Below are 57671 nucleotides of genomic sequence, written 5' to 3' on the forward strand. Positions count from 1 at the left end.
TACCCTCAGGCCATAAGAATTATTATTCCGCCTCTTACAAGCCAGTTTTTAAATCTTATTAAAAACTCGTCATTAGCTATGACAATCGGGGTTGCGGAACTTACATTTGCAACGCAGCAGATAGATGCGGAAACATTCAGAGGATTTGAAGCGGCAACAGCAGTTACAATACTCTACATTATCTTAACACTGTCAACCTCATTCGTTATGAATTTAGTTGAGATTAAGTTCTCAAAAGGTGTTAAAAATGCTTAAAAACATTGAAAACTATTTTAAAAAACACAAAGTCCAGTTTTGGATATTCAACATAATTGTAATTGCAACGCTGCTTAAAATATTCCAGATGATTGCATATCCAGAAACACATTTTGAAGAAATATTTACAAAAGACAATATGAGATTTCTTTTCTTTGGTAAACCCGGAGAAATAGGAGGGCTTGCTCTTACTTTCATATTAGCGATTACTTCTATTTTTCTAAGTTTTATAATCGGATCTATTTTCGGTATCGCAAGATGGAGTAAAATCAAAATAATTAAAATTCCTGCAATTTTATATATTGAACTTTTACGTGCGACACCTTTACTTATGGTAATATTCTGGGTGTTTTTTGCCATACCTGTATTTTCTATGGCATTTTTCCATACTCAGGCTCACGTATCGCCAACTGTAGCGGCGATTATAGCCTTTACACTATTTACCAGCGCTTATGTAGCGGAAATAGTAAGAGCCGGTATAAATTCTATTCCTAAAGGACAGTTTGAAGCTGCCAAATCTTTAGGATTTAATTCAACACAGACATTTATACATATAATACTGCCACAGGCATACAGAAAAATGATACCTGCGTTCGTATCGCAGTTCGTGGCTCTGTTTAAAGACACATCTTTAGCATACACCATCGGTGTTATCGAATTTTTCAGAGCAGCGACAATTATAAACAACAGATTATATTTAAGTTTTGAAATATTCAGTTTTGTCGCACTTGTTTATTTCAGTATAGCATTCAGTATGAGTAAATTTTCTCATATGTTAGAAAAAAAAGTAGAAAAACAGCTTAACGCATAGGAGATTTGATGGAACAAATTATACAAATGAAAGACATTGAAAAATATTACGGTAACTTTCATGCTTTAAAAGGTGTAAACTTTAATGTTGACAAAGGTGAAGTCGTTGTAGTCTGCGGACCTAGCGGAAGCGGTAAATCTACACTTATCCGCTGTATCAACAGACTTGAAGATATTGACAGCGGGAAAATAATCGTTGACAATCAAGACCTTTATGACAAAAAAACTAATATTAACAAGCTTCGTCAGGAAGTCGGAATGGTTTTCCAGCATTTCAACCTGTTTCCTCATTTAACAATATTAGAAAACATAACTATTGCACCTATTAAAGTAAAAAAAATGCCAAAAAAAGAAGCTGAAGAGCTTGCAATGCAACTGCTTGAAAGAGTTAAAATACCTCATCAGGCAAATAAATATCCAAGCGAGCTCAGCGGTGGACAGAAACAGAGGGTTGCAATTGCCAGAACTCTTGCAATGAAACCTAAAATTATTCTTTTCGACGAACCGACAAGCGCACTTGATCCGGAAATGATCGGAGAAGTACTTGACGTTATGAAAGAACTCGCAAAGGAAAATTATACAATCGTATGCGTTACGCACGAAATGGGATTTGCAAGAGAAGTCAGTGACAGAATCGTGTTTATGGATGCAGGTGAAATAGTAGAAGAAAACACACCTGAAGAGTTCTTTAACAATCCTAAAACCGACAGAGCAAAAAAATTCCTAAGTGAGATATTGCATCACTAATACAGTAAAAAAAGGTAAAATATCATTACCTTTTTTCAATCTTTAAACTAAAAAAAAAGGAGTAAAAAATGAAAAAACTATTAATCGCAATATTAGCGTTAGCATCAATGCTTTTCGCGGCTGATTTTAACGTATGGAAAAATTCGACGCTTCACTCAATCGTACAAAAAGGTGAACTTAGAGTATGTCTAGAACCTGGGTACGTTCCGTTTGAGATGAGAGACAAACACGGAAGAATAATCGGTTTTGACGTGGATATTTCTAAAAAAATGGCAAAAGACATGGGTGTAAAACTTAAACTTGTTCCTACTGCATGGGACGGTATCATTCCTGCACTTATGACAGGAAAATGCGATATCATTATTTCAGGTATGACTATTACTCAAAAAAGAAACCTAAAAGTTACATTTACTAACCCTTATTTCCTAGTAGGTCAAACACTACTTGTTAACAAAAAACACAAAGGTGTAAAAAGCTATAAAGACTTAGACAAAAAAGGTATGGTAATTACTACTAAATTAGGAACTACCGGAGAAATAGCTGCAAGAAGACTTTTCAAACATGCCACAATTAAAACATTCGACAGTGAAAGTGCTGCGGTTCAGGAAGTTCTAAACAACAGAGCTGATGCATTCATTTATGACAAACCTTATAATGAACTGTTTATGGCTGGCAAAGGAAAAGGTAAACTTATTTTCTTAAGACAAGATTTAACTTATGAACCGTTAGGATTTGCTATCAATCACGGAGATCCTGATTTTCTTAACTGGCTAAACAACTTCTTAAGACAAATTAAACATGACGGTACTTATCAAAAATTCTACAACAGATGGTTTAGAAGTACTGACTGGTTGAAAAGAGTGCAATGAAAAAGTCTATTATAAAAGATAGAAAATTCGGGCAGCTTATTGCCCTTCTTTTTTATGTGCTGCTGGGTTGGTTTTTATATCAGGCTGCAAGTAAAATAAACTATACGTGGAAATGGGATATGATCCCAAAATACTTCGTATATGAAAAGAAAATACCTCTTACCTCACCTTGTGATGGAACTCTAAAAATTACAAAAAATCAGGCTAAAGTAATATGCGATGAAAATCATGTGGTAAAAACATATAATATCGCAGGATATAAGCTTGAATTTAAAAACGGGGAATACGTTTATCAGGGTGACGAATTTGCTTACAAACAAAAACTGGAACCCGGACCGTTTATTTTAGGTATATGGGTTACAATTAAAATATCCATTATTTCTATGATTATAGCTTTTATCATAGGTTTAATCATATCGATAATGAGACTAAGCGGTATTCCGGCTCTTGATTATATCGGAAGCGTATATGTAACCGTAATAAGAGGAACTCCTCTGCTCGTGCAGCTGTTTATTTTTTATTTTATAGTTGCGACGATATTTAATCTGCCTAGATTCTGGGCAGGGGTAATGAGTTTATCTATCTTTTACGGCGCATATATCGCCGAAATATTAAGAGGCGCCATTCAGTCTATAGACAAAGGACAGCATGAGGCTGCAAAATCTTTAGGATTTACCTCTATTCAGAGAATGCAGCTTATAATACTTCCTCAGGCACTTAGAAAGGCGCTTCCTGCATTAGTTGGTGAACTGATATCATTAATCAAAGACAGTTCATTGGTATCTATTATTTCTATTACCGACCTTACGAAAGTAGGACGCGAAATAGTTGCTAATACATTCTCGCCATTCGAAACATGGCTGACTGTCGCGGCATTATATTTAATGCTTACTTCCATTCTTAGTTTCATAGGACACAGACTTGAGAAAAAAATGAAAGCAAAAGGCGGTATTTGATAAACTTCGCCGACTTTTTGCTCCTTATTGTTGCAATCTTCTGGGGTGTAACATTTAAACTGGTACAAAACGCCATTGCGGATATGCCGGTTTTTATTTTTCTTTTCTGGAGATTTTTCTTGTCGTTTTTACTTATGTTTATACTTTTTTACAAAAAAATCTCTTTTGATAAAGAAAGTTTAAAAGCCGCATTTTTACTGGGCGTTTTTAATTTTTTGGTTTTTTCTTTTCAGACTTTCGGGCTTCTTTATGCACCCTCATCTGTAGTTGCGTTTATAACTGGCTTATATGTAATACTTACACCTATAGTTGCTTTTTTTATATTTAAAAAAAGAATTTCTCCATATGCCATAATAGGGGTTATTTTGGCTTTTTTAGGAATATACCTACTTACCGGCGCTAATATTGGAAGTTTCGGAAAAGGCGAACTGTATACATTTATAGCTACGGTATTTGTCGCTCTGCACATTAACTATACAGATATATTCAGTAAAAAATACAATCTTTACACGCTCGTAACATTTCAGTTTCTGGCAGTGGCTTTGCTTAGTCTGATATTTATACCTTTTGAAAAAGGTAGCGTAACTTTCAGCAAAGACGTAATTATTGCGTTAACGGTAACGGTACTGTTTGCAACAGTATTTGCTTACTTTATACAGACATACGCACAAAAATTCACCACTTCAACGAAAACAGCTATCATATTCGCAATGGAGCCTGTAAGTGCCGCTATTTTTGCATACTTTTACGGAGAAACACTTTCTTTAATACAGATCACGGGAGCAGTTTTGGTTATATTGGCAATGCTGATAGCGGAGCTGGGAGATTTATTCTTTAGAAAATTCTTTTAATTTATCTATATTTTTTATTAAAAACTTCTTTTGACCCAACTTTTCAAGTATTCCTTCATTAATCATTTCATTAATAAAAGTAGAAAATCTCTGTCTGCTCATTCCTAAAAATGAAGCTGTTTCTTCCATTGTGCAATGCACGTCCAATAAAATACCCTCTTCTTTTTTTATACCGATACTAAATGCTAAATCCAAAAGAAATTCGCTTATTCTTTCTTTGGAACTTTTAAAAGCTAGGGATTTTAATATATCTCTTTCTATTTCAATATTTTGATTTAAATTGTTAAGCAATACGTTACAAAAATCCGTATTTCCAAACAGCTCAATAAAATGATGAGATTCAAGAAAATAAAATTCACTGTCTTTTTTGGCATACACCATAATATCATTATTGCAAAAACAAAAATTATTTTTATGCAAAAAATATAAAATAAGCTCTTTATTGTTTTCTATAAGTGATATTTTAAGCTCACCCTCTTTTAAAACAAGAATTCTGGGAGTTTCAGGGTAACAGACTTCCCCTTTTTTTAAATATCTTCTTGGAATATTGGAAAAAACATCTTCACTGAACAGTTTTTCCAACTCTTTAGAAGCGATTAATACTCTGCAATTTTCCATTTTGTCACATCTTTTACATTTTTTTTATTCATAGTGAATTATAATTCATTATGAATTATAACAAAAAACAAGGAGGAAAACATGAAATTCAGATATTTAGCATTAAGTTTGGCAATTGCCGGAAGTTTTGCATACGCCCACACTTTCAAACTTGCAAACACAATCAAAGGTATGGGACCAAAAGTTGCAGAGCTTAACAAAATGTGCAGATCTTACGAAAAATATGTTAATTTCATTACACCTGATCAGTTAAAAGACTGGATGAAAAAAGACAAAGATTTCACTATAGTTGACGTTAGAAGCGTAGATGAAATGAAAGCGGGAGAGATTGACTGGCCTGATTATGACGAATATCCTTTAGGACAGGTTCCTGTATATGCCGCAATGGGTGCGTTTAAACCTAATCACGTATATGTGTTTTTATGTGCGACAGGACACAGAGCGGTAATTGCAGGAGGACAGCTTGTAAAATGGTTCGGTATACCTAAAAAAAATGTATACGTACTTAGAGGAGGAATAAACGGATGGCTTAACACAGGTTACAGTGTGGTTAACAAAGTTACTGAATTTGGAGGATTTAAAGGATTAAAAGCTGTAGAACATCCAAAAGAGCCTATTATATTAGACCAGTTCTAATTAAATTACAAATTCCACATTCCCCAGGCCGTCTGGCCTGCACTTATCCCTCCGTCATTTATAGGTATGTTTTTATTAAAATATACCTTTTTATTTTTAATGTTTTTTAATACCTGCGTTAACAGGGTTTTATTTTGAAACACTCCTCCTCCGACAATAATATCCAAATCATACATATCTGAAATTTTAACTATACTTTGTACCAGAGAATTTATAAACACTGATGAGACCAGTTCAAAACTGCCCTTGTTTTTAGCCGCGAAGTTTAATATCTCAATAAAATCAATTTCTTTGTTTATTTCAAAATTAACAGTTTCTTTTATTTCCGGATTATAGTTTTTTTCTATTAAAAGCCCGCTCATACCTTCCCATTCGTTTCTTTCTATCATTCCGGCAAGGAAAGCCACCATATCAAAAATTCTTCCCATAGAAGAAGTTAAAGGGAAATTGCCTTTTGAAAGATTTTTTGCAATTTTATAATTTTTATATGTTTTGGCTAAATCGTCGTTTAATAAAGCCACAGCCATGTTGGCCGGATTTTTTACAGCCTTTTCCCCGCCTATCAATTTAAAAGGTTTAAAATAATGAATTCTCTCATAACTATGCCTGTTACAAATAAATACTTCACCGCCCCAAATGCTTCCGTCATCACCGTATCCTGTCCCGTCAAATATAAAAGCGAGATAATCTCCCTCTAAATCATATTCAAACATTGTCGCAAGCGCATGAGCATAATGGTGCTGCAGCTGATAAATTTCTTTATTTTGATTAAGAGCCCATTTTGTAGATTCGTAATAAGGATGTTTATCACATATTATCACATCTTCTTTAAAATCGTAAAGTCTTCTGAATGTATCAATGGTCCTTTCAAAATATTCTATACTGCCAAGCGTACCCAAATCTCCTATATGAGGAGAAAGTATAAATTTTTCTTTAAAAGCAAGGGAAATTGTATTTTTTTGATTTGCCCCTACTCCCAGTATATTTAACTTTTCATTTTTCATTTTACATTTTACATTTTTCATCAGCGGAGCATATCCTCTCGCACATCTCATTGTGATATACTCTCCGTCGCCTACCGCCTGGACAACACTGTCGTCACAGGCATTTATAATATCCCTGTTGTTATCCAGGATATAATCGACTACTGTTCCGAGTTTATCTATTAATTCATCACTGTCTCTTATTATAGGTTCATCCGATATATTAGCGCTTGTAGCCACAATAGGAAAATCGATATATTCAAACAGAAGATAATGTAGAGGCGTATATGGAAGAAAAACGCCGTATCTGTCTATTCCGTCAGCTATACCGTTTAATTCAACCTGTTTTTTAACCAAAGTAATAGGTTTTTCTTTAGAAGTTATTAAATTCACGTCATTATACGTAAGTTTGCAGTATTTTTTAATAGTTTCAATATTTTTAAACATCATGGCAAACGGTTTGCTTGGTCTTTGTTTTCTGCGCCTTAATTCTTTTACTGCATTCTCATTTGTGGCATCACATACAAGATGAAACCCGCCCAGACCTTTTATTGCTACAATTTTTCCTTCTTTAATTCTTTCTGCAATAAATTCAATTTCTGTATTTCTTAATTTTACATCTTTAATTATCAAATCTTCCCACTGGCCATTGTGCATTTTATATTTTACACTTAATGTCGGTCCGCAGTCATAACAGCAGGTAGGCTCGGCGTGATAACGTCTGTCAAGAGGATTTGTGTATTCTTTATAACACTCTTCACACATTTTAAATTTAGCCATTGAAGTGTTTTTCCTGTCATACGGTATATCTTTAATAATCGTATATCTCGGTCCGCAGTTTGTACAGTTAATAAAAGGAAACAGATATCTTCTGTTGTTTTTATCAAACATCTCTTTGAGACACTCTTCACAAACAGCTATATCCGGAGAAATTGAAGTGGTTTTTGTAGTTTCTTTTGATTCTATTATTTGAAAATCGGTATAATTTTTGGCTCTTAAAACTGTCTCTTCTATAGTGTCGATTCTTGCTAAAGGAGGCAGATTGTTTTTTAGCTCATTTATAAAACGCTCTTTATTTTCACCCTCAATTTCAATTATTACACCGTCGGAAGAGTTTAAAACATATCCGCAAAGATTAAGTTTCTTGGCGATTTTATAAACGGTAGGCCTAAATCCTACACCCTGCACTATACCGTTTATTTTATATTTAATTCTCACGGCTGCGCCTTTTTTAAAATTATAACAACAATTAAAAAGGAGGAAAAAGGAAAAAGGAGAAAAAATGAAAAAAGCAACTTGCTTTCTCTGAAATTATACATCTTTAAAGTTAAAATGGCATTAACTCTTTGCATTTATTACAGCACTGCCGTATGCTTCTATTGGACCGCTGATAGGCAATGCTCTCGGAGTAAAAGTAGGATAGTTTTTTTTGATACTTGTATAAATTTTATTTAAAAATTCTCCTTCAAACAGATCTCCCACAATTACGGCTCCGTCAAGCGGAGATTCTTTATTAACCTGTTCGTAAGTATTGCTTAAAAATTCAGCAAAACTCTCAACTACCCCGAAGCTTAAAAGATAATTGTCGACCCCGGCCAGTTTAAAACTCATAGCGGTTCTGATCGCCCATAGAGGATCAAGATTTTTATCTTTCATTTTATAATCTATTCTAGGACCTTTTTTAGCCATGGCAAAGTTGGCGTATTCCAATAATTTTTTATAAGCATCATCAATATTGTCGGCAAAACCTAAAACAATTCCGATTAGTCCCCACAAATATGCTATTCCCTGTGAATCAGTATTTAAATCAGCCTTTAAAGCGTTTTTAAACAGTTCAGGCTCTTTATTTGAAAAGTTTTCAATAAGTTTCTCTCCTGTTTCGTTCATAACTTTTATTGCCGCAAACACATCTTCAAATTTTTCGAATTTAAAATTAAAATCAACATATTCAACCAGTCCGAACTTAGGAGAGTTAATCATTATTTTATTTTCGTCTTTTTTGTAAAATGCAAATCCCATCGTTACTTTATCTTCAAGATTCCATTGGTTTAATACGCCAAAATAACCTGCAAACGGTATTTTGATTTTGATTTCTTCAGTATTTTCAGCTTTTTTTATTACAGTTTTATCTTCTTTTGAAACGGCAATATAATTAGAGTATGAGCCTTCTATGTCTTTCCCCAGATATTTCTCATATTTCGGAAGAAGCCCTCTTTCACCGCTTTCAATAAGAATATCATGATTTCTCGTATCGGTAACAACCGCAACCGGAATTTCGTCATTATTGTCTATTTCAAATGAAAAATCATCATTTTTATCCGTTTTTTTAAGTCCCAACAGTTTTATATCGTTTTTTATCTCTTCACATAAAAGCTCCAATACCATACAGTCAGGCAGTTTTACAAAATAAGCCGGAACAGACAATCCGAATTCTTTTTTAAAACTTAAATTCGTTTTAAGTCTTACCAGCGGTTTTTCTATACTTGCCAATGCTTTGGCGTCACCGTCAAAACTCATAAAATATGTTGCGACAGCGGCCAAATCAACAGCAACAACCTGTTCTGCATCTTCTAAATCAGTAGTAACTTCATACCTGCCGTTCATTGTCTGAATATAAATTCTGCCTTCTTTTTTTAGTTTATCAGCCAAGTTTTCAAATTTTTCTTTCCATTTTTCATTTTCAATTTTTAACTTTTCATTTACATGATATCCGCACACTTCACAATGATGAAAAGGATTATAATAGTTTTCATTTTCCGGATCTTTTACTTCTTTTAAACATCTAGGGCAAGGAGCAACGTTAATCTCAGGGAAATCTAATTTAAGATCATTTTGAAACTCTTCAACAACTTCTGCATTTAATGACTTTAAAAATATACTCAAAGGCATTTCAGTTGATATTTTTCTGGAAAAATTATCTATATCGTTTTCGTTTCCTTCGATAAAAGCATATAAATTCTTAATATCTCTGCTTAAACCTAGTTTTATATTTAATTCTTTTGCCGCTCTTAACAAAATTTTTTCTATTATTCCGTTATTGCTGTCGAGCTGGAAAATAAATTTTAATACCATATTTCATTCCTTTATTAATTATGTATTTCTAAACCTTTTAATGACTCTTCCGGAACCCCTCTTCTATATGATTCTTTTGCTATCTGGGTTAAAGTAACATTTTCATTTTTAACTTTAGGCTCCACTCCCAGCTTTTTAAGTTCAGTAATTAAAATCTTTTCCATAAGTTTTGCCGCTTTTTGTACTTCAGGCGTAATAGAAAAAGTCGTATCTTCGCCTATTACAAAAGGAACAACACCTATTATTTTCGTCTCAGGCAAATCCCCCATCATTTCTATCATTTGAAGCGTCTGCAGCATTTCAACCTCATGAGCGCTCCCCTGCCAGCTGACACATTCCGGAACTTCCCTGAAATCAAAGAAATAAACATCTCCTATATTTGCTTCATCAACATCGACACAGTCAAATACAAACACTTTGTCGTATTCTGTAATAATAGGAATCAACCTTTGAGCAAGAGTTCCTCCGTCAATTATATCTACCTGATGCGGTCCTTTAAATTCATACTTTTCATCAATAAAATTCGCCAAATGAACACCTATACCTTCATCTCCAAACAGTATATTACCTATACCAAGTACTAATATTTTCATAACAACCTTTCATATTAAAGTGAAAATGTAAGTGAGAAGTGAAGAATTAAAAAACATTTTTAACTTTTCACTTTTCACTGTATTTCCCCAAAGGGGAAAGAAAAATTAATGGTCTTCTTTTTCCCATTTCATTCCTGAGAAAATCGCATCCATACCGCCGTTTTTACCGAAAGCTGCATTATAAACAGCCATATAGATATGGATGAACACTACTACGATAATAGCCCACATAAAAATGTGATGCCAGATTCTGACATATGCAAGACCGCCAAAGAATGTTTCAACAGATTTAGCGAACGGATATAATGCCGCACCTAAACCGTTATGATAAACTTCGGCATAAAGAGCAAGTCCAGTAATCATAATTCCGTAAAAGAACACATACAGCATTGTATATGCCCAGAACTGTAACGGATTGTAAACACCTTTAGTATGAGGGTGTTTAGCTACTAATAAATAATATCCGATTTGCTGGAGAGCCACTTTAATATTAAACGCATCTTTTAGTGAAGCTCTTTCGTATTTTCCTTCTCTGAAAAAGAAGAAGAAAAATGTTTTGTAAAGAACTGCACCTATCATTGCAAATCCAAAAATAATATGCCATTCTCTGATATAAGCCTGAATAAATCTAGTTGGTTCAGGTGAGACGTTGGCATATGTAATAAAAGGATTAGCAATGTACAATCCTGTTGCTATAAGAGCAAAAATTGAAATTGCTCTTATCCAGTGTTGCCATCTATATCCGGCAGAAAATTCTATTCCGCCGAGATATTCTCCCATAGGTTTTAAAAATTTCATTGTTAACTCCTTAACATGCGCCGTATAGCGGATCTACTTTAAACTCACCTAATTTTTTACCTTTAACGTCCATTACGTGAACCGCACAAGCAATACATGGGTCATATGAATGGATACTTCTAATAACTTCTAGAGGTCTAGCCGGATCTGCTAAAGTCATACCGATAAGGTTAGCTTCATAAGCACCTTTTTTACCTCTACCGTCTTCTGGACCTGCATTCCAAGTTGAAGGAACTACAGCCTGCCAGTTTTCGATTTTTCCGTTTTTAATTCTACACCAGTGAGATAACATACCTCTTGGAACGTCACCGATGTATCTACCTTTATATTCTTTAGTTTCATCAATAACATAAGGAGCTACTGTTGAATCGTCTTTTTTAAGGTTTTCTACAAGGTTGTTAAATGCTTCTAGACCGTAATCTGCAATTGTTTTAGTTTGAAGCATTCTAGCTGCTGTTCTTCCAAGTACAGTAAACAACGCTTCTGCAGGAAGACCTGTCTGAGCTAAGAACTCATTAACAACTTTCTGTACTTTTTTGTTTCCGGCAGCATAGTTAACTACCATACATGCTAGAGGTCCAACTTCCATTGGTTCTTCGTTATATCTTGGTGATTTAATCCAAGAATATTTACCTTTTTCGTTAACTACTTTAGTTTTAACAAGGTTTCCTTGTCCGTCAACACTTTCACCTTCAACATAACCTGTATATTCAGGCTCAGTTGTTTCATCGTATGGATGAGTAGGATTATCAAGGTTTTTATACCATGAGTGTGTCGCTTCTTCAGTAATTTTGCTTTCATCGATTTGATAGAATTTACCTAAATCGAAATCTTTAATATAACCGCATGCATCGAATAACCATGAATTTGGTCCAGTCTGCATTGTTTTGTATGTTAGGTAATTTCCTAAATTATTTTTCTGAACTACGCTTGGCTCATTTCCGTAAGCAGCGGCAGCCATTACGATATCAGCATAATAAGCTCTGTTTACGTAATCAGCAAGTTCTTTAAATTTAGTTAGATATTCACCAAGTCTTGCTGGGTCTTTAAGGTCCATAATACAAGTAACACCACCAACAGTAAGACTTTGCGGATGTGGGTTTTTACCACCGAAAATAGCCATCATTTGAGCTGCAATTCTTTGCATTTCAAGTGTTTTTAAGTAATGGCTAAGAGCAATTAGGTTTTGCTCAGGTGTAAATCTCATTGTTTTATGTCCCCAGTATCCGTTTTTGAACGGACCTAAGTCACCTTTCTCAGCAAATTTAGAAACTCTTTTTTGTACTTCTCTTAAATGATCTTCACCTGTTGCGATAGGCTCATAACCTTTAGGAACATATTTGAATGCTTCTTCGCTGGCTTTTTTAGGATCAGCTTTAAGTGCGCTGATAATATCAACCCAGTCAAGTGCATGTAATTGATAAAAATGAACGATATGATCATGGAAGAATAGTGCAAAATCCATTAATGTTCTAGTTAATAATGCATTTAGAGGAGGTTTAATTCCTAATGCGTCTTCAACAGCTGTAATACCAGCTTTGTAGTGAGAATATGTACATACCCCACAGATTCTTTGTGTCATAAATCCTGCGTCTCTAGGATCTCTACCTTTTAGAATAACTTCGATACCTCTCCAAAGTGTCGCACTTGAGAAAGCGTTTGTAATTTTATTATTTTCATCAATAACTACTTCAACTCTCAAGTGACCTTCAATTCTAGTTATCGGGTCAATTACTACTCTTTTTGCCATTTATTACTCCTTAGGATTTTTAATTGCGCTAAGTGCCGCATGTGCTGCAATTGCTACACCAGCTACTGTTAAAATTGTTACGCCGTATTTATCTGCTGTTGCGTCAGCTAAAGGCGAATCATATTTTTTATTTGCAAGAGGTTCTTCGTATGGAGCCATAGAATCCCAGAAATCTGGTTCACTACAACCTATACAACCGTGTCCTGCCTGTACAGGCCAAGATGTATGCTGGTTAAATCTTTCTCTTGAACAGTTGTTAAACGTATAAGGACCTTTACATCCTACTTTATATAAACAGAATCCGTCTTGTGCGCCTTTGTCTCCAAATTCTTGAACAAACTCACCTGCATCGAAATGCCCTCTTCTTTCACATAAGTCGTGAATTCTAAGTCCGTATGCGAATTTAGGTCTGTTGAAGTTGTCAACTGCAGGTAACTGTCCGAATAAAATTACATATAAAATTGTACCTACGATATTTTTAGCACTTGGAGGACATCCAGGCACGTTAATAACAGGCTTGTTAATTACCTGATATACACCTTTTGCACCAGTTGGGTTTGGAGCTGCCGCTTGGATACCACCAAAGCTTGAACATGTACCAACTGAAATAACAGCTGCAGCGTCATTTGCCGCTTTTCTAACTAATTCAAGACCTGTCTCAGCGAATGGTCCGATTGTTAAAAATTCACCGTCCATATTTGTAGGAACACCACCTTCTACACATAAGATGTATCTTCCTTTAAATTTAGACATACCTTCTTTTAAGTTTTCTTCAGCTTGCCATCCGGCTGCTGCCATAATAGTTTCATGATATTGAAGATTGATATAGTTAAATATCAAATTATCAATTGTAGGAGCATCAGTTCTGATTAAACTTTCACTACATCCAGTACATTCTGCTAGGTTTAGCCAGATTACCGGAAGTCTGTCACTTACTTCTGCCGCTTCGGCAATTAATGGAGTAAATGATGTAGGAAGGCTTAACATTGCAGCCATTGCTGCAGACCATTTTAGAAAATCCCTTCTTGTAAATCCGCTCTCTTCAAGCATTTTAGAAACGCTTTTTTCTCCGATTCCCGGAAGTTTTTTGAGAGCTTCTAATCTCTCTTTTACTCTTTGTAAAGTTGCTTCATTCATTTTGTCCCTCCGAAATAAATTTGCTCAATGTTTATTATACATAAATAAACATTCATTTTTCAATAGATATTAAAAAAATTTATATCAATGGGACATACAAACGGCACAAATGTCAAAACATCTGAATATTGAATCAACATATTCGCTGTTTTCATTCATTAACGCCGCCTGTGCGGCTGCAAGATTTTCTTTAGAAGAAGATGCAAGATTAAACTGCGTAGGAACTATAATATTATAGTTTTCGATTTTTTCATTTTTTATTGATATTTCATGGATTAAGCTTCCTCTTGGAGCTTCAACCGCAATTTTTGCAGTTCCGTTTTTTATTTCCGGTTTGATAAAAGACGGCTCGCATAAATCTATTTTATCAACCTTTTCCATAATATATTCTAAAAGAATTAACGGTTCATATACCCTTGCGGCCATTCTTGTATAGATGGAATCACCTAACTGTTCATAAATTTTTTTTATATTTTCATTTCCGTTCACAATGGCTCTTGCCAGCGGACCCACTTCATAAAATTCACTCTTATATAAAGCGTTTTTGCTTAAAGATCTGTTTTTTTCTTCCGTAACAAACTCATAATCCCCGTTACTTTTAAAAACTGCCGATTCACCTAAAACCAAAAATCTGTTTAAACTTTTACCTATATTTTTAGGGAGGTTTTCAAAAAAAAGCTCCAAATCTTTAGAATAAACTTCTTCATTCATTATTTCATTTTTATACTCATCAAGGATTTCTTTAATTAAATCTTTAAGTCTCATAATTTCCATATAAGTCGGATCGCATGTGACTCCCCCAGGAATCATATAAGAATTATGAGGAAACTGTCCGGCAAGCATTGCAATTGCTTTAGATATCTTAGAGGAAAATTTTACAGCTTTGAAAATATAGCTTTTATCTTTTACCTGAGTCGGAAATATAGTAATATAAAACCATTTGATATGATTTTCGACAATTTCCAAAAGAGTTGTTATTTCTCTAAAAATCTGGGCTTTTTGAGAAATTTTCGCTTTAAAGACTTTTTCAATAGCCTTTACTGTAGCATATAAATGAGAATGGCCGCAAATACCGCATACTCTGGGATTGATTACAAGAGCGTCCATAAAATGCCTGTTTTTCAAATAGTCTTCAATACCATGATACTGCCAAAATTCTATTTCTACAAACTCTACTTCTTTATCGCCGTGGATTTTTAAAGTAGCTTCTCCTTCTATTTTATTTATAATCTTTTTATTAATTTTCATTTTTATCCCCGCATTTATAATTAATGAGTTTGCAGCTGAGTCTTTCGTTATTCAAACTTTTTGCAATTCCGCTTAACGTCAGATACGCCCTTTTGCTGACGCCTAAAGGAATATTTGCCGGAATTCCCATAAAGGTATCTGTTTTAAACAGCTCGTCTTTAGGGAAATTGGCTTCAGTACATCCAAAACAAGGAGTCCCGGCTCTCGGTTTGGAACTCACCTCATTCCACAGCACCTTATTACAGCTGCTATGCGTAAACGGACCCTGACAGCCTTGAAAATAAAACAGACACCCTTCTTTGGTACCAAATTCCTCAGCATCAATTTTCCATTCGAAATATTCGTTTCTGGTACATCCCATATGTGATGTATAAGCAAAAATATCTTTAGGCCTGTTTAATTCATCCAGTTCTATTTTTTTGCCTTCGCTTACCATGTCCATTACAAACGCTATCCAGTCCGGATGAGGAGGACAGCCCGGAAGATTTATAATTTTATCCCTGCATTTATGATAATGGCCCCTGTTTTCCCTGTTAAACATCAGCCCTTCGCCGTATATACCTCCGTAAACCGCACAAGTGCCTAAAGCCAAAACTTTTTTTGCTTTAAAAAAGAGCTTTGAAATCAATTCATTTAATGAAAATCCAAGCCTAGGATAATTTAACTTCAAAGCTCCTTCGACAATAAGCAGATCGCAAGACTGTATTTCAAATTCTTCGGACAGAAATATAGGATGATATTTAAAATCGATTTTATCAAAAAGAGAAGAAATCTCTTTGTAATTAAGAAACGAATGAGTACAGCCGTAACATGTTACCGCATCAATCCATATAACTTTAAGCTTTGAGCGCATTGTATATATTCTCGCTTACAGGTTCTACATATTCCAACAGAGGTTTAGAAAGAATACCTTCTTTATTTAAAAACGCCAGTCCTCCCACATATCCCATAAAAAGACCGAACGCCGCAAAAAAATCCTGGTTTTTAAGTTCTTTTTTTCTTACACCTTCTTCAAAAAATATCATAATTTCCGTTACAAAAGCAGATACGCAGAGCATTCCCTCACATCCGTTTGCAAATATTTCTTTATTGGACAGGTATACTCTCATAAAGTAATCAACTAATTCCGGCTCGTTTAACGCCATATTAAAATAAAGCTCGACAATATGTCTTATTTTTTCTTTGCTGCTTATATCCATTTCGTTTATTTTTCTGATTTCATCTCCGAATTTTTTAGAAGTATAAATCAGCAGTTCCTTGGCTAAAGACTCTTTAGAAGGAAAATAATTATACATATTTCCAACACTCATTCCCATTTCTTTCGCTATATCAGCGATTGTAGTGTTGTAAAAACCTTGCTTGGCAAAAAGATTAAGAGCAGTTTTCATTATCAGTTCTTTTTTTTCTTCTTTACTCACTTTTACGCCTTTTTTTCTATTATTATAATATAATTTCATAAATAAGTCGTTTTTAGATAACTTTTTATTATAAAAAAGGTTACTAATATTACATTTTCAGATAAATATTTAAAGGATTGCTATGCATGAATATTCAATCGTAGACTCTTTGCTCCAATTAGCGGAAGAAAATGCAAAAAAACACAATGCGAAATTCGTAACTAAATTAGAAATAAAAATAGGCATATTAAGCGGAGTGGAACCTGATTTATTGAAAACAGCTTTTGAAACGTTTAAAGAAGGCACAATGTGTGAAAACGCCGAATTTGTTATGCACATTCAGCCAGTTGTAGTTGAATGTAAAGAATGCGGAGAAAAAAGCGAATTGAAAAAAGACGAATATCTCTGTCCTAAATGCAATTCTCCCCAGATTAAAATAATAGACGGCGAAGACATGTATCTTATGAGTATGGAACTCGAAATGGATGAAGACTCCTAGTAAATTCTAGGAGCTATCTTAATTTCGAAAAGATTTCTTTTTATATATAAATTACCCGTGGAAGAATCAAATTCCACTTCTTCGGGTAAAAATTCGTTTATATCCTCAATATTGTTAATTGATATTTTTCTTTCAAAAAATTTTTCAACGACTACGTTTGTGCTGTAAAGTTTAGTATCGTTTCCAAAATGATATTCAACCATTGCGTCAAATTCGCAAAAATTATCATAATCCCTGATTTTGGAATGCCAATTCTCAAGGAAAAACTCTAGAGCCTCCAAACCTCTCATTTTCCCCTCCTTTAAAATATTAATTAACAGAAATCTGCTAAAAGTCCGGCTTTTAACTGCTGATAAATTTCTTCACCCGCAAATTTTCTGACAATTTCAAGTCCGAAACATATTGCAGTCCCAGGTCCTTTAGAAGTAAGTACATTTTTATCCTCTACAACTTTAGCGTCACTTACATAACCTTCTTTTCTAATATTGCCTTCCCATCCCGGATATGCGGTATAGTTATCTTTTAACACTCCTGCTTTTTCCAATGCATAAGGAGCTGCGCATATGGCACCGACATATTTGCCTTTTTTATCCATTTCTTTAAGAAGATTTTGTGTGGCTTCATCTTCTGCAAGATTAATGGCCCCCGGAAGCCCCCCAGGCAATACAACAAGGTCCAATTCATCCGCATTTACGAGTTCAATCTTAGTGTCCGGAATAACCCTTACATTGTGAGCGCCGTAAATAACGTCACCGCCCACTCCGGCAACTATTACATTTAATCCGCCTCTTCTCATTACGTCTATTAAACTCATCGCTTCAATTTCTTCAAATCCGTTTGCCAAAGGAACACATACGTTAACAGCCATTGCCTACTCCTTTTTTAAAATATTATATCAAATTTTAAGACTTAAATTTATTCGTTTCGTCTTTTAACGTATTCAAAATATTTTTTAGAGTATTTGAAACGTTTTTTAAATTTTCCCCAACTTCCCTGCTTCTTTTCGCCTGCACATACAAATCTTCGGACGATTTAAGAAGCATATCGATATTCTCAGTTGTTTTCGCGCTCTGTTCGGCTGCGTTTTCAACATTTTCTATAGTTTTATCGAGATTGTTTTTTGTAAGATTAGTTTCTTCTGTAAGCATTGTGGCAATTTCAAGAATCTCATTTGCTTCACTTGCATTATGCTGGATTTCCTGTTCTATTTCTTCTATACCGCTTACAATTTCATTAACAACAGAATCTATTTCTCCTAAACTTTTCTGAGTTTTTTCTGCAAGTTTTCTAACCTCATCCGCAACAACGGCAAAACCTCTTCCATGCTCTCCCGCTCTTGCAGCTTCTATTGCAGCATTCAGAGCAAGCAAATTAGTCTGATCGGCTATTTCTTTAATGATATTTAATATATCTTTTATTTGAGAGCTCTGCTGAACCAGCTGAGTGGCTTTATTTGAAAGTTCCTGCTCCTGTGATGTTTCCTCTTCTATTTTAGATATAACTTTTTGCAGTGACTTTAACGTTTTGTCCAAAGTTTCCTGTGTTTTGGAAATATCGTTCACGACTGCATAAATAGTGTCATTGGTAACTTTAATACTGTCGTTTATCACATTGGTGTTTATTTTATTTTTTTCAATAAGTTTTGACTGCTCTTCTATAGTATCCTCAATTATTTTTACCGCGTTTTCGATATCTTTGGAAGTTGAATTCGAAACACTGATTGTATTTTTAAGATTATTTACAATAAGCTGGATTTTTTCAATAAACTCATTAAGGTTGTCAGCAATATCTTTAGTTTCATCGCTGGTTGCTACTTTAACTCTTTTAGTTAAATCACCTTCTCCTTTAGCAAGATCCGCTGTTATGTCTTTCAATACTATCAGACTGGTTCTGAGTTTTCCTACAACATAAATATAATAAACAAATATCACCATTCCGACTAAAGATAAAAACAAGAATATCAGTTTAAGTTTATTTATTATGGCTTCTATTTTAGCCTGTTCCCCTTTTAAATTCACTTTTATGCCCAAATACCCGGAAGGCTGATTAACATGCCAGTGTGTATGGCATTTTATACAAAAATTTTCAACCGGTATTTTATAATAAGCGGTCATTAAATTTTTATGTTTAACCATTGCTATGTCATTTTTAAAATGAAGACCTTTAGGAAGCATGACATGACATCTCGCACAACTGTTTTTACCGTATTTATCAACACATTTTTTTGACACTTTGGAATTTATCAGATCTTTATAAAACCAGTCGTCCCTTAACCATAATCCTTTTGTTTTTTTATACAAAGGAACGTTAAGATTGATTAATTTCCCGTTTTGTTTTAAAAAAGGAAGCCCAACAGACACCTGATTGTTTTTATACTTTAAAAACCCGTCGCATGAATACGCGTAAACGTCTTCCACTCCGTCAATTGTTTTTACGGCATTAACAACTTCCTGAAATGTTTTTCTCTGTCCTTTTTCTATAGAGTCTTTTGAAAATTTTATATATGAAGACAAAACGCTTTTTGTATATTCCGCTCCTTTTTTCTGCACAAGCTCTTTTCCGAATTTTTCCAAATAAATAATTGAACCTATAATGGATACACTGAGCAGAATAATAGGAATAATTATTAATTTAAAAAAAAGCGCGGACTTAAAAAAATCTTTCATTTTTATATCCTTTTAAACGTTTTATATTTTTTTATTTCTCTTTTATCGTCGCTTCTTTTGAACATAATGGTCCTAGGAAAATTTTCACTGGCACATCCGACACAAGGATGCCCAGATTTAATGCAGTTATATTTATCATATGTATTTGAACTTCTTACACAGTCGTTTTTTGTTACAGGTCCCTGACATCCTAATTTAAAAAGACATCCTCTGTCTCCAATTTTTTCTGCAAAATTCTTTTCCTGATAGTCATAATAATATACGCATCTGTCATGAATCGTTTCTCCAAAAAATCTGAGAGGTCTGTTCGAATCGTCCATAGGAGGCAGAGTATTATGTTTAATATAAAAAAACAGTGTATAAAGAAAATGATTAGGTTTCATAGGACATGTAGGCAGATTGACTACAGGAGTTGATATATTTTCCTGTTCTAAGAAATATCTCAGACTGCCGGCACCGGTCATCATTCCCTTCATATCACATATACCCGCAAAAGTCGCACATGTTCCTGCCGAAATAGCTGCTTTTGCTTTTTTGGCGGTATTTGCAATCCAGTCGTTTATAAACCTGTCCCCCATCAAGCATGCATGCGGAAGCTGAGTCGGAATCGCACCTTCAACGACAAGAATCAGGTTGTCACTTTTATATTTTTCGATAATATCCGTAGCCATTTCACCTGTTGCGGCCATTAAAGTGGGATGAAAAATAACATTTGTAAAAGACGTTAATATATCAAGTATAGAGATATCGGCGTTTAAAAACGAAGTGGAGCATCCGTCACAGCTCATTGCCTGCAGCCAAATAATATCCGGTTTTTTAATATCTCCTATTTCTAGAGCTTCTAATTCTTCCATACTGAAAAAACCTGCTCCCCCGGCAGCAATAAGAGCTTTATGCACTGCTTTTAAAAATTCTCTTCTGTTCATCATTATTTTTCTCCTTAGAGTTTAATGCACGGCACAAGCCAGACAAGGATCGATACTTCTTACTATTCTGGCTATTTCTATAGGGTTTTTTTCATCTTTTATTTCAGTGCCTATTAGCATCTGTTCAAGGGCGCCGTGGATACCGCTATTGTCTTTTGGTGAAATATTCCATGTAGTAGGCACAATCATTTCATAATTTTTAATAAAACCGTTTTCACCTATTTCTATAAAATGCGCAAGCGCTCCCCTTGTGGCTTCAGTAAGCCCTATACCCTTAACATTATTAGGTATTTCCGGAAGCTGAATAAATCCTAAAACCCCCTCATCAACATTTAAAGCATCATTGAAAATTTTATCCATTATCAGCTGTGAAATAACAGCTCTTGCCAAGTGCCTTCCCATCACCGAATTATAATCCTGGAGTGTAATTCCCAGTTCAGCGTTGATTTTATCCACCAATGAATTTAATTTTTTATTTTTGCCGCTTAAATAAGTATTAATTATAATGGCCGAAGGTCCAACTTCGACTACACGTCCTTCAAATCTCGGAGCTCTTGACCAGGAATATTTTTTTGTTTCATGTTTGAATTCCTCAAGAGTGATAGGTGTCAGCTGGGTAAGCTCCAGAGGCTTGTAACCTCCGCTTTCTTTGTAATAGGCGAATCCGTTATACTCTACAATATTGTAAGGGTCTATGTTTTCATTCAGCTTATAATCCGTGCTGATTCCCTGAACAAATTCATACGAACCGTCTAAATTTAAAAGAGTGTTAAAAGTAAGAAAATTATCCGGTCCTTTACCTATTTTAAAATATTCTTTATACTGTTTTGCCACTTCTATCACATCATTTAAATATTTCTCTTGTATAAACACACTGGTTTCTTTCGCCAGATCGATATATTTTATTAACCTGTCCGCGGTAGGCATAGTGGTGACTCCCCCTGCTTCTATAGAAACCATATGCGGAGATTTGGAACCGAAAATTTTCACCATCGTGTCTATTTTTTTCATTATCTCAAAACTTTCCAAATAATGTTTAATTAAAACTATATTTAACTCTTTGAGTGTTATATAATTGGCTTTGAATCTCTGTAAAAAAAGAGGAGATGGAAACACTTTGTTAGATGAAATTTCTTTTAAAACCCATCTTTTGAGTTCAAGCAAATCACTGTCGTTGCCTTCATAATCCAAAATCGCCTTAATATCCATAAAATCAAGCAGACTCAATGTATAAAAATGCAAAAGATAGTCTTTTAGTTTGTAAGCTCCGATTACCATGTTTCTTAAAAGCTTTCCGTTTTTGTTTAACTCTATTTTGAGTGCGTTTTCTATTGCTAAAGCCGCTGCTTCCGCATGAGCGTAAGGACAGCATCCGCACGTTCTTTGAGTTATGTGAATAGCGGTTAAATAATCATATCCTTTTAATGCTTTTTCAATACCCCGATACATGTCGGCACTGCATTTGGCATCCGTGACTTTACCGTTGTTTACATTTACTTCTACTTTTAAATGTCCCTCTATTCTCGTAATTGGATCTAATTTAATTTGAGACATTAATAATCCTTTTATATGAATATTTATTCGTAACATTAGTCTAACATAAAAGCATAAAAAACAATTAATTATAAGTTAATCTTATCAGACAGATGTAAGAAAAATGTAAGTTATTAATAAAAGAAAAAGAAGAAAATCAACTGTTTTCTATCTTAACCCTTATAAAAGGATAATCATCAGTATCTTTTAAAATAATGCCGAATGTCCCTTTTAATTCTTTTAATTTATGCAGTTTTTTAGGTTCACCGTCCACAAATATAGTTAAAGATTTTATTTTATTTGCTACTACAAACTGCTGAGAACATAAAATTTCATCTTTTTTCACAACAAATCTGTCAGAACAGCAATATACCACACTTCCGTCAAACGTATCAAGTTCGTCTATTTCTTCCAATTCAATTTCATATTCTCTTTCTACATTTACAATTTCTTCAAGTATAGGATCGCTTGGTTCAAAAAATACCGGCAGATCAATTCCCTCTATTTCGAAACCTCCGAAATCCCTTAAAAGACAAAGAAATCTTTTGATATTTTCAAGTTTAGGATGTGCAAGCACGTCTTTTCCTATTAATATTTTGCCTTTTTGAAGCTGTTCAAGATCGAATTCATCAAAGTTGCTTTCTCCAAACAGATAACCGTCATCCATTTCGTCAAAATAGTCTTTAACATCTTCCGGAACACTGTCATACGTAAAATGTTTGGCAATAAGCGCGATAACGGCTTCCTCCGCCATAGGTTCGTATGTAATGCTGTCTTTATATTTTATCGGATGTAAAAAGACATCCGCTTTAATATCTTTTAGTGGTAAATTACCTATTGATATAACCATTTTTAAACCTTTAAATAGATTTTGAAAACACCTTTTGATTCGGCATTTTTTTGAAATATTCATCAAAAGGAAGCACAATATTTCTAATTAACAGACTTCCTGTTTTATTCACTTCTATTTTTTCAGGAGTAATTTCTACAAGACCTTCGTCAACAAACTCCTGAAGCTCTTTAATTTCATTTTCAAATTTATCAAAAAAGCTGATTCCGAATTTTTCTTCAAAACGTTTTATGTCAAAGCTGAAATTAGCCATCATTTCCATAATAATATATTTTCTTATTTTATCTTCTTCAGTTAATATAACTCCTCTGAATACGGGAATTTTACCTTCATCAACTGCTTTTTCGTAAGATTTCAGATCTTTGTAGTTTTGCATATACGCATCTTCGGTTTCACCGATAGACGTAAGCCCCACACCTATTAAATCGGCCCCGCCTTTTGTCGTATATCCCTGAAAGTTTCTGTGAAGTTCTCCTTTTGCAATAGCTTTAAACAGTTCGTCTTCAGGTTTTGCAAAATGATCCATTCCAACCATTATATAACCGTTATTTTCAAAAAAATCAATAACATATTTAAATATTTTCAGTTTTTCTTCAGGACTCGGAAGAGTTGTCTCGTCGATTTTTCTCATGCCTTTTTTCATCCAAGGCACGTGTGCGTAGTTAAATACCGCCAGTCTGTCCGGATTTAGTTTTAATACTAAATCAAGAGTTTTTTTAAACGTTTCAAGCGACTGGTACGGTAGTCCGTAAATTAAATCGATATTTATTGAATTAATCCCGGCATTTCTGGCAATGTCGACAGCGTTTTTTGTAATTTCAAATGGCTGAATTCTATTTACCGCTTTTTGAGTTTCTTCATTAAAATCCTGAACTCCGAAACTTATTCTGTTTACACCAAATTCCCTCATTACGTCCATATGCTCTTTTGAAAAAAACCTTGGATCTATTTCTACGCTGATTTCAGCATCTTCTTCATAATTTTTAAAATGTTTTTTAATAAGAGAATATACCTCGGCCAGCTCTTCGGGAGTAAAAAACGTAGGAGTTCCTCCGCCAAAATGAACCTGTCTTACCAGTCTGTCAGTATCAAGGTGTCTGCTCAGCGTTTCAAGTTCTTTTTCAAGATACTCGATATACCTTGTTCTTTTATCTGCTTTTGAAGTATATACAACATTACATCCGCAGAAATAACATGCGCTTTTACAAAAAGGAAGATGAAAATAAAGACTAAGAGGCTTGTCGCCTTTTAAAAAAGGAAGAATATCCTCTTCACTTAAATCTTTAAATTCCACTGCCGTAGGATAACTTGTGTATCTAGGAGCATGCCTTGAAAATTTACTAAGTTTTTTAAAATCTATTTTTTCATTTTGAAATTTATTATTTTGCATGTTGTCTCCAATTACATAAATTCTTTTGCAAATTCTTTACCTGCATTTTCCCATTCGTCAAAAGATATTACAATCTCTTTTTTTATCATTTTGTCATCTTTAAGTAACGCAGCTTTTACTTTTATAGAGTCGTCTGTCATTATTTTCGCATAAACACCTACAGGGGCATGACATCCAAGATTCAGGGTATCAACGAAATCTCTTTCAATCGTTACGCAGATCTGCGTTCTGAAATCATTAAGAGGTTTAACAGCTTCGATAACTTTCGGATCGTTAATTGTTTCAATTCCGAGCGCACCCTGACCCATTGCAGGGATCATTATATCTGTATCCAACACTTCAAAATATTTAACGCTTTTAAGCAGTCCAAGTCTTTTAACGCCGGCTTTAGCCAATATAATAGCATCGTATTTTCCGTCTTTCAGTTTATTGATTCTGGTATCCACATTACCTCTAAGGTCAGTTATCACAAGATCTTCCCTGAATGCTTTAAGCTGCATTGCTCTTCTGATTGAACTCGTACCCACAACGGCATTGTGAGGAAGTTCCGCCAATGTTTCAAAATTTTCACTTAAAAACACATCTTCAACAGATTCTCTCACAGGAATTGCCGCTAATGTAAAATGATCAGTCTCATACTGAGTAGGAAAATCTTTTAGTGAATGGACCGCAATCTGCGCATCGCCTCTTAAAAGAGCTTCTTCCACTTCTTTAATGAAAAGTCCTTTTCCTCCGATTTCCGCTAGAGGTTTGTCAAGAATTTTATCTCCGGTTGTAGTCACTATTTTAAGGTCTATTTCATGACCCATACTTTCTAGTTTGCTTTTAACCCATTCTGCCTGCCATAATGCAAGCTTGCTGCCTCTTGTTGCTATTGTTAATTTCATTTTCTCCCTTTATAACTTATATTTTTTTAAAAATTATACCATTACTTAATTAATTTTGCTGCATCTTTTGCGTGATATGTAATAATCATATCCGCACCCGCTCTTTTAAATGATGTGAGTATTTCCATCATTAAAGTATCATAATCCATCCATCCGTTAAGAGCCGCCGCTTTTACCATAGAATATTCACCGCTTACGTTATATACACATAAAGGCTTAAGAGTGTTTTCTTTTATCTCTTTTATAATATCCATAAACGCAAGTGCAGGTTTTACCATTAAAATATCTGCGCCTTCGGCTTCGTCAATAATGCTTTCAAGCAGAGCTTCACGCGAATTTGCTATATCCATCTGATATGTTTTTCTGTTTTTAGGCACATATTCGTTATCCACAGGCGCACTCTCAGCCGCATCCCTGAAAGGTCCGTAAAACGCACTTGCAAATTTAGTTGAATAGCTCATAATAGGAATATGAGAAAATCCGTTTTCATCAAGAGCCGTTCTTAACGTTTCTATGATATTATCCATCATACCGCTCGGCGCTATCATATCGGCACCCGCTTTTGCGTGAACGATCGCCTGTTTTGCGCTTATTTCCAAGGTTGCTTCATTATCCACAGTTTTAAGATGAGGATTTATAATGCCGCAGTGCCCGTGATCCGTAAATTCGCAAAAGCATAAATCTGTAATAATAGCTATTTTGTCTCCGAATGCTTTTTTTGCAGCTCTTACGCTTCTAGCAATAAGACCTTCTTCATCAAGAGCGTCGCTGCCGCAACTGTCTTTTAGTTTAGGAATACCGAAAAGTATTACCGCTTTAATTCCAAGATCAATACATTCGCCTATTTCATCCAAAAATTCTTTTTCACCGTACTGGTAAATTCCGGGCATAGATTTTATTTCATTTTTACCCTCAAGCCCTTCTTTAATAAATACAGGCATTATCAGATCTTCTACATGTACATGGTTTTCTCTAACCATATCTCTTAAATTTGAATTTAGTCTAAGTCTTCTCAGGTTCATTAACCTCTCCTTGTCAGTTCTTTACATAAATTTACAAAATATTTTGCATTTTCAACAGGAACATCCGGAAGTATTCCGTGTCCAAGGTTAAATATATGTCTGTGGCCTTTCATTATGTCAGCTATCTTCTGTACAGCTTCTTTCGTGGCGGTTTTCGAATAAAGTCTGGTCGGTTCCATATTCCCCTGAAGGGTATAGTTGTCTTTGAATATTCTTAAAGCATGGTCAATCGGTGTAGCCCAGTCAACACCCACGACGTCAAATTCGCCGTCCATTTCATCCATATACAGACCCACTCCTTTAGAGAATAAAATCACAGGAATATGAGGATATTTTGATTTAATGTTTTTAGCTATTTCTTTCATATAATTCCATGAAAATTCAAAAAACTTTTCTTTCTCAAGAGCACCTCCCCAGCTGTCAAATACCATAACCGCATTGGCACCGGCTTCAATCTGCTTTGAAAGGTATTCGATTGTTTCTTTTGTATTAAACGCAAGAAGTCTGTGAAGCATCATAGGATTTGAATAAACTATTTTTTTAATCTTTGCGTACTGTTTACTTCCTCTTCCTTCCACCATATAAGTAGCTATAGTCCAAGGACTTCCGGCGAATCCTATAAGAGCTTTTTCTTCAGGAAGTCTTTCTCTAATAAGTTTCACACCTTTATATACGTATTCAAGCTTTTCATCGGCGCTGCTGTCAAGCGCTTCAATATCTTCTTCAGAATCTATCGTTTTATCAAATACAGGTCCTACGCCTTTTTCAAATCTTAACGGCAGCCCCATTTCCATCGGAAGATTTAATATATCGCTGAAAAGTATTGCCGCATCAACGTCAAGTATGTCAATAGGCTGAATAGTCACTTCCGCAACTACTTCCGGATTTCTCGTCATATCAAGAAAATTTCCGACTTTACGTCTTACTTCCATATATTCAGGCAGATATCTTCCGGCCTGTCTCATCATCCATACGGGAGTATATTCCGTCTCTTTACCAAAACACGCATCTACAAATATCATTTATTCTCCTTTTTTCCTCTTCATATAATCATAACAACTTATCTACTTAACCGCTTATCAACTTACATGCTTATTTAAATATTCCTTTTTCCATATGATACTCGCACTTATTCATATCTATACTTTCTCCGTTCATACCGAAAAGTCTTTTGACAGATGAGACCAAAACATCCACTTCCGCGCTGTCAGCCATTTTTCTAAGAGTAATATTCGGATGATGAAGAAATCTTTTAAAAGCGTTATGCAGAACTTTTTCGACTTCATCCGCCACTTCTGCCGGAATGTATTTTTTCTTAACGGCATTTTTAAGAGCCGTATCTGCACATTCGTGTGCTTTTTCCTGCAAAAACTTAATTACAGGGTCTATTGAAACAGACTGAAGGTATTTTTCAAATTCTTCGACACATCTTTTAATCAGTTCATTCGCACATTTAAGTTCTTCTTGTCTTTTTTGTAAATTTCTTTCACTTATTTCTTTTAAGTCATCTACTTTTATTAACGTTATATCGTCACATAAATCATCTTCAATATCGCTTGGTATCGCCAAATCAAACCATAATCTTTTAAAAGTGGTAGGTTTAACGTCTTCATTTCTTATAATCGGATAATTTGATGCCGTAGCGCTGAAAAGAAGACGGTAATTGTTTATTAATTTCGGAAGCTTTTCAAGAGAATGTATGTCTATATTTACATCGTCGCCCAATTCTTCTTTTAAAGCAAAAGCATTTTCAACCGTTCTGTTTACAAGAATTATGTTTACGCCCTCTTTTATTAAATTTTTACATACAATCCTTGCAGTATCTCCGACACCCACAACAACCGCGCTGTAACCGCTTAAATCTTTTAATTCTTCTTTCGCCCTTCTTACGGCTATACTAGCCACACTTACAGGTTCGCTTGATATTTGTGTCTGATTTCTGACTTTTTTTGCACATTTAAAAGAAAAATGTATAAGCCTTGTTAAATCCTGCCCGATAAAATGCTTTTCATAAGCCTCATAAAAAGCTTCTTTTAACTGCCCCGTAATCTGAGTTTCACCTACAACCATCGAATCAAGACTGGCTGCAACTTTAAAAACATGCTCAATAGCGTCTGTGCCTTCGTAAACTTCAGCTTTTACCAACTCTTCCGGTGTTATAACTTTTTTATATACCTTATCGTAAAGCTCTGTTAAATCCTGTTTTTTATCAAATACAACTTCTATTCTGTTACAGGTGGAAAGAAGAAAGACTTCTTTAAAGTCTTTGAAATCTTCTAAAGTGAGTTTTGCTAATTTACTTCTTAATACGACATCAGAGTTTCTATAATTAAAACTAATTACAAAATACATCATTACCCTTTATCTGGATGGTATTCGTTGTTGTCTATTTTTACAGGTTTTGACACTTTGTTTAAAATATTCTGAACAAGCCCTAAAATTACAATAGCAAACCATGCACCCATTCCCGCAAAGATAATATTGATCCATCCGTAACCGTCCGCAACTCCCTGACCGTAACTGTGAAGACCCTGGGCAATATAGAAATTCACTCCGAAATATGTCATTAAAATAAAGAAGAAGCTTAAAAAGCTCATTAATGAAAATATAAATTCTCCTCTTAATTTCGGCATCATTTTTCCGTGAATCACCAAAGCGTAAACAATCATAGAAATAAGACTCCATGTTTCTTTAGGGTCCCAAGACCAGTATCTACCCCATGATTCGTTAGCCCAAACACCGCCTAAGAAAGTACCGATACTTAATAAAGCCAGTCCGATATATAATGAAATGTAAATAATGTTGTTTAACTGTTTTATTTGTGTTTCAAGTTTATATTTTTTATTCATGGCAAACAGAATAAGATTCAACAGACCAAGCATACTTCCCACACCTAAGAAACCGTAACTTGATGTAATTACCGCAACATGTATCAGCAGCCAGTACGATTTAAGCACCGGTACCATATTCGTAATCTGCGGAGATATGTTGTTTAAGTGTGCAACCATCATAAACATACCCGCAACAAACAGACCTGCACCTAACGCAAGCATAGATTTTCTAAAGAAGACAAGCGATGCGAATGCACTGCCCCATGCAATAAATATAATTGACTCATAAGCATCCGACCAAGGAGCATGACCGGCAACATACCATCTTAACAACATATTTGCCGTATGAACCAATAAAGCCAAATAACCGAAAAGAACTACAGCCGTTTCAACTTTTTTATATCTTTTCAGTTTAATAATTTCAAAAAATCCTAAGAAAATCGCAATTAAACCTAAAAGGGTATATGCGCCTATAAGTTTAGGGAATATTTGAAGTCTGTTATAAATAATTTCCCATTTTACTTTTGTTTCGCTAGGTAAAATTTTTCCGCTGTAATTTTTTTGCAACGCGTAAATTTTTTCTTCTATCTGCTTCATTGCTTTTAAATCGTTGTTTTTCATAGCTTCCGCAAGATTTGCAAACATGTTGTAATAAAACTGTGCGTCCATCGGATTCATAAGATTCATTTTCACAGCCTGTGCGATATCCGCAATACTAAACCATCTGTAATTCATTTTTTCCGCTTTTGGAGTCGGGAATATTTTAAATATTTTGGCCGTATATACTTCAAAAGCCACATAAACCCTGTCGTTAATTTTAATCCATTCCCTTTGCAGGACATTTCTGTCTTTATTCGGTGTTTTAAACGCTTCATCTATCTCTTTTGAAAATCTGAAATCTCCGTTAGGCAGGAAAAATGCGCTGTAAGGTGCATATTTACCTTTAATTCCGAGTAATTTTCTGATTTTTGGATGCCCCACATATATAAGAGGCAGATTCTGATACTTAGAAGGATATGCTACCATTCCCGCTACCAGCTGATTGTAGCTTAAGCCGTACATTTTGGATTTAAGCGTCAGTTTATGAATAATATCCAAATCAAGCGTATCCATAGGTTCGATTCTACCGCTTTGCTGGACAAGCACATGGGCCCATAAATCTGCAGCCTGCTTTGATATTTTAGGCAGATTGTTTATTTCATTGGCATGTACATAACCGTTGCCAAGCAGCATCATTAATAAAAACGCAAACAGTCCACTTTGTTTAAGTTTTTTTACTGTAAGCATAAATCTGCTTCTTCTATAAGCCATACTCCAGAAAAATCCGATAGCCATTAAAGCATAACCGAAATAAGTTATATACATTCCGGGATCATGGTTAACTGATAAAATACTTCCCTGCGCATCCATATCGTAACTTGCCTGATAAAATCTGTAACCTCTGTAAACCAGAATATGGTTCATATATATATGATATTTAAAAGTTTTATTGTGAGCTTTGTCTATAACAGTGACATAACTGTCATAACTGCTTGGCTGCATACTTCCCGGATATTTTCTTAATACGAATTTATCCAGTCTTATTTCAAAACCTAGTTTTTTAGGATAAACGTTTGAAGGGTTCGATTTACTTTTTTCCACCATTATAACGCTTTTTGTTTCACCGTTTCTTAAATGAAGCGTGCCTTCATACCCGAAATATCTGGTAACAGCCGCTCCGATCAATATAATAATCACCGATAAATGCAGTATAAACACCGGTAGCTTTTTATAAGTTTTATATCTTAACATCACACCAACTAAATTAATACCTAAAAGCCACATAATAGCTTCAAACCATTTTGTTTCATAAACATAACCCCAGGCCTGAGCCATAGTGCTAAAACCTAAAGTCGCATACATCTGTCCTAATATAAAAACCAAAGACAGAACTACAGCAGTTTCCAATGAGAAAAACACATTGTATAACTTTTTAATCATTTGTTTCCTTTATATTTTTCATTTACGTTTTTAATAATTTGTAAAAATGTTTGTGGAGGTCTAGCGCCGATTAATGAGTAAACAAGCTCGCCGTTAGGTTTTAAAAAGAGAATTGTAGGAGTAGAGCCCGTAAAGTAATTTTGTACGGTAGGAGGAAGCACGTCCTGATCGGCTAAATAAAATACAGGAACGAAATTTTTGTTGATATAAGATGAGACTTTCGGATCCGTATATACTTTTTCAGCTAAGTACATACACGGAGGACATGTCGTCAGACCTATATCCACCATTATCAGTTTATGGGTGGACTTCGCAATATTCTGAGCCACACTGTAACTCATAGCCCAGTTAATTTTACCGCTCCAGTCTATTGCGAACAGACTGCCGGCTAGCATCAAAACTAGAAACAACTTTTTCATGGCAAACCTTTTTTTATGAATTTTAACAAAAATTTTACATAAAACAACCGATTTTTCGGGTTTTTTTATGAATTATCGTTCATAATATAACAATAATTTATATGCTTTTTTCCAAAAATAGATGAAATATATTTTTATCACATATTATGTTACAAATAAATTACGATTATTAAAGGATTTCGGTTTATGAAGCTTTTAAAATTAAATTTGAAGTGTATAAGAAAAATTTATATGGAAAAAAAGAAGAAAATTTTTATTTTTCTTCGTCGTTTAATCTTTCCAATAAGTTAGGGTGGGCAAAATTAACCATGCTGTAATCATTATGACAGCTTACACAGCTGATATCTTTCCCTGCTTTTTTCTCTTTCCAGTACTGTTCGTGGGCATATCTGCTCTCTTCACTCATTCCGAATGCTTTTTCAGGTTCTTTTACCATATGGTGACACTGTAAGCAAGCACTGTCATATGTATAATTTTTCATTTCCCAGAAGTTTTCTTTAAAATCAACTTTTGAAATAATTCCAAATTCAGCCATTGCGTCTCTTGTACCGCTTATACCTTTTGCAATTAAATATCCGATTAAAGAATTTTTAGGCAAGTGACAGTCTGTACAGTGATGAACTGCAAATCCCTGAGGGTTGTTTCCTCCGTGAACACTCTGATGAAAACTTTCTACCATCGGTTTCATTGTATGACAACTAGCACAAAAATTAGGTTTACCTGTAACATCCACCAACACAGCCGCTACATAAGAAATACCAAGACCGATTATAGCACCAACGATTAACGCTCCTAAAGTTGCTTTTTTCATTCTTCACCTTTTCAATTTTTAAAGGAATTATAAATAAGTAAAGTGCTAAAAGAGTGCTAAATAATCGTTCATATTTAAGTGTATTACACAAATACTACATTATTTAAATTTAATAACAAACACGGCTCCGTTAGAAGAATTATATGCATACAGTTCTCCGTTAAAATGCTGAGTAATAATAACCCTGCTCATATAAAGCCCTATTCCTGTGCCCTGAGACTGAAATTTTGTCGTAAAATAAGGTTCGAATATTTTATCTTTAATTTCATCAGGAATGCCTCCCGCATTGTCTTCTATTTCTATAGTTTTACCGTTGATTCTTATCCATATTTTTTTATTTTCTATATTTCTTTCTTTAAGTATGTCTATCGCATTGTTTATAATATTTAATATAACCTGGGAAAATTCGCTTTTATAACCTTCTATCGGCGTAGTGTTTTTTACGTCGTATATTATTTCAAGCTTATTTTGTTTTATTCTTGCTTCCATCAGCTGTAATGCTTTATCAATTATTTCTTTAGGACAGAAGGTTTCTTTCTTGGTGTCTTTTTTGAAGAAATTAGTAAAATCGTCAATAGTCTGCGACATATATTCAATCTGGCTTAATGCGTTATTTTTAAATTTTTCAAACCTTTCATCATCTAATTTATTCATTTTATAAGCCATTTCTATATTTTGAATAAGCAATGACAGCCTTGTCAGTGGATGTCTCCACTGATGTGCTATATTTCCGAGCATTTCCCCTAATGCGGCTAATTTGCTCTGATGCATAAGTATCTGCTCTTTTTCTTTGGTTTTTTCTATTTCGTCTTTTACGCGTTTGTCAAGGTCTTTATAAAAATTATAAAGCGGTTTTGAGAAAAACACACCTAAAGGAATAGCCAAAAATATAGAAATCAAAATCATAATCATCGCAAGTTTTTGAGAAACAGCATTTGTCTTGTTAATCAGCTTTTTGTTCTGTATAAATACGAGTTTAAATTTTTTATTAAGGGGAACGACGTAAATATCGTCCGTTACAAACTTATCTGCCGCCTTTTTTATTCTGTCCGCAAGCGTATAGGTAAAAAGATCAAATATACTTTTGGCCTTTAGAAAATTGCTGTAGTAAATATTGCCGTTATTGTCTATAAGCAACAAATTATAAAAATTATTTGATCCTGAAAACAGCCTCTTTAACGTGGATTCTAATAAAATAAACCCTTTTTTTGGATCTTTTTTTATCGGAGAAATTGTTTCGAATTTCAAACCTTCATCCGTCATTATTTCTTTTGTAAAAAGAGAAGTCTGAAGTTTAAAATCTCTGAAAATAAAATTGTTTTTATCATTTTCCCCGCATATTATTTCTTTATCAATTTTTTTACAGTACACAATCGTTTTACCATACTGATTTACATATTTTATTTTAAGAAAGTCTCTGTTTGCGGATAAAAATATTTTAAATATTGAAGAGATGATTTCCGGGTTTATATTAAAATTGTTAGAAAAAAGTTCACTGTTTGCAATTGCAAGCGTACTTTTTCTTATAAGATCTTCTTTAGTTTTATAAATCTGTACTATATTGTCTGCGGAAATTTTAACTTTTTCCTGAAATTCCTGAGTGGAAATTTTATTAAAGAAAAATATACTTATATATGTTAGCGAAACAACAATTAAAAAAGCAAAAATTACAAACGCAACCGTTATATCAAATTTAAAATCATCACTGTTTCTCAATTTTATACCCGCTTCCTCTTACGTTTTTAATGAAATTTTCTTTAAGTTTCGCTCTTAATTTTTTGACCTGTGTCCTCAATGTATTGTCACATACGCTTTTTTCTTCCCAGATGTAATCTTTAAGTGTTTCCATATCAACGACCTGGCCGATATTTTTAACTAAAATTTCTAAAAAATATTTTTCGTTCGGAGTAAGTTCAACTTCCTCGCCTTTATAAAAAAGTTTTAAATTTTTAACGTCAAATTTATAATCATCCGTAATTTTAACTTCACTTGTTTTCTTAAACACAAGTCTTTTTATTCTGAGTTCAAGCTCCTTAAGTTCAAAAGGCTTTTTTATATAATCCGCAGCACCTAACTCGAAAGCTTTTTCTACGTGGTCCATATCGGAATAAGCCGTGATAAAAATAACAGGGACATCGCTAGCGTATCTTTTTAATTCATTATAAAACTCATATCCGTTCATTTCCGGCATATTAATATCTAATAAGTATATATCATAATGACTCGGATAAACTTCTTCAAGCGCTTTTAAAGGCGAACTGTAATAATCGACCCTGTTATTTTGAAGTTCTAAATAGTCTTTTATACTCTCTCCGATAAATTCGTCGTCTTCTACCAAAAGTATCTTCATTAACGCCCTTTTTTGAAAAATTATAGCATAACTTATTATGTAATAAAAAAATAATTTAATTATAAATTTTATCCGGTACTAAAAAAAGTTAATAAAAATTTACTCAAAATCTTACTTAAATACGACATTAATCTAATTTAAAAGTGCCAATAATGTGCCTTTTTTAAGGCTAAATGTCAAAAAAAAGTAAAATTTAAAGAAAAAAGTTGTATTATTACTATGTAAAAAGCTTAAAAGGAGTGCTTATGTCAATGAATAGAAGAGAATTTCTAAAAACAACAGCAGCGGCGGCAGCAGCTTCAGCAGTCGGAATTTCAATTCCTAGCGAAGCAAAAGCAGCAGCTGACAATACTCAGGCCGGATGGCAGTGGGATAAAGCGGTTTGTCGTTTCTGCGGTACCGGATGCGGTATTATGGTAGCAGTAAAAGACGGTAAAATCGTAGCGGTTAAAGGTGACCCTGAGAGTCCGGTCAACAGAGGTATTAACTGTATTAAAGGTTATTTTAATGCAAAAATTATGTACGGTGCAGACAGACTTACTCAGCCTTTACTTAGAATGAACGATAAAGGCGAGTTTGATAAAAACGGTCAATTCAGACCTGTAAGCTGGAAAAGAGCTTTCGATGAGATGGAAAAACAGTTTAAAAAATATTATAATGAATTAGGTCCTACCGGAGTAGCGGTATTCGGTTCGGGGCAATATACTATCCAAGAAGGTTATGCAGCTGTTAAATTAGTAAAAGGCGGATGGAGAAGTAACAACATCGATCCAAACGCAAGACACTGTATGGCAAGTGCGGTTGTAGGTTTCTATCAAACATTCGGTATTGACGAACCTGCAGGATGTTATGACGATATCGAACTTACTGATACTGTTATAACATGGGGTGCAAATATGGCAGAAATGCATCCAATTTTATGGTCAAGGGTTTCTGATGCAAAACTGAACAACCCTGATAAATATACAGTTGTAAACCTATCAACATACAGAAACAGATGTTCAAACCTTGCAGATATGGAAATTATTTTCAGACCTAATACAGACCTTGCTATTATGAACTACATTGGTAGAGAAATATTAAAAAGAAACGCAGTAAACTGGGATTTCGTTAAAAAACACACTATATTCGCAACTGGTACAGTAGATACAGGTTACGGTATGAGAGAACCTAGTGTTGCAGAAAAACTAGGATATTCTAGTAAAGAAATGCAGACTATTAAAAAACAAGCAGCCAAAGTTGTAACAGAAGAAGAAGCGGTTGCTCTTAGCCCTATCGGCAAATGGAAAGCCGGCGAAATGATGGAAATGAAACACAGAAAAGGTAAAGCACCGTTCTTCCACTGGCAAATTACATTTGAAGAATTTAAAAAAGCGGTTGAACCTTATCATTTAGATTATGTTGCTAAAGTAGCAAAAGGTGATCCTGAAGAATCATTAGAAAGCTTCAAAAACAAACTTCAAAAACTTGCTGACCTTTACTGTGATCCAAACAGAAAAATCGTTTCTTTCTGGACTATGGGATTCAATCAGCACGTAAGAGGAAGCTGGATCAACGAAATAGTTTACATGGTTCATTTATTACTTGGTAAACAGTCGCTTCCTGGAAACGGCGCATTCTCATTAACTGGACAGCCAAGTGCCTGTGGTACTGCAAGGGAAGTTGGTACATTCGCACACAGATTACCGGCAGACTTATTAGTAGCAAATCCTAAACACAGAAAAATTACTGAAAAACTATGGCATTTACCTCACGGAACATTAAATCCTAAAGTTGGTAGCCACTTTGTTAAAATTATGAGAGATATGGAACAAGGTAAAATTAAATGGGCTTGGGTACACGTAAACAACCCATGGCAAAATACTGCAAATGCAAACCACTGGTTAAAAATGGCCAGAACAATGGACAACTTTATTGTAGTTAACGAATGTTATCCTGGTGTTTCTGCAAGAGTTGCAGACTTAATTCTTCCTGTAGCTATGATCTATGAAAAATGGGGAGCTTACGGTAACGCAGAGAGAAGAACTCAGCACTGGAGACAACAAGTTGTTGCACCGGGTATGGCAATGACTGATATCTGGACAATGGCTGAATTTGCAAAAAGATTTAAACTAAAAGAAGTATGGCATGAATGGAAACTTCCTAACGGAACAGTTCTTCCAGACGTATTAGAAGAAGCAAAAGCTATGGGATACAGTCCTGATGATACATTATTCGATGTATTATTCAACAGACCTGAATACCGCAAAAACTTCCCATGGCCAGATCCAATTGCTAAAAACCCTGGTACAGGAAAACTTCATCCTAACACTGAAGCGGCAGGAGACGGAAGAGAAATTATCGGACAAGACGGTAAACCATGGAAAGGTTACGGATTCTTCATTCAAAAAGCATTATGGGAAGAATACAGAAAATTCGGTATCGGTCACGGTCACGACTTAGCATCATTTGATACTTATCAAAAAGTAAGAGGACTTAGATGGCCTGTAGTTAACGGCAAAGAAACTAAATGGAGATTTAACACTTCATACGACCCATATGCAAGAAAATACGCTAAACCGGGTGAAAAATTTGCATTCTACGGACCGTTACTAAAAACAATTAAAATCGGTAACTTAAAACATCCGATTCCAAGCAAAGGTAAAATCCACCTTGCTAACAAAGCCAAAATATTCTTCAGACCGTTTATGGTACACCCTGAAGATCCAAGATACGATAAAGACGGATACAACTTCTGGCTATGTACAGGTAGGGTTCTTGAACACTGGCATAGTGGTACTATGACAATGAGAGTACCTGAATTATACAGAGCAATGCCTGAAGCATTATGTTACATGAACCCTAAAGACGCAAAAGAATTAGGTGTTGAAAGATTTGACCTTGTTGTAATAGAATCAAGAAGAGGAAAAGTTAAAGCAAGAGTTGAAACAAGAGGAAGAAACAAACCTCCTAGAGGATTGGTATTCGTTCCTTGGTTTGACGAAAAAATCTTAATCAACAAAGTATGTCTTGACGCAACATGTCCAATGAGTAAAGAAACTGACTATAAAAAAGCAGCGGTTAAAATTTATAAAGCTTAAGGATATAAATGGATAATAAAAGACGCTCATTTTTAGTAAATTTGATTCAGGCAGGTGCGGCGGCTACGGCTGCAGGCACCATTGTTGCCGGATTTGCTGAAGAAAACAAAGACAAGCAGCTGACATTAAGACCGCCTGGTGCGTTAGATGAAAAAGATTTTCTAAAAACATGTATCAGATGCGGGCTATGTGTAGAAGCTTGTAAAAACAGAGAAAATAAAATAATAATCGATGGTAAAGAAATAATTACCTTAAAATTGGGAGCACCGGGTGACAGTACGCCTATCGGCACACCATACTTTATCGCAAGGACAGGGCCGTGCTTTATGTGCGACGACATTCCTTGTATGTATGCTTGTCCAACAGGCGCTCTTACACCTAAAAAGTGTGAAAACGATAAAGGGGAAGTTGCAATCGATTACGCTAAAATGGGCGTTGCAGTTATAGATCCGAGTAGTTGTATTGCATTTTGGGGATTACAGTGTACAGCATGCTACAGAGCATGCCCTGAAATGGATAAGGCCATTACAATAGAATGGAAACAGAATAAAAGAACCGGTAAACACGCTTATAGAATACCGGTAGTTCACGAAGACGCTTGTACGGGATGCGGCATGTGCGAACAGGCATGTGTAACAGAAAAAGCCGCCATTAAAGTTTTCCCAAGAGAAGTCGTATTAGGCAAAGCCGGAGACAGATATGTAAAAGGCTGGGATAAAAAAGATCAGCAAAGAGTAAAAGACGCTTCAACCAATACTAAAACAGTAACCGGAAGAAGCAAAGAAAGTGCTATACAAAATCTTAATCAAGGCGTAACATGGGATCAATAATAAAACACAGATATCTGATCTTACGTAGAATATCTCAGCTTACAATTCTGTTTTTATATTTTGCGGCAAATGCTTGGGGATTAAAAATATTAGTAGGGAATTTAAGTTTTTCAAAACTGTTTGACAAAATACCGCTGGCAGATCCGTATGCAGTATTACAGATGCTGTTTGCCGGAGCGGCAATAAGTGCAGATCTGATAATCGGAGCACTGATTATTTTATTCTTTTACGGTTTAATCGGCGGAAGAGCGTATTGCAGCTGGGTATGCCCTGTTAATTTGATTACAGATTTGGCATCATGGGTAAGAAGAAAAACCCATCATGAAAAAGACAATTTAATAAGCCCTACAAAAACAAGACAGTTCAGGTATGTATTTATGGTTGTACTGCTGCTAGCTTCTATTTTTATAGGTGCGGCGGCTTTTGAATTTATCAGCCCTATCGGTATTTTTACAAGAAGCGTCGCTTTTAGCGTCGGTTTTGGCTGGGTATGGCTTGTAACTATTTTCATTTTTGACGCATTTGTCTTAAAAAACGGCTGGTGCGGTCATATTTGTCCCGTTGGAGCCATGTACAGCATAATAGGTTCTAAAAGTTTAATTCGTGTTTATCATAATAAAGACAACTGTACGAACTGCGGTGAATGTCTAATGGTTTGCCCGGAAGTACAGGTTTTAACACCGGTAATTGATAAAAAAAACAGCTTTATTAATGGAATAGAATGTACAAACTGCGGCAGATGTATTGAAGTGTGTGAGGATAATGCACTAAAATTTTCATTAAGAAATTATATTAACTCAAAAGGAGAAAAAAATGAGAAAACTACTAATTAGTTCTGCCTTAATTGCAGGATTTATATTTACAGGTTGTCAAACAACAACAACTGCTTCATCAAATAAAGAAGTGAAAGTTACAGGAATAAGAGAAGCGAGCCTAAATGCAGATTCTCAAAATCTACCGGTAATTCAATATAACAATCAGGCTCCGATTCCTGGAAAAGTTAAAACTTATAAGACTTCTTTTGTTACTGCACCTCCTATGATACCGCACAGTGTTAAAGGAATGGTTCCAATTAAAGTAGGAAACAATATGTGTCTAAACTGCCACTTGCCTTCAAACGCAAAAGCAATGGGTGTAACTCCAATGCCGGCAGACCACTTTGTTGATAACTTCGCAGGAGACAAAAAAGAACCAAAAGTAGCAGGAAGCAGATATTTCTGTACAACTTGTCATACGCCTCAGGCTAAATTAAACCCTGTAGTGGAAAACAAATTCGAATCTTTAAGAAAGTAATGGATAGAAGATCTTTTTTCGGGAGAGTAAAAAGCTCTCCTTTTAAATCTTTTGTCTATCCTCCTTATTACGATAAAAAAGAAGATTTTTTAAAATGCTTAGAATGTGAAAGTAAAGATTGTTTGCTTGCATGTAAAGAAAAAATAATAAATACTGAAAATGGATATCCGATACTTGACTTTAGCAGTTCCGGATGTACTTTTTGTGACGAATGCGCCTATGCCTGCCCTAAAGGTATATTATCAATAGTAAATAAAAAAGAAACTATAAATGCTCAGATGATAATCAATCCTAAAAAATGCATTGCATGGAATCAAACAATCTGTTTCTCATGCCAGGATATATGCGAAGAATATGCTATAATTTATAAAGGTATGTTTAATCCTGTAATTGATTTGGATAAATGCACCGGCTGCGGTTTTTGCGTAAGCGTCTGTCCGACAGATGCTATAGAAATTAAAACTCTATAGGGGTAAAATATGAAAAAATTATTAATATTATTAACTGCAATATTTGCTTTTGCATTGACACCGGTTAAAAAAATCACATACGACGGATATATATCAAAAGTTACTTTAAACAAAAAATATCTGATTGCCGGACTCGAAAACGGACAGATTATTATAAAAGATTTCAAAACTCTTAAAAATTTATATGAAATAAAACTTCCTAAAATACATGATTTTATGGGAGATTTGATTTCTATGCCTATTTACTCGCTTGATATTTCACCTGATAATCAAAAATTAATGATATTGGCCGAAGGTGAGGATGCAAAGAGAGTATTGTTTATATATCACTTTAAAACACATAAACTTGATCATATCTTCACAACCAAAGAAACCTTAATGAAAGGAACTTTTATAGGCAATAACAAAATATTTTTCGCCCTCTTAAGCGATGAAGCAATTTTGTATGATTTAAAGCATAAAAAAAACATATACAGAAAACAGATAGGAAATTACGTTTTTTCAACATATGCTTTGGATAAAAAAAGAAATATTGCCGTTTTTGGCGATGAAAGCGGTGCTTTAAAAATAGTAGACATCAATACGGGCAAAAAACTAAAAGAAATAAACGGTTTCAACAAAGACAAAACAATAAGCTGCGATATTAAAAAAAATCTGGTTATTAACGGCAGCAGCGATATGAGAGTTGGAATATACGATCTCAATACTGGCTATTCTAAATTAACGCTGAAAATGAATTTTTTACCTTACGGTGCTGCATTAAGCCCAGACGCATCACTATTCGCATTACAATATGACGAAAACAACGACATAGCGGTTTATTCAATATATAATAAACTTCTGTATAAATTAAAAGGCCACACTATGGCTTTAAACGGTATTATATTTTTAAACGACAAAACAATACTGAGTTTTTCTCCGGCAGAAATACTCATATGGAAATTAAAATAAAAGGAGCAATATGAACATTTCAAGTATTATCGTTAAAACAAGACCGGAAAATTATGACGCAGTATGGCTTAATTTACAGGAATGCGAATTCTGTGACGTACATTTCGGTGAAAAAGAAAAAGGTGTGATTATTATTACAATTGAAGGTGAAACCGTTGAAGAAGAAATAGAAAAACTGTCAAAAATAGAACAGATGCCTATGATTATCAGTGCAGATATGCATATGAGCTATTGTGAAGAAGAACTTGATAAATTAAGAGAAAATATAGACCTAGACAATACAGTCGAAGAATTAAATAAAGATAAAAAAGCTGAAGAAGTGGCTTACTTCGGAAGTTTAAAAAAGAAATATTAATTTCTTCCCATTTCCGCTTTTCCATATATTCCAGCATACAAGTTTAATCTTACTTTTTGAATTTGATATAATATTACAACACTGAATAAAGGGAATAAATGAAAAAAGTAAAAATTGTAGCCACACTCGGACCGTCTTCATCAGATAAAATAGAACAGATGATTAAAGCGGGTGTTGATATATTCAGATTGAATTTTTCACATGCTGACCACAAAACACATAGACATTCTATAAAAACAATACGCAGCATATCCAAACAGCTTGACAGCAAAACGGCGATTCTGCAGGATATAAGCGGTCCTAAAATAAGAATAGGTGAAATAAACGGGTTCTTAGAATTAAAAAGAGGAGATAAAATACGCCTAGTAAAAAAACATCCGGAAAGTCTGTATGATTTAACACTTACGTATCCTGAAATAATAGACCACGTTAATATAGGAGAATATGTATTTTTTGCTGACGGAAGCATAAGAACAAAGGTTATAGACAAAGACAGCAATTCACTTACGCTTGAAGTAAAAAACGAAGGTGTTTTATCAAGCAGAAAAGGAGTAAATTTCCCTCATTCAAAACTCAAAATTTCCGCCATTACTCCAAAAGACGAAAAGGATTTGGCTTTTGGAGCAAGAAACGGCGTTGATATAGTGGCAATTTCATTCGTAAATTCAAAAAAAGACATTTTAAAAGCTAAAGAAATACTTAAACAAAACGGTGCAAGTCCGTGGGTGATAGCGAAAATTGAAACAAAACAGGCAGTTGAAAACCTTGATGAAATATTAGAAGTAAGTGACGGTGTAATGGTTGCAAGAGGTGACTTGGGAATAGAAGTGGGAATAGAAAAAGTGCCTGTTATCCAAAAAAAGATTATAAGACGCGCAAATAAACTGAAAAAACCGGTAATTACTGCTACACAGATGCTGCTTTCTATGGTCAATTCGCCTTTTCCGACCAGAGCGGAAGTAAGCGACGTGGCAAACGCTGTAATGGACGGAAGCGACGGAGTAATGCTCAGCGACGAAACCACAGTCGGAAAATATCCGGTAAAAGCGGTTGAAACTTTAAAAAACGTAATCCTTGAAACACAAAATATCTATCCTTACTACAAAAAATATGAAATAGAAGATAAAGACGCAATAGCCGCAAGTGTTTCCGACTTATGCAGAGGAATATCTCCAAAAGGCATTATCTGTTTCACGAGCAGCGGTACGACAGTAAAAAGCATCGCAAAATATAGGCCTAAAGCCCCTATTTTTGCCGTAACACACAGCAGAGAAACAAGCAGAAAACTTAATATGGTATGGGGTGTAAAACCGCTTTTTGAAATTCCTAAAATAAAAAACCCTGAAAAACTGATTGAAAAATTTAAAATTCTTGCTATTAAAACGGGATGTTTTAAAAAAGGCGACATGGTAATAGTCACAATGGGAAGTTTAGTCGGAAAAGAAGGCACTACAAATATGATAAGGGTTATTGAAATTTAAATAATTTCTGCATCAAACACAAATTCGATTTCAGGAAAATTCTTAAAAAGAAATTCTTCAATGTTTCTTTTTATTTCTCCAGCTATTTTTTCGTTATGAGCCGCAAAAACGATAGCTATTGATGCTTCTTTAGGATATTCGTCTGAAATATCCAATACCGATACGTTAAATTTTTTGAGTCTGTCTTTTATCGAATTGACTATTTTTCGTCTTTCTTTTAAAGAAAACACAAAAGGAAGATCAAAATCGGCAATCAGATTAACTATTACCATTACTGTTTACTGTTTTTACACTCTTTGCATATTCCATAAATATATAATTCTTTCTGTGCGTCAGGATACTGCTTTTCTATTTCGCCTTTAATTAAATCGCTAAAAGGCACATCTTCCACTTTGCCGCATTTTTTACATATAAAATGCGCATGAGGCTCTTTTGTAATTTCGAATTTAGGTTTATGATGAAGGCAAATTTCACTTATTATATTCTCATCTTTTAAAGCGGTTATGTTTTTATAAATCGTAGCCAGTGATATGGAAGGAAAAAAATCTCTGATATCTTCATATATTTCTTCAATACTAGCATGTCCTTTTTTCTCAAGTTCTTTAAGTATAGCTAGTCTTTGAGGAGTTATTTTGAGGCTTGATTCTTCCAACAGTGTTTTAAGTTCTTTCATTAGTGCCTTTCATAATTTATATTTGAAAAAATATATGAAATTATACTTTTTCAAATATAAAAAAGGAAGAAATTAAGCTTTAAAAGCTTTTACCATTTCTTCCATTTCTTTAACGTCTTCAGCATCTACTAAATCAGCTAAAGTTACATAAGCTCCAACATTTCCAGTCATTGGTTCAATATCAGTGTTTACAGGTAATGTTTTTTTACCAGGTTTCCAGTTTGCAGGACAAACTTCACCAGTTTTATATGCATGCTGATGAGCAATGATTTGTCTTAAGAATTCTTTTACGCTTCTACCTACAGGCGGAGCTTGAACTTCTTGAGCAACAATCACTCCGTCAGGATTAATTAAAAATCTTCCTCTAAGAGCAAGACCTGCACCTTCGATCATTACACCGAATTTTCTTGTAACTTCACCAGTCGGGTCAGCTGCGATTGTAAGTTTAAGATCCTTTAATAAAGGCTCAGTTTCAACAAATCTTTTGTGTGAGAATTTTGTATCAGTTGATACCGCTAAAACTTCTACGTCTAATTCTTTTAAAAACGGTAACGCCGCATTCATTGCCGCTATTTCAGTAGGACATACGAATGTAAAGTCTGCAGGATAGAAACATACTACAGTCCATTTACCTTTGTAATCTTCACTAGATACTTCTGTATAGTTTCCTGTTTCCGCATTATATGCTTCCATTTTAAATTCAGGCATTTCTTTTAATACCAATACGCCTTCTTGTGTTTTAATTTCTTCCATAATTACCTCCTCTGGTTTTGTTGTTTTTTCATCTTTTATTGCTGTTTTTGTATCTTTTTCACATGCCATGTGGCACCTCCATTATTTTTTACATTGCAATTATAATCAATAAAAACTTTTTTGTCAAGGATAATTTAACAAAAAGGAAAAAATTTTTCCTTTAGAAGATTTTATCTAAATCCAGATTATAAAAAAGATTAGGATGTTCTAATTTTACTTTATTTAATATTTCATCAATAGTCGCGTTTTCATTTTGTTTCATTTCTTCCAAAACAACAGCTTTAACGTCATCATAATCTACCGGAAACTCACTTAATATCGCTTTTTCCAATTTAAGCTCAAAGTTTTCTTTCATAACATTTTTAAGCGTTTCCATCAGTTTCATATATTCATCAACTTCCAAAACTATTTTAAGTTTGTCTTGAATCATTAAAATCCAAAGAGGACTGTCCAGATTACCTTCAATTATTTCAAAATCTTTACACTCAACAACTGTTTTTTCAGTTATATTCAGTTTTTTTGCTACTTCTTCAGCCAAACCATCAATCCTTTCTGAGCATGTAATCTGTTTTCCGCTTCGCTGAATATTTCATCAGCGTGATTTTCAAAAACTTCTTCGCTAACCTCATATCCTCTGTATGCAGGAAGACAGTGTAAAAATATTGCGTCTTTTTTAGCTAAATTCATCAACCCGGCATCTACCTCAAAACCTTTAAAATCATTTATTCTTTTCTCTTTTTCGTCTTCCTGTCCCATACTGACCCAAGTATCGGTGGTAACGACATCCGCATCTTTAACAGCAGCTTTAGGATCATATAAAAACTCGATTTTAGCGCCTGATTTTTCTGCAAACTCCAACGCTTTTACTCTTATACTTTCATCAATTTCATAACCCTGAGGTGTCGCAATTCTTAAAGAAAATCCTAATTTAGCAGCCAAAACAGCCCAAGAGTTAGCCATGTTATTGCCGTCACCCACATATGCGACAGTCGTATTTTCAGGAGAATTAAAATCGAATTTATCAAATTCAATCATTGTCATTAAATCAGCCAGAAGCTGTACCGGATGGCATAAATCCGTTAAACCGTTTATTACCGGTACTTTAGAATATTCGGCAAACTCTTCAAGTCTTTCCTGACCGAATGTTCTTATCATCACCAAATCAACCATTCTTGTAATTACCCTCGCCGTATCTTTAAGAGGCTCGCCCCGTCCGAGCTGAATATCTCTCGAACTTAAAAACAGCCCGTTGCCTCCCAGCTGATTTATTCCGGCTTCAAACGATACTCTGGTCCGTGTAGAACTTTTCTCAAAAATCATGGCAAGCTGCTGATGTTTTAAATAGGGTTTGTATACGCCGTTTTTTGTTTCTTTTTTAATCTGAAAACCCAATTCTATAATCTCTTTTATTTCTTCTTTTGTGTAATCACACAACCATAAAAAATGTCTCAATTTATATCCTTTTATTCATAATGGCTTTTATTTACAGATTTACAACTCATTTTTAATTAAATATTTTAAGGTATAATTTTATCAAAAAAAGGAGCGTTTTTGAAAATATCTGAAATTGCTACTCTTCCTACAAAATACGGCACATTTAAAATTCAGTCTTTTAAAGAAGGGGATAAAGAGCATTTAGCTATATTTACAGAAAACCTTCCCGAAACTCCTTATATAAGAATTCACAGCGAATGTCTGACTGGAGACGCCCTAGGAAGCCTTAAATGCGACTGCGGAGACCAGCTCGCTTATGCATTAAAAACCATTAACGACAAAGGCGGAATAGTACTTTATTTAAGACAGGAAGGAAGAGGCATAGGTCTTTTTAACAAAGTAAACGCATACGCTCTTCAGGATAAAGGGTTAGATACCGTAGAAGCCAATCATCAGCTTGGATTTGAAGCCGATATGAGAGATTTCTCTATTGTAGAAAAAATACTCAGCCACTTCGGAATCAAACAGATAAAACTTCTCACTAACAATCCCAGAAAAGAATTCGCTTTTAAAAATATAAAAGTAATAGAAAGAATACCTATTAAAATCAAACCCAATCCTTACAACGAAAATTATTTAAAAACAAAAAAAGAAAAACTCGGGCACAAACTTTAGAAATGGAGAATTGAAAATTGAAAGTTGATAATGAGCAATTAAAAATATTTACAAACGAACTTTTAAAATGTAACAAAGTACACAAATTTACCAACTACAAAACAAAAGAGGAAATTCAAGAACAGATTGAAGACTCATTGTATCCGCTAGATAAAATCATTCATACGAAAAGCGCACTTGATATAGGCACCGGTGCCGGTTTTCCCGGGTTGATTCTGGCAATAGCCATGCCCGAAACAAAATGGTATCTTGTAGAACCTCTTAAAAAACGGTATTCCTTTTTAAATTACATGAAAATAAAACTCGGTCTGAAAAATGTAGAAATTGTTCCTTCCAGACTGGAAAACGCAGACATAAAACCTGTAGAACTGATAACAACAAGAGCAGTAATGCCGACAGCTAAAATTATAGAAATATCAAAACCCTGCCTTCAAAAAGATGGTAAAATACTCTTATACAAAGGTTCAAGCGTACTGGACGAACTGAAAGATTTAAATCTAAAAGCCGAAATCATTTCAAAAGGCCACAGAAATTATTTAATATTAAAGGACGTCAATGGGTAAACTGATATTATTACTGCTGATAGGCTTCGGATTTTATTATTTTTTCATAAAACCGAAAGACGAGCCTAAAAACAATAAAAACAGTGAAGAGGAAAACGAATTTATTCAGTGCCAAAAATGCGGTACTTTTGTATTGAAAAAAGAAATGAAAGAAAAAAACGGCAAACTTTTATGCAAGGACTGCTATGCTGATTCTTGAAAAACCTTTTAGCAGTGAAGAGTTTTTTTATGCCGACGCATTGGAAGACATTAAAAATTCTCCAAATAACGCCACACTCATTTTTCATTACTGCGATTCTTCTATTGAACTGTACAATTTTTGTAAAATAAACAATATACCTTACGGAGTTCTTGCATCAAACGTAAAAGAAATGATTTTCTGCACTAATTTAGGCGCAAAATATATTTTTTGTGATACAATAAAAAATGCAAAAGATTTTCAAAAAATTGCCGATAATTATTTACTGGATGCTAAAATCGTTCTTTTAGTCGATAACTTCGACAATATTGAAGAAATAGCAAAACATAACATCGATGCAATCAAATTAAAGGGGAAAAGATGAAAAAACCGGCTGTAACTCCTATAGAAAAGGAAGTTGTTTTAAACGAAGAAGATTTTATTATATCCAAGACAGATCTGAAAAGCAGAATATTATACGGTAATCAGATCTTTATTCAAATGAGCGGATGGCAAGAAGAAGAACTGTTAGGAAAGCCTCATAATATTTTAAGACATCCGGATATGCCTAGATGTGCATTCAAAGTTCTTTATGATCATATCCAAAACGGAAAAGAATGGTTTGGATATGTTAAAAACTTAAGAAAAGACGGCGGATATTACTGGGTATTCGCAAACATTTCGCCTACATACGACAACAACGGAAACATGATCGGGTATTATTCGGTCAGAAGAAAACCAAGAGAAGGATTCAAGTCTATTATCGAACCACTTTACAGAACATTGCTCAGCATAGAAAACAGCGAAGGAATGGACGGAAGTTTAAAAGCAGTCGAAGATCTGCTCAAAAAACACAATATGAGTTTTAACGAAGTAATGCTAAAAATCCAAAAAGGAATAATCAATGAACTATAAAGTATTGGCGGCAATAAGCGGGGTTATATTTTTAATTCTGGGTATTTACACTGGAATCAATGCTGATTACGTGTCTGCAGTTATTTCAGCGGTAGGTTTGATAATAACGTTACTTATTTTTACATCCAACAATAAAACATCTTCATCAAAACAAAGCAATCTTCAAGAAGAAATAGAAAAGCTATTATTAGAAACGTCAAACGGAAATTTTGAAAACAGAATAACTCATATCGATCTTTCTGATCCTTCTTCAAAAGCCGCATGGGCTTTAAATGATCTGTTAGATCAGTTAGAAGCTTTTGAAAGAGACATAAAAGAATCTATTGAAGCAGCCAAAAACGGTATCGATTACAGAGATATCGCTCCTCAGGGATATAAAGGAACGTTCAGAAGAACGGTAATTATGCTAAACGACGCAATTGACGCTATCTCAACAGCCCTTAAAGAACAGGCGAGAAGCGAACTCGCAATGACTTTAAACAATCTAGGAGGAGGAATAAAAACTCAAATAAATGAGATAAAAACTTCTCTCGATACAAAACTTAAAGAATTTATGATTAAAATCGATGAGCTTTCCGGCGAAATATATGAAGGCGCAGACGCCAGTGCGGTTAAAATAGAAAACCTTACTAATGTATTAAACGAACTTATTGATTTTATTGCACATACCAACGAAGCGATTAACATGCTTTCTCAAAGAACAGATGAAATAGGCAAAATAGTAGAACTTATTACCGATATTGCGGATCAGACAAATCTTCTTGCCCTAAACGCGGCTATAGAAGCAGCTAGAGCCGGAGAACACGGACGAGGATTTGCCGTAGTTGCAGATGAAGTAAGAAAACTTGCTGAAAGAACCCAAAAAGCAACAAGCGAAATTTCCATTACAATTAAAACACTGCAACAGGAAACAAGCGATATTCAGGCAAATTCTGACAAAATAACAGAAATGGCCACTACGTCAAGAGAAGATATAGAAATTGTCCAAAACATGGTTATAGGCTTCAGAGACAAATCTCTTGAAAACAGAAGAAATGTAGATTTAGCACTTACAAGAATGCTTATGGACTTAGCAAAAATTTCACATCTGATATTTAAATTAAATGCTCATGCTGCTATTATCGAAGAAAAACCGATAGAAATTTCGACAGATACAGAATGTGATTTCGGTAAATGGCTGCTTAGCGAAGAGTCTATACAAAAAATCGGATGTTATCCTGAATATAAACTAATCAAAGACAATCTTCATAGACAAATTCATGAACTTACCAAAAAAGCTCTTGAATGTACTAAAGAAAAAACATGTATTTCCAATAAAGATCAGACAATTAAAAACTTTGAAGAAATCGAAAACATCTCTCATAAACTTTCTCAAACTATCGACAACGTATTTGAAAAATATTCAAAAGAGCCGTGTAAGTGAGCAAAAAATTCAATATAACTCTCATCTTACTCATTCTCCCTTTTATTTTTTTAAGTCTTTTTCTGGTTAATGAAATATCTCACAGGCTTTTTATTAAAGAGCTGATATATATCGGTATAGGAATAATAGTATTCGTTATTACATATATACTTCCTATCAGAAAGCTTTTATGGCTTATACCGATAATCTACTGGTTGAATATATTTTTACTCATTCTCGTGGACACTGTGGGGCTTAGAATATTAGGTGCGCAAAGATGGCTTAAAATTCCTCTTTTAAATATAACAATACAGCCTTCAGAGTTTATGAAAACAACGCTTCTTCTTATGCTTGGATATTTAATATATAAGTATCCGCCAAGACCCCAGTATAATTTTAAAGAATTTTTAAAACTCTCTTTTTTTATTATTCTTCCGTTTATACTTATTGCGAAAGAACCTGATTTAGGAACGGCATTAATTACACTTATTATCGGTTTTGGAGTGTTGTTTATCGTAGGAGTAGATAAAAAAATATGGATCACTCTCAGTATAGGAGCCGTTTTGTTTGCTCCGATATATTACAAATATATAATGAAAGACTATCAAAAACAGAGAATCGAAGATTTTTTAAATAAACCCAGCTATCACGTCAGACAGTCCATGATTGCCATAGGAAGCGGAGGACTCAGCGGTAAAAGTAAAGATGAGGCCACTCAAACCCAGCTTAAATTTCTGCCTATTGCCAGCAGTGATTTTATTTTCGCTTATCTGGTAGAAAGATTTGGTTTTATAGGTGCAAGTTCCGTTATATTTCTATATTTTATACTTATTTTTTATTTATTACGCATAGCAAAAAAACTTAAAGAAGACTATTTTGCAAAAGTTATGTTTGCGGGTGTAGGACTGATGCTTTTTATTTATTCTTACATCAATATTGCGATGACTATGAACCTTGCCCCTGTCGTCGGCGTACCCTTACCGCTTATAAGCCATGGCGGGACCAGTTTTATTAATTTTATGATACTTTTTGCTATTTTGGAAAATTTAATCAGCAAAAAAGAATTTATACATACTTACGGAGTTAAATAGACAATAGACAATAGACAATAGTCGATAGTCGATAGTCGATAGTCAATGGTTGATAGTTGATAGTCAATAGTTATGATTGATAGTTGACAGTTAATGTTTATGATTAACGGTTGATGATAAATCATTTAACAGTTTCTTATTAATAAAATTCTATTTAAAATTTAAATTTTTCCATAATAAAGCCCGAAAAATTGCAAATAATATACACCTAATTATTTACAATAACCTTTAACAAATCATTAATAACTTATAATAAAAAAAGAGTTTTAGTTACTGAAAAAAAGCAGGATTTAGTGACAGACACTTATATAAAAACTTCCGAATGGTGCCCAGGGACGGAATCGAACCGCCGACACAGGGATTTTCAGTCCCTTGCTCTACCGACTGAGCTACCTGGGCAAAAGTGGTGGACTCGGCAGGACTCGAACCTGCGACCAACCGGTTATGAGCCGGTTGCTCTAACCAACTGAGCTACGAGTCCACTCAGTGGACTGAAATTATAACTACTTTTTATTTGAATTTCAAGAGGAAGTGTTAGAAATTAATAAAATTTCCAACACCTTTTTTTAACAGCTGTTTTTGAAGCTCTTTTTGTGAATATTGCTTTAACGACTCAGTTAAAGAATTCAGATCCCCGTTTAATGAGTCAAGGTCTTTTAATACTCCTAACTTATTTGAATCAAATCCGGTTTCTTTAATTTGTTTTTGAATTTTTTCATTCAGCATACTTTGAAGCTCTGATTTTTTTTCAGCTATCTGTTTGTTAAGTTCACTTTTTAAAAGTTTTGAAAACAGTTTGTCAATGTTTGATTTTATCTTAATTTTAAAATCATCAATTTTTCCGTCAATTATAATGTTTAAATTAACTTTTTTAATATTTTTCACTATTCGTGAAACATACTTATTGCCGTTATATTCAATATTTCCCGGTATTAACAGCACATTTGTACTTAATACTATTTTAGACCCGTTAATAAAGCCTTTACCGTCAACGTCAATGTTAACATTATGTAAAACGAATCTGTTATATTTAAAGTTTTCAAAATGCATATTTTTAATTAAATATTTTATATTTATCTGTTTTAAATAAGTAATCTCCAAATAAGCTTTTTTGTAATAATCAGATAAAGAATCAACTCTGATTAAACCTTTTTTAGCCAAAAGAGTCTGATCTGAAGAAATGTTTTTCAGTTTTATAATAAAATCGGCATCTTTTAACGAAGCACTCACATCAGCGTTTTCCAATACAAAATCAGGATATTTAATTTTGTCTTTATATGTAATATATCTGCCTTTAGATCTGACATATCTGTTTTCTTCTTTTTTTGATTTTGAAATATACGGTTTTGCGAGTTTATAATATTTTAATATTTTATTTACATATACCTGAACCTGAGGTTTTAAAAAGCTCTCTGCAAACTGATAATATTTTCCGCTTTTTAATAAATCGTATTTTTTACTAAGTTTTGCGTAGTCGTTTTGTCCGGCTTTTTTAATAGCATTAAGATCATTTATGATCTGCTGTTTCATTTTTGCAAGTCTGTCTTTTTTATCCTTTATGTCTTTTTGCATATTTTGTATTTCTTTTTTTATTTTATCGCTTTGGGCAATAATATTCTGTATATCACCGGCAGATTTAATATTTTTTGCTGTATTGCTTAAATTATTAATTTCTTTTTTTATTTTTTCTATCTGAGTTTTGTCATTTGCCACCGTTTTTTTAATACTGTTGGCATAATCGATAAAATCCTCATAATCTTTTTTAAGCTTGTCTATTTTTTGCAAAGACTCCAGCTGATATCCCTGCAAAAGCTGTTTAGGATCCGGAATACTGATATTCAGTTTAAACTTTGAGCTTTTTGAAGCTTTTGCAGAAGATGCGGACTTTGATGACGCAATTTCTTTTAAAGTTTTGTCTGAGTGGATATCTGTTATTTGTAAATTTTTTATATCAAATTTTCTCCATACAAGATAATTCCACGAAAGTTTTAAATTAATATGTTCTGTTTTAACATCACCGATATACATATTTTTTATATCTACATCCGCTTTAAAAAACGAAGTATTTAATTTTTCTATTTTTACCGGCTTTTTAAATATTTTAGACATTGAATACTGCATAATCATTTTTACAAACGGATCAAATGTCAGTGAAATAAACAAAAATAAGCCCCCGAATATAATTATGAAACCTGCAATACCAGAAACCCTGATAATTCCTTTCTTCTTTATTTCGCCTGGCACAATCCAATTTAAAAATCTGTATTTAGAACAAAAGGCAAAAATTTTTTCCCTGTAAATTTTAATACTTTTATTTAAAACAAAATAAAACAAAATCCCGATTGCAACACCCCAGAAAAATCCTCCCATTACAACGGTGTTGTTATAGCCGCTCCATCTCATAAAAGGCAGATTATAAATAAACTCCCACAACGGCGTTAGAAACGGAGCAGTCAGTATGTAATATCCCGTCTTTGCAAAAACAGGATCAAGAAAATAACCGACAATCGAAAAAACACCCCAGCTTGCCAGATACAGCCCAAAAGGTATACGCAAAATAAAAGCCAAAAAAAGTATACTTAAAGTAAATATATTAAAAAACGGTAAAAATCCGCTTATTAAACCCAGTACCAAAGCTAATGTTATAAACTTTTCGTTATTTGAACTATTTAATTCTCTTATTAACTTGAAAAAAAATCCCATTTTCCACCCTTTTTGATATTATTACATTATTATATCCAAATAAAATGACATCAAAACAATAAAGGACATAAATGAAAGACTATACGTTTAAGGAATTCAAATCGGACCTGCAAAATTTAACAATAAAAAAACCTGACGCCATACTTGCCATAGCAAGAGGAGGACTTACATTCGCCCATCATCTTGCAGAAAAATTAAACATGAGAGAAGTATTCAGTATCAACGCCGTATCTTACGATAAAGACAAAAAACTCGATACTATCAATATTTTTAATATTCCTGATTTAAAAAATTACAAAAATATTTTAGTGGTAGACGATATAAGCGACAGCGGAGATACTTTCATTGAAGTTTTAAAAGTACTAAAAGAAAAATACCCTGATAAAGATTTTAAAACAATAGCTATTTTTTACAAACCTACTTCAAAATATAAACCCGATATCTTTTTTCACGAAACAAACGAATGGATTAACTTTTTCTGGGAAGTTTATTAAAAAGGTCTGAATTTTTCTATAAATTCAGCCGTTTTTTTTAATTCCTCAGTTAAGTTATAATATTCCCTGTATTTCTCAAAATTGCTCCACACCGCTTTATAAACTTTTACGTCCCTTTTTCTTTTTTTGAGTTCTAAAGCCACTGCCGCGTTTATCAAACCTTTATATGCCCACTGCAAATCATTATCAGTTTTCCTTAAATCCTGCCATACTTCTTCCAAAACCTCATGAGCTTCAAAATATTCTCCGTTTATAATATATTTTTTATACTTTTCAAATTCACTCATAACTAACCTTTAAATAATTAACTTTAACTGTCATATAATATAACCCCTTCTTTTTACTATAATTTCAAAAAAGGCTTTTTATGTTAAACATTGTAACCGCTCTTAAAATAGAAGCCGATCCTATTATAAATTATTTTCAATTAAAGTCAAGAAACGGCATTTATCAAAACGAAAATATCAATTTAATAATTACAGGCCAGGGAAAAATTAAATGTGCTGTTAACACCGCCCTGCTGCTTTCAAAACACCGCTTTGCGACTTTAAACATCGGCATAGCCGGAAGCAGTAAACACGAAATTGGAAGAGGATTTTTTATCCATAAAATTACCGATACCGACACAGGATTTAATTATTTTCCGGATTACTTTAACGAAAACAGTGAAGAAATTTATACCGTTTCAGCTCTTGGAAAATATTATACTCTGACAGATATGGAATCAAGCGGTTTTTTTGAAGCATGTTATAAATTCCTTAATGTAAACGAAATCATTTTATACAAAATAGTAAGTGATAAGCCCTCATACCAGCCAAATAAAAACGAAATACCGGAACTTATAAAATCCCATATTAATACTATCGAATCTTTATTAAATAAATTCAAACAAAAAAACAGCTTTTTTGAAGAAATCGACCGGCTTATTCTTGAAGCAAAAACTAAAATGCAACTTACAAAAACACAGGAAAACCAACTAAAACAGCTTCTTACTCTTTATAAAATAAAAAATATCCCCTTCCCCGCTTTTAAAGAAGTAAAGAAAAAAGAAGAAGTTAAAAAGTTTTTAGAATCTTTAAATATATTTTGAATCAGTATACTGGTTGTTTGTATATCAGTTATTAGTGTTTTTAAGGTTATTACGGTTATTAACTTTATTGTACCTGTTAAGATTTTAATATTTTTAAAGTTTTAGTGTCAGGCACCATATGATTTCCACGACTCGGAACTCGTTACTGAGAACCTGGAATATTTTCTCCATTCTCAATTTTTCACTCATCATTAATACCCTCTTTCAACCGCTTACCATCAACTATTAACTAACTGTCCACCTCTACCATCTACTACTCTCTATATACCCATCAACTATTGACTATCAGCTATTTGCTATATCCCTATTTTTAAAAAGCCTATCATTTAATTTAAAATAAACCGGTAATGATTACCAGTTTATTTTTTTCACTTGAGACTTAGATACGTTTACATCCGGTCTGCTCATATTCATATCGCTCGTTCTATTTTCTTCGCTGAATTTAGTATTATTTATAGCCTGTACGCCTCCCCAGCCTGAACCTGATTTTAGAAAATCTAATTTCAGACACGGATGAGTCCTGCAGTCTGTGTTTGTAGGGCTAGGATCTTTATAATCTTTGGCTAAAGGATAATACCACAACCAGGAATTAATCTGCAAATGAACTTTTGCACTGTACGGCAATGCATGAGTAGTATGGAAAACCACTTTTTCCTGCCCGTTTGTTATTGAAGGTGCGCTTGTAACCGTTACATAAGGATTAATAGCCGAATTTAAAGTATGGTTAAAATCACCAAAAGCTGTGCTGTTATGTTCGGTATTTGTCACCCATCCCTGAGAATCTGTCCAATACTGATATAAGAAAGTAGTATTTATATCGTTACTGTAAGCGGCTGCGTTTGATACTTTTATTCTTCCGTATCTGAATGTAGCATTAGCATCTAAAACCTGATTTCCTGTTACATTATCTTCATCACTCATATTTACATCATTTACGGTAAAGTTAAATTCATTTAACGGTTTAGTATAATTTTTTTCAAAGTTTATATATATTTTAAATTCGGCACTTCCGTTATTATCAGTTGAGAAATAAGTTTTAGGAAGATTCACAAGATCAATATCACTTGATAACGTCACATTATGCTCAGTGCCGTTTTCGTCTTTAAATAAAATTAATTCATTTGGATCTAAAGTCGAAGGAATATTATGAGAAATATTCACATCAAAATTTTTAGCATAACACTGTTCATTATAATTCGTAGTAGTAAAGTTTTGTGCATCTTTAGCCTGTATTTTCATTTGAACAAAGCTGGACATATTCAAATCATTTGAAATATAAGTAAAGTTTGAACTGTTGAAATTATGATAAACAGTACCGGTTAATGAAAAATGATCAGGTATTATTTTCACATGAACAGTTACAGGAGTAATGAGTCTAGCCGTATCATTGGTATCATCTTCATCACATTTAGCAAATTCACTGCCGTTAACCTCTTTAATAGTAAAGTTTACATCTCCAACTTGTTTTTGATATTCGAGAGTTAAATTGGTTTCACCGTTTTTAAACTGCATATTATTTATTAAAGCTATTATACCTGTTTTACATCCTTTTGAAATATTTTCATCAGTTGCATTTATTTCAGGAGAAACAGAAGTTGAAATCGTTTCATTGTAATCTGTTGTAGTTTTATTTGTGTAATCAAGAGCACCAATTGTCATATTGAAATCTTTACCGGCTTTTACAAGTGAAGGTATATTTGTGATACTGAAATGATCCGGTCTTATTGAAAAACTGTCTCTTGCTAATGCTGCCTTTGTCGGAAAACTACCAAATACACACTCAAGACATTCATTTGTTACAAAATCATTACCGTTTGCATTATTATTTTTTAAATTACATACTTCTGCACAAGTTGCATTACAATCATCATCATTCAAATTACCGGTTGGACAGTCATTACCATACCCATATTCAGTATATAACTCAGTCAACATTCCCCATATACAGTTATAATTTGGTGTGTTTACTAAACAGTTATTGTTAGTCCCATTTGTTACCAGAGTCCCATCAGGATTTACCAAATAGACAATTCTGTATGTTCCTTCTCTTAAAGCTTTAGAATAAGTGTCGTTAAATTCGGCATAAAGATTATTGTTTCCGCTATCTTTGGTTGATAAAGAAACAAATTCACTTGTCAATGTTGGTGAATTATTAAGTAAATTTAATTTTTGTGAAGAATCTAAATTATCAAAATTTGCAGCAGAAATAAGTTCCACTTTAACAATTCCATCAAATCCTTCTACAGTTTTATTATCATCATCGCTTAATTTTACTAATTTTAAATTAAAATTTTTATTGACTATTTGCGTATGCAATGCATTTACACCCGTATCGTCCAATGGGATTTCATTTTCA

The 57671-nt window shown here is 33.9% G+C and carries 59 protein-coding genes and 2 tRNA genes (2 of these 61 cut by a window edge); 25 read left to right on the plus strand and 36 right to left on the minus strand.

What is annotated here, in order from left to right:
• The 6 genes from ACZ5EP_RS04550 to ACZ5EP_RS04575 all read left to right on the plus strand — a co-directional run.
• Nucleotides 1–255, plus strand: partial view of an amino acid ABC transporter permease gene (locus ACZ5EP_RS04550; RefSeq protein WP_464508136.1) — the end only. 459 nt of this gene lie to the left of the window's left edge; the window shows 255 of its 714 coding nt (coding positions 460–714); its start codon lies beyond the left edge, outside the window; it ends in the stop codon at nt 253–255.
• Nucleotides 248–1066, plus strand: coding sequence for an amino acid ABC transporter permease (locus ACZ5EP_RS04555; RefSeq protein ID WP_127679739.1), 819 nt, complete (start codon nt 248–250; stop codon nt 1064–1066). Before ACZ5EP_RS04550 ends, ACZ5EP_RS04555 begins: the two co-directional genes overlap by 8 nt.
• Nucleotides 1067–1074: 8 nt before the next feature.
• Complete coding sequence (locus tag ACZ5EP_RS04560; protein ID WP_464508137.1) at nt 1075–1812, plus strand: amino acid ABC transporter ATP-binding protein; 738 nt, start codon at nt 1075–1077, stop codon at nt 1810–1812.
• 68 nt (nt 1813–1880) lie between these two features.
• Complete coding sequence (locus tag ACZ5EP_RS04565) at nt 1881–2681, plus strand: transporter substrate-binding domain-containing protein (protein WP_127679735.1); 801 nt, start codon at nt 1881–1883, stop codon at nt 2679–2681.
• Nucleotides 2678–3637, plus strand: a complete 960-nt coding sequence (locus ACZ5EP_RS04570; RefSeq protein ID WP_464508138.1) for an amino acid ABC transporter permease — start codon at nt 2678–2680, stop codon at nt 3635–3637. Before ACZ5EP_RS04565 ends, ACZ5EP_RS04570 begins: the two co-directional genes overlap by 4 nt.
• Complete coding sequence (locus ACZ5EP_RS04575; protein WP_464508139.1) at nt 3634–4488, plus strand: DMT family transporter; 855 nt, start codon at nt 3634–3636, stop codon at nt 4486–4488. The genes ACZ5EP_RS04570 and ACZ5EP_RS04575 overlap by 4 nt, the downstream gene beginning before the upstream one ends.
• On the opposite strand, the gene ACZ5EP_RS04580 is transcribed toward ACZ5EP_RS04575, so the two are convergent.
• A complete protein-coding gene (locus tag ACZ5EP_RS04580; RefSeq protein ID WP_464508140.1) occupies nt 4465–5106 on the minus strand; it encodes a Crp/Fnr family transcriptional regulator in 642 nt (213 codons plus the stop codon). The two genes, ACZ5EP_RS04575 and ACZ5EP_RS04580, sit on opposite strands and share 24 nt — an antisense overlap.
• Nucleotides 5107–5187: 81 nt before the next feature.
• Here ACZ5EP_RS04580 and ACZ5EP_RS04585 point away from each other — a divergent pair, with 81 nt between their 5' ends.
• Entirely contained in the window at nt 5188–5742 is a 555-nt protein-coding gene (locus tag ACZ5EP_RS04585; protein ID WP_464508141.1) for a rhodanese-like domain-containing protein, read from the plus strand.
• A 5-nt stretch (nt 5743–5747) separates the two neighbouring features.
• On the opposite strand, the gene hypF is transcribed toward ACZ5EP_RS04585, so the two are convergent.
• From hypF to ACZ5EP_RS04630, 9 genes are all read right to left on the minus strand, one after another.
• On the minus strand, nt 5748–7943 hold the full coding sequence (gene hypF, locus ACZ5EP_RS04590; protein WP_464508142.1) for a carbamoyltransferase HypF: 2196 nt from the start codon (nt 7941–7943) through the stop codon (nt 5748–5750).
• A gap of 120 nt (nt 7944–8063) precedes the next feature.
• Nucleotides 8064–9797: a hypothetical protein gene (locus tag ACZ5EP_RS04595; RefSeq protein WP_464508143.1), complete on the minus strand. Its 1734-nt coding sequence runs from the start codon at nt 9795–9797 to the stop codon at nt 8064–8066.
• Nucleotides 9798–9811: 14 nt separating this feature from the next.
• The gene (locus ACZ5EP_RS04600) at nt 9812–10390 is read right to left on the minus strand and encodes a HyaD/HybD family hydrogenase maturation endopeptidase (protein ID WP_464508144.1); all 579 of its coding nucleotides are present in this window, start codon (nt 10388–10390) and stop codon (nt 9812–9814) included.
• 105 nt (nt 10391–10495) lie between these two features.
• A complete protein-coding gene (cybH, locus tag ACZ5EP_RS04605) occupies nt 10496–11188 on the minus strand; it encodes a Ni/Fe-hydrogenase, b-type cytochrome subunit (RefSeq protein WP_464508145.1) in 693 nt (230 codons plus the stop codon).
• Between the two features lie 10 nt (nt 11189–11198).
• Complete coding sequence (locus ACZ5EP_RS04610; protein WP_127679717.1) at nt 11199–12938, minus strand: nickel-dependent hydrogenase large subunit; 1740 nt, start codon at nt 12936–12938, stop codon at nt 11199–11201.
• 3 nt (nt 12939–12941) lie between these two features.
• Nucleotides 12942–14075, minus strand: coding sequence for a hydrogenase small subunit (locus ACZ5EP_RS04615; protein ID WP_464508146.1), 1134 nt, complete (start codon nt 14073–14075; stop codon nt 12942–12944).
• An 84-nt stretch (nt 14076–14159) separates the two neighbouring features.
• Nucleotides 14160–15323, minus strand: a complete 1164-nt coding sequence (locus ACZ5EP_RS04620; RefSeq protein ID WP_464508147.1) for a nickel-dependent hydrogenase large subunit — start codon at nt 15321–15323, stop codon at nt 14160–14162.
• A complete protein-coding gene (locus ACZ5EP_RS04625) occupies nt 15313–16176 on the minus strand; it encodes an NADH-quinone oxidoreductase subunit B family protein (RefSeq protein ID WP_464508148.1) in 864 nt (287 codons plus the stop codon). Before ACZ5EP_RS04625 ends, ACZ5EP_RS04620 begins: the two co-directional genes overlap by 11 nt.
• Nucleotides 16160–16780 (minus strand): TetR/AcrR family transcriptional regulator, encoded by a 621-nt coding sequence (locus tag ACZ5EP_RS04630; RefSeq protein ID WP_464508149.1) that lies wholly within the window; start codon nt 16778–16780, stop codon nt 16160–16162. The genes ACZ5EP_RS04625 and ACZ5EP_RS04630 overlap by 17 nt, the downstream gene beginning before the upstream one ends.
• Nucleotides 16781–16862: 82 nt before the next feature.
• On the opposite strand from ACZ5EP_RS04630, the gene hypA reads away from it, so the two are divergent.
• Nucleotides 16863–17219 carry a hydrogenase/urease nickel incorporation protein HypA gene (hypA, locus tag ACZ5EP_RS04635; RefSeq protein WP_127679707.1) on the plus strand — a complete coding sequence of 119 codons (357 nt, stop codon included), beginning with the start codon at nt 16863–16865 and terminating at the stop codon, nt 17217–17219.
• Here the strand turns inward: hypA and ACZ5EP_RS04640 are convergent.
• From ACZ5EP_RS04640 to ACZ5EP_RS04715, 16 genes are all read right to left on the minus strand, one after another.
• Complete coding sequence (locus ACZ5EP_RS04640) at nt 17216–17509, minus strand: hypothetical protein (protein ID WP_464508150.1); 294 nt, start codon at nt 17507–17509, stop codon at nt 17216–17218. The genes hypA and ACZ5EP_RS04640 overlap by 4 nt on opposite strands.
• Nucleotides 17510–17532: 23 nt before the next feature.
• Nucleotides 17533–18087: a DJ-1 family glyoxalase III gene (locus tag ACZ5EP_RS04645; protein WP_127679703.1), complete on the minus strand. Its 555-nt coding sequence runs from the start codon at nt 18085–18087 to the stop codon at nt 17533–17535.
• A gap of 34 nt (nt 18088–18121) precedes the next feature.
• Nucleotides 18122–19885 carry a methyl-accepting chemotaxis protein gene (locus ACZ5EP_RS04650; protein WP_464508151.1) on the minus strand — a complete coding sequence of 588 codons (1764 nt, stop codon included), beginning with the start codon at nt 19883–19885 and terminating at the stop codon, nt 18122–18124.
• Between the two features lie 2 nt (nt 19886–19887).
• Nucleotides 19888–20814, minus strand: coding sequence for an NADH-quinone oxidoreductase subunit B family protein (locus tag ACZ5EP_RS04655; RefSeq protein WP_127679699.1), 927 nt, complete (start codon nt 20812–20814; stop codon nt 19888–19890).
• A gap of 18 nt (nt 20815–20832) precedes the next feature.
• On the minus strand, nt 20833–22365 hold the full coding sequence (locus ACZ5EP_RS04660; protein WP_464508152.1) for a nickel-dependent hydrogenase large subunit: 1533 nt from the start codon (nt 22363–22365) through the stop codon (nt 20833–20835).
• Between the two features lie 136 nt (nt 22366–22501).
• Nucleotides 22502–23194, minus strand: a complete 693-nt coding sequence (locus ACZ5EP_RS04665) for a hypothetical protein (protein ID WP_464508153.1) — start codon at nt 23192–23194, stop codon at nt 22502–22504.
• 10 nt (nt 23195–23204) lie between these two features.
• Complete coding sequence (gene hemN, locus ACZ5EP_RS04670) at nt 23205–24584, minus strand: oxygen-independent coproporphyrinogen III oxidase (RefSeq protein ID WP_464508154.1); 1380 nt, start codon at nt 24582–24584, stop codon at nt 23205–23207.
• A gap of 11 nt (nt 24585–24595) precedes the next feature.
• Nucleotides 24596–25471, minus strand: a complete 876-nt coding sequence (hemC, locus tag ACZ5EP_RS04675; protein ID WP_464508155.1) for a hydroxymethylbilane synthase — start codon at nt 25469–25471, stop codon at nt 24596–24598.
• A gap of 41 nt (nt 25472–25512) precedes the next feature.
• The gene (gene hemB / locus ACZ5EP_RS04680; RefSeq protein WP_464508156.1) at nt 25513–26493 is read right to left on the minus strand and encodes a porphobilinogen synthase; all 981 of its coding nucleotides are present in this window, start codon (nt 26491–26493) and stop codon (nt 25513–25515) included.
• Entirely contained in the window at nt 26493–27515 is a 1023-nt protein-coding gene (gene hemE / locus ACZ5EP_RS04685; protein WP_464508157.1) for a uroporphyrinogen decarboxylase, read from the minus strand. The genes hemB and hemE overlap by 1 nt, the downstream gene beginning before the upstream one ends.
• 70 nt (nt 27516–27585) lie before the next feature.
• On the minus strand, nt 27586–28845 hold the full coding sequence (gene hemA / locus ACZ5EP_RS04690) for a glutamyl-tRNA reductase (RefSeq protein ID WP_464508158.1): 1260 nt from the start codon (nt 28843–28845) through the stop codon (nt 27586–27588).
• A 2-nt stretch (nt 28846–28847) separates the two neighbouring features.
• Complete coding sequence (locus tag ACZ5EP_RS04695) at nt 28848–31304, minus strand: cytochrome c biogenesis protein (protein WP_464508159.1); 2457 nt, start codon at nt 31302–31304, stop codon at nt 28848–28850.
• Complete coding sequence (locus ACZ5EP_RS04700; RefSeq protein ID WP_464508160.1) at nt 31301–31723, minus strand: thioredoxin family protein; 423 nt, start codon at nt 31721–31723, stop codon at nt 31301–31303. The genes ACZ5EP_RS04695 and ACZ5EP_RS04700 overlap by 4 nt, the downstream gene beginning before the upstream one ends.
• Before the next feature lie 253 nt (nt 31724–31976).
• On the minus strand, nt 31977–32534 hold the full coding sequence (locus ACZ5EP_RS04705) for a cytochrome c3 family protein (protein WP_464508161.1): 558 nt from the start codon (nt 32532–32534) through the stop codon (nt 31977–31979).
• A 99-nt stretch (nt 32535–32633) separates the two neighbouring features.
• The gene (locus ACZ5EP_RS04710; RefSeq protein ID WP_464508162.1) at nt 32634–34250 is read right to left on the minus strand and encodes a sensor histidine kinase; all 1617 of its coding nucleotides are present in this window, start codon (nt 34248–34250) and stop codon (nt 32634–32636) included.
• On the minus strand, nt 34237–34884 hold the full coding sequence (locus tag ACZ5EP_RS04715; RefSeq protein WP_464508163.1) for a response regulator transcription factor: 648 nt from the start codon (nt 34882–34884) through the stop codon (nt 34237–34239). Before ACZ5EP_RS04715 ends, ACZ5EP_RS04710 begins: the two co-directional genes overlap by 14 nt.
• Nucleotides 34885–35129: 245 nt before the next feature.
• Between ACZ5EP_RS04715 and napA the strand changes: the two genes are divergently transcribed.
• The 8 genes from napA (at nt 35130) to pyk (ending at nt 43344) form a co-directional block, all read left to right on the plus strand.
• Complete coding sequence (gene napA / locus ACZ5EP_RS04720) at nt 35130–37964, plus strand: nitrate reductase catalytic subunit NapA (RefSeq protein ID WP_464508164.1); 2835 nt, start codon at nt 35130–35132, stop codon at nt 37962–37964.
• Nucleotides 37965–37972: 8 nt separating this feature from the next.
• Nucleotides 37973–38794, plus strand: coding sequence for a ferredoxin-type protein NapG (gene napG, locus ACZ5EP_RS04725; RefSeq protein ID WP_464508165.1), 822 nt, complete (start codon nt 37973–37975; stop codon nt 38792–38794).
• Nucleotides 38782–39627, plus strand: coding sequence for a quinol dehydrogenase ferredoxin subunit NapH (napH, locus tag ACZ5EP_RS04730; RefSeq protein ID WP_464508166.1), 846 nt, complete (start codon nt 38782–38784; stop codon nt 39625–39627). The genes napG and napH overlap by 13 nt, the downstream gene beginning before the upstream one ends.
• Nucleotides 39608–40087: a nitrate reductase cytochrome c-type subunit gene (locus tag ACZ5EP_RS04735; protein WP_464508167.1), complete on the plus strand. Its 480-nt coding sequence runs from the start codon at nt 39608–39610 to the stop codon at nt 40085–40087. The genes napH and ACZ5EP_RS04735 overlap by 20 nt, the downstream gene beginning before the upstream one ends.
• Nucleotides 40087–40557: a 4Fe-4S dicluster domain-containing protein gene (locus tag ACZ5EP_RS04740; RefSeq protein ID WP_127679665.1), complete on the plus strand. Its 471-nt coding sequence runs from the start codon at nt 40087–40089 to the stop codon at nt 40555–40557. Before ACZ5EP_RS04735 ends, ACZ5EP_RS04740 begins: the two co-directional genes overlap by 1 nt.
• Nucleotides 40558–40566: 9 nt before the next feature.
• A complete protein-coding gene (locus tag ACZ5EP_RS04745; protein ID WP_464508168.1) occupies nt 40567–41508 on the plus strand; it encodes a WD40 repeat domain-containing protein in 942 nt (313 codons plus the stop codon).
• A gap of 10 nt (nt 41509–41518) precedes the next feature.
• The gene (locus tag ACZ5EP_RS04750) at nt 41519–41863 is read left to right on the plus strand and encodes a chaperone NapD (protein WP_464508169.1); all 345 of its coding nucleotides are present in this window, start codon (nt 41519–41521) and stop codon (nt 41861–41863) included.
• Between the two features lie 98 nt (nt 41864–41961).
• Entirely contained in the window at nt 41962–43344 is a 1383-nt protein-coding gene (gene pyk, locus ACZ5EP_RS04755) for a pyruvate kinase (protein WP_464508170.1), read from the plus strand.
• Here pyk and ACZ5EP_RS04760 read toward each other — a convergent pair.
• The 5 genes from ACZ5EP_RS04760 to argF form a co-directional block, all read right to left on the minus strand.
• Nucleotides 43341–43616, minus strand: a complete 276-nt coding sequence (locus ACZ5EP_RS04760) for a DUF503 family protein (RefSeq protein WP_464508171.1) — start codon at nt 43614–43616, stop codon at nt 43341–43343. The two genes, pyk and ACZ5EP_RS04760, sit on opposite strands and share 4 nt — an antisense overlap.
• Complete coding sequence (locus ACZ5EP_RS04765) at nt 43616–44017, minus strand: Fur family transcriptional regulator (RefSeq protein ID WP_464508172.1); 402 nt, start codon at nt 44015–44017, stop codon at nt 43616–43618. Before ACZ5EP_RS04765 ends, ACZ5EP_RS04760 begins: the two co-directional genes overlap by 1 nt.
• 72 nt (nt 44018–44089) lie before the next feature.
• Nucleotides 44090–44839, minus strand: a complete 750-nt coding sequence (locus ACZ5EP_RS04770; RefSeq protein ID WP_127679653.1) for a peroxiredoxin — start codon at nt 44837–44839, stop codon at nt 44090–44092.
• A 91-nt stretch (nt 44840–44930) separates the two neighbouring features.
• Nucleotides 44931–45308: a DUF2603 domain-containing protein gene (locus tag ACZ5EP_RS04775; RefSeq protein WP_464508173.1), complete on the minus strand. Its 378-nt coding sequence runs from the start codon at nt 45306–45308 to the stop codon at nt 44931–44933.
• Nucleotides 45293–46222 (minus strand): ornithine carbamoyltransferase, encoded by a 930-nt coding sequence (gene argF, locus ACZ5EP_RS04780; protein WP_464508174.1) that lies wholly within the window; start codon nt 46220–46222, stop codon nt 45293–45295. Before argF ends, ACZ5EP_RS04775 begins: the two co-directional genes overlap by 16 nt.
• A gap of 99 nt (nt 46223–46321) precedes the next feature.
• Here argF and ribA point away from each other — a divergent pair, with 99 nt between their 5' ends.
• Genes ribA through ACZ5EP_RS04815 form a run of 7 tightly spaced genes read left to right on the plus strand, consistent with a single transcriptional unit; the run spans nt 46322 to nt 51028 of the window.
• Complete coding sequence (gene ribA, locus ACZ5EP_RS04785) at nt 46322–46879, plus strand: GTP cyclohydrolase II (RefSeq protein WP_464508175.1); 558 nt, start codon at nt 46322–46324, stop codon at nt 46877–46879.
• A 17-nt stretch (nt 46880–46896) separates the two neighbouring features.
• Entirely contained in the window at nt 46897–47442 is a 546-nt protein-coding gene (gene rsmG, locus ACZ5EP_RS04790; RefSeq protein WP_464508176.1) for a 16S rRNA (guanine(527)-N(7))-methyltransferase RsmG, read from the plus strand.
• Nucleotides 47435–47641, plus strand: coding sequence for an LIM domain-containing protein (locus ACZ5EP_RS04795; protein ID WP_127679644.1), 207 nt, complete (start codon nt 47435–47437; stop codon nt 47639–47641). Before rsmG ends, ACZ5EP_RS04795 begins: the two co-directional genes overlap by 8 nt.
• Complete coding sequence (locus ACZ5EP_RS04800; RefSeq protein WP_464508177.1) at nt 47628–48005, plus strand: hypothetical protein; 378 nt, start codon at nt 47628–47630, stop codon at nt 48003–48005. Before ACZ5EP_RS04795 ends, ACZ5EP_RS04800 begins: the two co-directional genes overlap by 14 nt.
• On the plus strand, nt 48002–48535 hold the full coding sequence (locus ACZ5EP_RS04805; RefSeq protein WP_464508178.1) for a PAS domain-containing protein: 534 nt from the start codon (nt 48002–48004) through the stop codon (nt 48533–48535). Before ACZ5EP_RS04800 ends, ACZ5EP_RS04805 begins: the two co-directional genes overlap by 4 nt.
• Nucleotides 48525–49958, plus strand: a complete 1434-nt coding sequence (locus tag ACZ5EP_RS04810; protein ID WP_464508179.1) for a methyl-accepting chemotaxis protein — start codon at nt 48525–48527, stop codon at nt 49956–49958. Before ACZ5EP_RS04805 ends, ACZ5EP_RS04810 begins: the two co-directional genes overlap by 11 nt.
• Entirely contained in the window at nt 49955–51028 is a 1074-nt protein-coding gene (locus ACZ5EP_RS04815) for an FtsW/RodA/SpoVE family cell cycle protein (protein ID WP_464508180.1), read from the plus strand. Before ACZ5EP_RS04810 ends, ACZ5EP_RS04815 begins: the two co-directional genes overlap by 4 nt.
• A gap of 323 nt (nt 51029–51351) precedes the next feature.
• Here the strand turns inward: ACZ5EP_RS04815 and ACZ5EP_RS04820 are convergent.
• From ACZ5EP_RS04820 to ACZ5EP_RS04830, 3 genes are all read right to left on the minus strand, one after another.
• Nucleotides 51352–51427, minus strand: a tRNA-Phe gene (locus tag ACZ5EP_RS04820).
• A gap of 5 nt (nt 51428–51432) precedes the next feature.
• A tRNA-Ile gene (locus ACZ5EP_RS04825) sits at nt 51433–51509 on the minus strand.
• Between the two features lie 53 nt (nt 51510–51562).
• Nucleotides 51563–53731: a TIGR03545 family protein gene (locus ACZ5EP_RS04830; RefSeq protein ID WP_464508181.1), complete on the minus strand. Its 2169-nt coding sequence runs from the start codon at nt 53729–53731 to the stop codon at nt 51563–51565.
• Between the two features lie 71 nt (nt 53732–53802).
• Between ACZ5EP_RS04830 and ACZ5EP_RS04835 the strand changes: the two genes are divergently transcribed.
• A complete protein-coding gene (locus ACZ5EP_RS04835; RefSeq protein WP_127679638.1) occupies nt 53803–54225 on the plus strand; it encodes a phosphoribosyltransferase in 423 nt (140 codons plus the stop codon).
• Here the strand turns inward: ACZ5EP_RS04835 and ACZ5EP_RS04840 are convergent.
• Nucleotides 54222–54512, minus strand: a complete 291-nt coding sequence (locus ACZ5EP_RS04840) for a DUF309 domain-containing protein (RefSeq protein ID WP_464508182.1) — start codon at nt 54510–54512, stop codon at nt 54222–54224. The genes ACZ5EP_RS04835 and ACZ5EP_RS04840 overlap by 4 nt on opposite strands.
• A gap of 80 nt (nt 54513–54592) precedes the next feature.
• On the opposite strand from ACZ5EP_RS04840, the gene ACZ5EP_RS04845 reads away from it, so the two are divergent.
• A complete protein-coding gene (locus tag ACZ5EP_RS04845; RefSeq protein ID WP_464508183.1) occupies nt 54593–55315 on the plus strand; it encodes a hypothetical protein in 723 nt (240 codons plus the stop codon).
• 351 nt (nt 55316–55666) lie between these two features.
• Here ACZ5EP_RS04845 and ACZ5EP_RS04850 read toward each other — a convergent pair whose 3' ends face one another.
• A protein-coding gene (locus tag ACZ5EP_RS04850; RefSeq protein WP_464508184.1) for a hypothetical protein crosses the window boundary here: on the minus strand, nt 55667–57671 show its 3' portion. The gene runs 1970 nt beyond the window's last position; 2005 of the gene's 3975 nt are visible here — the last part of the coding sequence; its start codon lies beyond the right edge, outside the window; its stop codon occupies nt 55667–55669.

Source organism: Nautilia abyssi (assembly GCF_055388085.1).

Bases quoted from the DNA above. Each gene is read 5' to 3' on its own strand.
- napA (WP_464508164.1), top strand. From the start codon at position 35,130: ATGTCAATGAATAGAAGAGAATTTCTAAAAACAACAGCAGCGGCGGCA.
- ACZ5EP_RS04750 (WP_464508169.1), top strand. From the start codon at position 41,519: ATGAACATTTCAAGTATTATCGTTAAAACAAGACCGGAAAATTATGAC.
- ACZ5EP_RS04655 (WP_127679699.1), bottom strand. From the start codon at position 20,814: ATGATGAACAGAAGAGAATTTTTAAAAGCAGTGCATAAAGCTCTTATT.
- ACZ5EP_RS04665 (WP_464508153.1), bottom strand. From the start codon at position 23,194: ATGGTTATATCAATAGGTAATTTACCACTAAAAGATATTAAAGCGGAT.
- ACZ5EP_RS04765 (WP_464508172.1), bottom strand. From the start codon at position 44,017: ATGAAAGAACTTAAAACACTGTTGGAAGAATCAAGCCTCAAAATAACT.
- ACZ5EP_RS04615 (WP_464508146.1), bottom strand. From the start codon at position 14,075: ATGAATGAAGCAACTTTACAAAGAGTAAAAGAGAGATTAGAAGCTCTC.
- ACZ5EP_RS04700 (WP_464508160.1), bottom strand. From the start codon at position 31,723: ATGAAAAAGTTGTTTCTAGTTTTGATGCTAGCCGGCAGTCTGTTCGCA.
- hemA (WP_464508158.1), bottom strand. From the start codon at position 28,845: ATGTATTTTGTAATTAGTTTTAATTATAGAAACTCTGATGTCGTATTA.
- ACZ5EP_RS04805 (WP_464508178.1), top strand. From the start codon at position 48,002: ATGAAAAAACCGGCTGTAACTCCTATAGAAAAGGAAGTTGTTTTAAAC.
- hemC (WP_464508155.1), bottom strand. From the start codon at position 25,471: ATGAAATTAACAATAGCAACAAGAGGCAGCAAGCTTGCATTATGGCAG.
- cybH (WP_464508145.1), bottom strand. From the start codon at position 11,188: ATGAAATTTTTAAAACCTATGGGAGAATATCTCGGCGGAATAGAATTT.
- napH (WP_464508166.1), top strand. From the start codon at position 38,782: ATGGGATCAATAATAAAACACAGATATCTGATCTTACGTAGAATATCT.
- ACZ5EP_RS04565 (WP_127679735.1), top strand. From the start codon at position 1,881: ATGAAAAAACTATTAATCGCAATATTAGCGTTAGCATCAATGCTTTTC.
- napG (WP_464508165.1), top strand. From the start codon at position 37,973: ATGGATAATAAAAGACGCTCATTTTTAGTAAATTTGATTCAGGCAGGT.
- ACZ5EP_RS04610 (WP_127679717.1), bottom strand. From the start codon at position 12,938: ATGGCAAAAAGAGTAGTAATTGACCCGATAACTAGAATTGAAGGTCAC.
- hypA (WP_127679707.1), top strand. From the start codon at position 16,863: ATGCATGAATATTCAATCGTAGACTCTTTGCTCCAATTAGCGGAAGAA.
- ACZ5EP_RS04570 (WP_464508138.1), top strand. From the start codon at position 2,678: ATGAAAAAGTCTATTATAAAAGATAGAAAATTCGGGCAGCTTATTGCC.
- ACZ5EP_RS04810 (WP_464508179.1), top strand. From the start codon at position 48,525: ATGAACTATAAAGTATTGGCGGCAATAAGCGGGGTTATATTTTTAATT.
- ACZ5EP_RS04760 (WP_464508171.1), bottom strand. From the start codon at position 43,616: ATGGTAATAGTTAATCTGATTGCCGATTTTGATCTTCCTTTTGTGTTT.
- ACZ5EP_RS04845 (WP_464508183.1), top strand. From the start codon at position 54,593: ATGTTAAACATTGTAACCGCTCTTAAAATAGAAGCCGATCCTATTATA.
- hemN (WP_464508154.1), bottom strand. From the start codon at position 24,584: ATGCAAAATAATAAATTTCAAAATGAAAAAATAGATTTTAAAAAACTT.
- ACZ5EP_RS04705 (WP_464508161.1), bottom strand. From the start codon at position 32,534: ATGAAAAAAGCAACTTTAGGAGCGTTAATCGTTGGTGCTATAATCGGT.
- ACZ5EP_RS04600 (WP_464508144.1), bottom strand. From the start codon at position 10,390: ATGAAAATATTAGTACTTGGTATAGGTAATATACTGTTTGGAGATGAA.
- ACZ5EP_RS04735 (WP_464508167.1), top strand. From the start codon at position 39,608: ATGAGAAAACTACTAATTAGTTCTGCCTTAATTGCAGGATTTATATTT.
- ACZ5EP_RS04595 (WP_464508143.1), bottom strand. From the start codon at position 9,797: ATGGTATTAAAATTTATTTTCCAGCTCGACAGCAATAACGGAATAATA.
- ACZ5EP_RS04740 (WP_127679665.1), top strand. From the start codon at position 40,087: ATGGATAGAAGATCTTTTTTCGGGAGAGTAAAAAGCTCTCCTTTTAAA.
- hemE (WP_464508157.1), bottom strand. From the start codon at position 27,515: ATGATATTTGTAGATGCGTGTTTTGGTAAAGAGACGGAATATACTCCC.
- ACZ5EP_RS04660 (WP_464508152.1), bottom strand. From the start codon at position 22,365: ATGTCTCAAATTAAATTAGATCCAATTACGAGAATAGAGGGACATTTA.
- ACZ5EP_RS04695 (WP_464508159.1), bottom strand. From the start codon at position 31,304: ATGATTAAAAAGTTATACAATGTGTTTTTCTCATTGGAAACTGCTGTA.
- ACZ5EP_RS04580 (WP_464508140.1), bottom strand. From the start codon at position 5,106: ATGGAAAATTGCAGAGTATTAATCGCTTCTAAAGAGTTGGAAAAACTG.
- ACZ5EP_RS04645 (WP_127679703.1), bottom strand. From the start codon at position 18,087: ATGGCTGTTAACGTATGTGTTCCTTTGGCAAACGGATTTGAAGAAATT.
- ACZ5EP_RS04555 (WP_127679739.1), top strand. From the start codon at position 248: ATGCTTAAAAACATTGAAAACTATTTTAAAAAACACAAAGTCCAGTTT.
- ACZ5EP_RS04630 (WP_464508149.1), bottom strand. From the start codon at position 16,780: ATGAAATTATATTATAATAATAGAAAAAAAGGCGTAAAAGTGAGTAAA.
- ACZ5EP_RS04715 (WP_464508163.1), bottom strand. From the start codon at position 34,884: ATGAAGATACTTTTGGTAGAAGACGACGAATTTATCGGAGAGAGTATA.
- ACZ5EP_RS04640 (WP_464508150.1), bottom strand. From the start codon at position 17,509: ATGAGAGGTTTGGAGGCTCTAGAGTTTTTCCTTGAGAATTGGCATTCC.
- pyk (WP_464508170.1), top strand. From the start codon at position 41,962: ATGAAAAAAGTAAAAATTGTAGCCACACTCGGACCGTCTTCATCAGAT.
- ACZ5EP_RS04770 (WP_127679653.1), bottom strand. From the start codon at position 44,839: ATGGCATGTGAAAAAGATACAAAAACAGCAATAAAAGATGAAAAAACA.
- ACZ5EP_RS04620 (WP_464508147.1), bottom strand. From the start codon at position 15,323: ATGAAAATTAATAAAAAGATTATAAATAAAATAGAAGGAGAAGCTACT.
- ACZ5EP_RS04560 (WP_464508137.1), top strand. From the start codon at position 1,075: ATGGAACAAATTATACAAATGAAAGACATTGAAAAATATTACGGTAAC.
- ACZ5EP_RS04830 (WP_464508181.1), bottom strand. From the start codon at position 53,731: ATGGGATTTTTTTTCAAGTTAATAAGAGAATTAAATAGTTCAAATAAC.
- ACZ5EP_RS04745 (WP_464508168.1), top strand. From the start codon at position 40,567: ATGAAAAAATTATTAATATTATTAACTGCAATATTTGCTTTTGCATTG.
- ACZ5EP_RS04835 (WP_127679638.1), top strand. From the start codon at position 53,803: ATGAAAGACTATACGTTTAAGGAATTCAAATCGGACCTGCAAAATTTA.
- ACZ5EP_RS04585 (WP_464508141.1), top strand. From the start codon at position 5,188: ATGAAATTCAGATATTTAGCATTAAGTTTGGCAATTGCCGGAAGTTTT.
- hemB (WP_464508156.1), bottom strand. From the start codon at position 26,493: ATGAACCTGAGAAGACTTAGACTAAATTCAAATTTAAGAGATATGGTT.
- ACZ5EP_RS04800 (WP_464508177.1), top strand. From the start codon at position 47,628: ATGCTGATTCTTGAAAAACCTTTTAGCAGTGAAGAGTTTTTTTATGCC.
- ACZ5EP_RS04650 (WP_464508151.1), bottom strand. From the start codon at position 19,885: ATGAAAGATTTTTTTAAGTCCGCGCTTTTTTTTAAATTAATAATTATT.
- ACZ5EP_RS04625 (WP_464508148.1), bottom strand. From the start codon at position 16,176: ATGCGCTCAAAGCTTAAAGTTATATGGATTGATGCGGTAACATGTTAC.
- ACZ5EP_RS04840 (WP_464508182.1), bottom strand. From the start codon at position 54,512: ATGAGTGAATTTGAAAAGTATAAAAAATATATTATAAACGGAGAATAT.
- ACZ5EP_RS04795 (WP_127679644.1), top strand. From the start codon at position 47,435: ATGGGTAAACTGATATTATTACTGCTGATAGGCTTCGGATTTTATTAT.